The sequence below is a fragment of the Pseudomonas sp. CFBP13509 genome (genome assembly GCF_005233485.1).
Classification (GTDB): domain Bacteria; phylum Pseudomonadota; class Gammaproteobacteria; order Pseudomonadales; family Pseudomonadaceae; genus Aquipseudomonas; species Aquipseudomonas marginalis.
In genome coordinates, this window is sequence record NZ_QGAA01000011.1 from 172,650 (window position 1) to 227,557 (window position 54,908).

The window sequence follows — 54,908 nt, forward strand, 5'->3', positions numbered from 1 at the left end:
GTTTCATTTTGCGGTGCCGGCGCAGCAGATTGTCATCGGCCACAGCCGCCAAGTGGCCTTGGCGCTGACGCGTCGAGACCGGCTGTGGCGTATCAGCAAGCTGGACCTGGTAAGCCGCACGGCCACGGACCTTGGTGTCTTGGCGCTGGACGTATTTGCCAAGGTGTTTGACGGCACTGCCTGGACCGTCGGCCGTGACCGGGAACTGAGGGTGGTGGACGTCGATCGTGGGTTTGAAACGTTATGGCACGTGGGCGATCTAACGGCACGGGTGCATGCCCTCGAGACGGATCAGCACAACGAATACTTGTGGCTGTTGGAAATGGGCGGGATCCTGGCGCTCTGGCATTATCGTTTGCCGGAGCGTCGCTTGATCAGTCGCGACCCTGGAATCGATGTCATAGAAGCGGATTTCGGGCTACCCAGTGCAACCGGTCAGGCGGCGCAATACTTGATCAAGTACGACAGCGAAGGGCCGCCGGTCCTCGTCCTGAAGCAGGGTGGGGCGCGCAAGGGCTATCGTTTGCCCGGCAACCTGCGGGAGGAGGAGTGGGATCAAACGGTCTGGCCATTCCTGTTCGAGGACTGGCTGCTGATTCGCTATGGCGTGGAGGAAGAGGCGACCCGTTGGCATTTCATTCATCGCGCCAGCGACCGGCTCTGCGTCAGCCTGCACTGGCCACAAGCGCAAGTCCAGGCGCGGCGCCTGGGGACGGACTGGCTGTTATTCGATGATCAAGGCCGCTTGAGCCACATCAACCTCGACCACGCCAGCCAGCACAACCTCACCCTGCATTGACCGTTTCCGGCATCAGCGTGGCAATCAATGCCCGTATGGTGCCGGGCAGTGCCTCAAGCTCCCTGACCAGAATACTGCGCTCACGAATCGCCCACGGCTCATCCAGCGTCACCGCCACCAGTTGCATGGTGCGGCTGTGCCGTACGGCGGCGGACTCGGGGATGATGCCGATGCCCACGCCCGCTTCGACCATCCGGCAAATCGCCTCGAAACTCGACACCTGGATACGCAGCGACAACTGCTTGCCCAACCGCTCGACGTGTTCACGCAGGAAGCTGAGCAAGGTGCTGCCTTCATGCAGGCCGATATGCTGATAGGCCAGGGTCTGTTCCAGGGTGACCGAGGCTTGATCGGCCAAGGCGTGGCCGACGGGCACCATCAGCACCAGTTTGTCGGTGCTGAAGTGCAGCACCTGCAAACCCGCCGCCTCCACGGGGCCGGCGATGATGCCCATGTCGCTGGTGCCATCCAGCACGCCGCGCACGATATCGCGGGACAAGCGCTCCTGCAGGTCGACGGTCACGCCAGGGCGCTGGGACAGGAAGCCGGCCAGCACCTCCGGGAGGAACTCGGTGACCGCCGTGGTGTTGGCGAAGATGCGGATATGCCCGGCGGAATCCACGCCGTATTGGGTGAACTCACTCTTGAGGTAATCCACCTGGCGCATGATCAACCGCGCATGGTGCAGCAGCCGTTCGCCCGCAGGGGTGATCTCTACGCCACGGCTGTCACGGTACAGCAGGCGCGTGTCGAGCTGGCCTTCCAGCGCCTTGATCCGCGCACTCGCGGCGGCCGGCGAGAGGAACGCGCGCCTGGCGCCCTGGGTCAGGCTGGGGGATTCGGCGATATGGATAAACAGGCGCAGGTCGGCCAGGTCGAAGTGCATGCAAAACTCCCGTATGAATGAACCCGGTAGATACCGTCCTATCCAACACCGCCCAAATCCTACGGATCTGGGCCGCGCGGGTGTTATGTCGGGGAAAGAGCGTTCAGCATAGCCGAACGCCGGTTTATTGAAATGCAAATTCTCAGAACGGGCCGGCGCTTGCATGATCCGGGGCAGACACTCACTGCCCGAGGACCTGTACCTGATGAGCGCTACTGACTGGATCGGCCGAAGCGAAACCGCCCACGACCACCTGAGCCATAACCTGCTCAAACGCATTGCCGCCACCTTTGGCGAAGCCGTCCCCGAGCAGGGCGCGGTCCTGCCGCCGCTGTGGCAGTGGTGCTTCTTCCAGGACCCGCTGCCGGAAAGCGCCCTGGGCGGCGACGGCCACCCGGCCCGTGGCGGCTTCCTGCCGCCGGCGGATAACCGTAATCGCATGTGGGCCGGCGGGCGTATCGAATTCCTGCACCCGCTGCGGGCCGGCGAGGCGGCAACCCGCGTGTCGACCATCACCCAGGTCGAAGAAAAGACCGGCCGCAGCGGCTCGCTGTTGTTTGTCACCGTGCGCCATGACTATGCCCAGGACGGTCGCCTGGCGATCCGCGAAGAACAGGACATTGTCTACCGCGAGCCGACGCCGCCCAAGCCGGGCAGCGGCGAGGCCCTGGCCCAGGGCGAGTGGCAGGAAACCATCGACCCCACGCCGACCCTGCTGTTTCGCTACAGCGCCGTGACCTTCAACGGTCACCGCATTCACTACGACTACCCCTATGTCACCGGCACCGAAGGCTACGCCGGGCTGGTGGTGCATGGCCCGCTGATCGCGACCTTGAGCCTGCGCGCGTTTTGCCGCGCCCATCCCGAAGCCACCGTGCGGCGCTTTGCCTATCGCGGCGTGCGCCCGTTGATTGCGCCGCAGCCGTTCGCAGTGGGCGGTCGCATCAGTGAAACCGGGGCGGCGGCGTTGTGGGCCGGGAATACCGATGGCCTGGCGCAGACCGCTGAAGTGCATTTCGAATAAGCCAAGAACAACAGGCGGAGAGCCGTGAGATGAACCCGAATGACAACGAAGCACTCAATGCCATCCGCGACGGCGTGCGCGCCTTGTGCGCCGCATTCGACGCGGCCTACTGGCGCCGGATCGACGAAGAAAAGGGCTTCCCCGAAGCCTTCGTCAAGGCGCTGACCGACGCCGGCTGGCTGTCGGCGATGATTCCCGAGGAGTACGGCGGCTCCGGCCTGGGCCTGGCCGAAGCCTCGGTGATCCTCGAGGAGGTGAACCGCTGCGGCGGTAACTCCGGCACCGTGCACGGGCAGATGTACAACATGTTCACCCTGTTGCGTCACGGCAGCGAGGCGCAAAAACGCTTCTATCTGCCCAAGCTCGCCAGTGGCGAATTGCGCCTGCAATCCATGGCGGTCACCGAGCCCACCACCGGCACCGACACCACCAAGATCAAGACCACCGCGATCAAGCGTGGCGACAAATACGTGATCAACGGCCAGAAGGTCTGGATCTCGCGGGTGCAGCATTCCGACCTGATGATCCTCCTGGCGCGCACCACCCCGTTGGCACAGGTGAAGAAAAAGTCCGAAGGCATGTCGATCTTCCTGGTCGATCTGCGTGAGGCCATCGGCAACGGCCTGACCGTGCAGCCCATCGCGAACATGGTCAACCACGAGACCAATGAGTTGTTCTTCGACAACCTTGAACTGCCCCTCGATAGCTTGATCGGCGAAGAGGGCAAGGGCTTCAAATACATCCTCGATGGCCTCAATGCCGAACGCACCCTGATCGCCGCCGAATGCATCGGCGATGGCCGCTGGTTTATCGACAAGGCCAGCGCCTACGCCCGCGACCGCGTGGTGTTCGGCCGGCCCATCGGGCAGAACCAGGGCGTGCAGTTTCCGATTGCCGAAGCCCATATCGAAGTCGAGGCGGCCGACCTGATGCGCTGGCGCGCCTGTGCGGAATACGACAGCGGCGTGAATGCCGGCGCCAGCGCGAACATGGCCAAGTACCTGGCGGCCAAGGCGTCCTGGGAAGCGGCCAATGCCTGCCTGCAGACCCACGGCGGCTTTGGCTTTGCCTGCGAGTACGACGTCGAGCGCAAATTCCGCGAGACGCGCCTGTACCAGGTGGCGCCGATCTCCACCAACCTGATCCTGTCCTACGTGGCCGAGCACCTGCTCGAGCTGCCACGCAGCTTCTGAGGGCCTGCCCATGAGCCATACCCAAGCCCTGTGTCGGTTCCTGGCCGACCTGGCCTACGAGCAGTTGCCCGAACCCGTGCTGGCGCGCACCGAAGACCTGTTCCTGGATTGGCTGGCGTCCGCGTTGGCCAGCCAGGGCGCGCACCCGATCCCGTTGTTCGAGCGCTATGCCCAGAAGATGGGCCCGAGCAGCGGCCCGGCGCAGGTGATCGTCAATGGCACCGGCAGCAGCGCGTATTTCGCCGCACTGGTCAACGGCGCCTCGTCCCACCTGGTGGAACAGGATGACCTGCACAACAGCTCGGTGCTGCACCCGGCCACCGTGGTGTTTCCCGCTGCCTTGGCCGCCGCCCAGGACCTCGGTAAATCCGGCCGTGACGTGTTGCTGGCCTCGGTGGCCGGCTATGAGGCCGGGATCCGCATCGGCGAATTCATGGGGCGCTCCCACTACCGCATCTTCCACACCACGGCCACGGTGGGCACCCTGGCGGCGGCCGTGGCGGTGGGCAAGTTGCTGGATTTCAATCAGGACCAGTTCATCCATCTGCTCGGCAGCGCCGGCACCCAGGCCGCCGGGCTGTGGGAATTCCTGCGCGATGCCGCCGACTCCAAGCAACTGCACACGGCCAAGGCGGCCGCGGACGGTTTGCTCGCCGCGTACCTGACGGCGGATGGCCTGACCGGTGCGCGCAATATCCTCGAAGGCGACCAGGGCCTGGCGGCGGGTATGTCCACGGATGCCGAACCGAGCAAGTTATCGGCTGGCCTTGGTAGCCGTTGGGCGCTGCTGGAGACCTCGTTCAAGTTCCACGCGTCGTGCCGCCATACCCATCCGGCCGCCGATGCGTTGCTGGCGTTGATGCAACGCGAAGGCCTGGAGGCCGTCGATATCGCCCGTGTGGAAACCCGTGTGCACCAAGGCGCCATCGATGTACTGGGGCGGGTAAGCGTGCCGACCAGCGTGCATCAGGCCAAGTTCTCCATGGGCACCGTGCTGGGGTTGATCGCCGTGCATGGCAAGGCCGGGCTCACCGAGTTCCATGAATCGGCGTTGACCGATCCCGCCGTCGCCGCCTTTCGCGACAGGGTCAGCATGACCCTCGACCCCGAGGTCGATGGCGCCTACCCGCAGCGCTGGCTCGGCCGCGTCACCGTCACCACGGTTGACGGCCGCACCCTGCACGGCGCCATCGACGAGCCCAAGGGCGACCCGGGCAACACCCTGAGCCGTGCAGAACTGGCGGATAAATTCCAGCGCCTCGCCCGGTTCAGTAACGCTCGCACACCGGCCCAGGCCGCCGCATTGATCGCCAAAGTCTGGGATGTGCGCAACGCCGCGTCCATGGCCCACTGGCTCTGAGGAACTGTCATGACTGACCCACGACCGCTGGACGGCATCACCGTTGTCAGCCTGGAACACGCGATCGCCGCGCCCTTTTGCACCCGTCAACTGGCCGACCTCGGCGCCCGCGTGATCAAGATCGAACGCCCCGGTGCCGGTGATTTCGCCCGTGGCTACGATGAGCGCGTGCGTGGCCTGGCCTCGCATTTCGTGTGGACCAACCGCTCCAAGGAAAGCCTCACCCTGGACCTCAAGCAGGACGACGCCGACGCCATCCTCGACAGCCTGCTGGCGGATGCCGATGTGCTGGTGCAGAACCTTGCACCGGGCGCGGCGGCGCGCATGGGCCTGTCGTTCGAGGCGCTGCATGCACGCTTTCCACGGCTGATCGTCTGCGACATTTCCGGCTATGGCGAAGGCGGGCCCTACGAGAAAAAGAAAGCCTATGACCTGCTGATCCAGAGCGAGGGCGGCTTTTTGTCGGTGACCGGTGGCCCGGGTGACGAGCAGATGGCCAAGGCCGGTTGCTCCATCGCCGATATCTCCGCCGGCATGTACGCCTACAGCGGCATCCTTTCCGCGCTGCTGTTGCGCGGCAAGACGGGGCAGGGCAGCCGCATCGACGTGAGCATGCTCGAAAGCCTGGTGGAGTGGATGGGCTACCCGATGTACTACGCCTTCGACGGTGCGCCTCCACCCCCGCGTGCCGGCGCGGCGCACTCGACCATCTACCCCTATGGGCCGTTTCCCACCGGTGACGGCGGCACGGTGATGCTCGGTTTGCAGAACGAGCGTGAATGGGCAGCGTTCTGCGACAAGGTGCTGCTCACACCTGGACTGGCGACGGATGAGCGCTTCAGCGCCAACTTCAAGCGCTCGGCCAACCGCGAGGTGCTGCGCCAGATCATCGTCAACAGCTTTGCCCAACTGGGCGCCGAGGCCGTGATCCAGCGCCTGGAGGACGCGCAGATCGCCAGCGCCCGCGTCAACGATATGCAAGGCGTGTGGGACCACCCGCAGCTCAAGGCCCGCGACAGTTGGCGTGAAGTCGCAAGCCCTGCCGGGCCGCTGCCGTCGCTGCTGCCGCCGGCGCGCAACGGGGCGTTTACCCCGCGCATGGACGCCGTGCCGGCGCTGGGGCAGCACAGCCAGGGCATCCTCGAGCAGCTCGGTTACTCCGGCGATGCCATCGACAGCCTGCGCGCGCGCGGCGTTATCTAATAAGGAAGTCCGTTATGCCAAACCCTCTTGTGCGCTCTGCGCTGTTTGTTCCCGGCAGCCGACCGGAGCGATTTTCCAAGGCGCTGGCCAGTGGCGCCGACGCCGTGATCGTGGATTTCGAAGACGCGGTGGAAGAGCCGCTCAAGCGCCAGGCGCGGGATAACCTCGGGGCGTTCCTGCAAAGTCACCCGCAGGCCCGGGTGTGGGTGCGCATCAACGCGCCGGAACATGCCGAGCATTTTGAAGATGTGGCGTTCTGCAAAGCCCACGTCAACGTGGCAGGTGTGCTGTTGCCGAAAGTGGAAAGCGCGGCCCAGGTGGCGGTGGTCGCCGCTGCGGGCAAAGTGATCTGGCCGATTATAGAAAGCGCACGGGGCTTGCTGGCGGTGGCCGACATCGCGGGGGCGCCGCAGGTCGAACGCCTGTCATTCGGCGGCCTGGACCTGGCGCTGGACCTCAACTTGAGCAGCAACTCCCCGGCCGCGCAGTTCGCCCTCGACCAGGCACGCCTGGCGCTGATCGTGCATTCCCGCGCGGCTGGCCTGGTGGCGCCACTGGATGGCGTGCACCCGGCCATCGACGATCCTGAAGGCCTGCGCCGTTCGATCCGGCATGCCTATGAAATGGGCTTTGCCGGCGCGTTGTGTATCCATCCCAGGCAGGTGGCGGTGATCCATGAAGCGTTGGCGCCCAGCGCCGCCGACCTGGCCTGGGCACGGCGGGTGGTTGACGCCGGGGCGCATGGGGCGGGGGCTTACCAGATTGATGGGCAGATGGTGGATGCGCCGGTGTTGTTGCGGGCGCAGCGGTTGCTCGCACAGTTATAGCTGACGGAACCGAATCAAATGTGGAGGGGGAACTGCATTTTTCTTGAGGTTGGTGTTCGGCGTGGCCGAACGCAGGTATCAAAAATTCGAAATTCACTACACGCGTCATATCAGGCACCTTGCCCTACAACACAACAATAAGAAGGTGATTTTCCATGCTCAAGCTTTCTCGGGCGCTGTTCTGCGCCGCCACCTTGTTTGCCGCGGGCCTGGCCCAGGCGGCGGACCCGATCGTGATCAAGTTCGCCCACGTGGTCGCTGAAAACACCCCCAAGGGCCAGGGCGCGTTGCTGTTCAAGAAGCTCGCCGAAGAACGCTTGCCCGGCAAGGTCAAGGTCGAGGTGTACCCCAACTCGTCACTGTTCGGCGACGGCAAGGAAATGGAAGCCCTGCTGCTGGGCGACGTGCAGATGCTGGCGCCGTCCCTGGCCAAGTTCGAGCAATACACCCGGCAAGTGCAGATCTATGACCTGCCATTCCTGTTCAACGACCTGGCCGCCGTCGACCGCTTCCAGGCCGCCGAGGGCAAGCAACTGCTGACCTCGATGCAGAGCAAGAACATCCTCGGCCTGGCCTATTGGCACAACGGCCTCAAGCAACTCTCCGCCAACAAGGCACTGCATGAACCCAAGGACGCCCGTGGCCTGAAGTTCCGCGTGCAGGCCTCCAGCGTGCTGGAGGAGCAGTTCAAGGCGATCCGTGCCAACCCGCGCAAGATGAGCTTTGCCGAGGTGTACCAGGGCTTGCAGACCGGCACCGTGAATGGCACCGAGAACACCTGGTCGAACTATGAAAGCCAGAAGGTCAACGAAGTGCAGAAGTACTTCACCGAATCCAACCATGGCCTGATCGACTACATGGTCATCACCAATGCCACGTTCTGGAACGGCCTGCCGCCGGACATCCGCGGCACCCTGGAGCAGGTCATGGTCGAGGTCACCGTCGAGGTGAACAAACAGGCCGAAGCGCTGAACCAGTCGGCCAGGCAGAAGATCGTCGAGGCCAAGACCAGCGAAATCATCGAGCTGACCCCCGAGCAACGCCAGTTGTGGCGCGAAGCGATGCGGCCGGTGTGGCAGAAGTTCGAAGGGGAAATCGGGGCTGATCTGATCAAGGCGGCGGATGCCTCCAACCATTGAATCCGGTTTCCGCCCTGACATCTCATTTGCTTTCGCGAGGTTTTGCCATGCAAACGCTAAGGCGCGTCTGGGAGCACCTGGAGGAAGGCTTTATTGCCTTCCTGCTGGCGGCCATGACCCTGGTGACATTTGTTTACGTCATGCTCAACAACATCTACACGCTGTTCTTTGCCCTGTCTGACAAGTGGGCGTGGAGCAGCACGTTCTTCGGCGCGCTGGGCGACCACACCATGACCTGGGCCCAGGACATGACCTGGAGCGTGGCGCTGACCAAGGCCATGTTCGGCTGGCTGATTTTCTTCGGCATTTCCTATGGGGTGCGCACCGCCGGCCACCTGGGGGTGGACGCGCTGGTCAAGCTGACCCGGCGTCCGGTGCAGCGCGTGCTGGGCATGCTCGCCTGCCTGTGCTGCCTGGCCTATGCCGGGCTGTTCATGGTCGCCAGCTACAAGTGGGTCAGCGCGGTGATGACCGCCCATATCGGCGCCGAAGACCTCGACCAGTTCGGTATCGACGTGGGTGACATTGTGATCATCGTGCCCATCGGTTTTGCCCTGGTGTTTATCCGCTACCTGGAGATCTTCTACCGCATCTTTACCCGCCGTCAGGTCGGGTTGGGGCTGGCTGACGAGGCCGGTGAGGCCAGCAAATTGGCAGGCAGCCATGGGGAGCGTCACTGATGGCCGTGCTCTGTCTGTTCCTGCTGTTGTTCGTGTTCATGTTCCTCGGCGTGCCGATTGCCATTGCGCTGGGTTTGTCGGGCGCGGTGTCGATCCTGATGTTCAGCCCGGACTCGGTCAGTTCCCTGGCGATCAAGCTGTTCGAAACCTCCGACGCCTATACCTTCCTGGCGATCCCGTTCTTCCTGCTTTCCGGTGCGTTCATGACCACCGGCGGCGTGGCGCAGCGGCTGATCGACTTTGCCAACGCCTGTGTCGGGCATATCCGTGGCGGCCTGGCGATTGCGGCGGTACTGGCGTGCATGCTGTTTGCGGCGCTGTCCGGCTCATCCCCGGCGACGGTGGCGGCGGTGGGTTCGATTGCGGTGGCGGGCATGGTGCGCTCCGGTTACCCGAAGGAATTCGGCGCGGGGATCATCTGCAACGCCGGCACCCTGGGCATCCTGATTCCGCCGTCGATCGTAATGGTGGTGTACTCGGCGGCGACGGAAACCTCGGTGGGCAAGCTGTTCATGGCCGGGGTGATCCCGGGCTTGCTGCTGGGCCTGATGCTGATGGTGGCGATCTACATTGTCGCGCGCATCAAGAAGCTGCCGGCCCAGCCACGGGCGACGTTGGGTGAATGGCTGGGCTGTGCGCGCCGCGCCTTCTGGGGCCTGTTGCTGCTGGTGATCATCCTCGGCGGCATCTACAGCGGCATGTTCACCCCCACCGAAGCGGCGGCGGTGGCGGCGGTGTACTCGGCCTTTGTGGCGTTGTTCGTCTACAAGGACATGAAGCTGCGCGACTGCCCCAAGGTGCTGCTGGAGTCCGGGCGCCTGGCGATCATGCTGATGTTTATCATCGCCAATGCCATGCTCTTCGCCCATGTGCTGACCACCGAGCAGATCCCCCAGGAAATCACCGCCTGGGTGCTGTCCGAGGGCCTCACGCCGATTGGCTTTTTGATCATGGTCAACGTGGTGCTGCTGATCGCCGGCAGTTTCATGGAGCCTTCGGCCATCGTGCTGATCCTGGCGCCGATCTTCTTCCCGATCGCCATGAAGCTGGGCATCGACCCGATTCACCTGGGCATCGTGATGGTGGTCAATATGGAAATCGGCCTGGTGCACCCACCGGTGGGGCTGAACCTGTTCGTCACCTCGGCGGTGACCGGGTTGACGCTGGGGCAGACCATTCGTGCGGCGTTGCCGTGGCTGATGATCCTGTTGGTGTTCCTGATCATGGTCACGTACTTGCCGTTTATCTCGCTGGCCTTGCCGCACTGGTTGGGGATGTAGCGCGGGTCAGCAAGTGACTCACTGTAGGAGCGAGGGGGACGCCTAGTTCTTGCTCGCGAAGAACTCAGGGCCACCACGTTTATCGAGAATGAACGCGTTGCCTGGGCGTTTTTCGCGAGCAAGAACTAGGCGTCCCCCTCGCTCCTGCAAAGTGTCTTAACTGACTGGTATTGGGGCTTGCCCCTCCCACATTGGTTTTGCGTCAGGCTCTATTGGTCCAGTGCACTCAAGATTGCATGGGCGACCTTTACCCGTTCGGCATTCGGGTAGTTCTTGTTCGCCAATATCACCACGCCCACTCCCTTGCTCGGCACGTACGCCACGTAGGCGCCAAACCCATTGGTGGAGCCGGTCTTGTTCACCAGGGTGTCGGCGTGGGGCGCCTGGGGCGGGGTCAGCCAGTTGACCGCGTGCGGTTCCATTGCCATGGGTGTGGAGTTGCCGGCCATCAACCCATCGAGCGGGATGGGGTAGGGGTACATTTCCCAGCCCAGGCCCTGGGTCATGCCGTCCACGCTGTAGTAACCCGTGTGAGTCATGCTGATCGCCTGCTGCAGGGTTTTATCCAGCGTCGCCGGGTGCATGTTCGCGTCAACGTACTTCAGCAAGTCCGCAGCGCTGGTCTTGATGCCGTAGGCCTCGCTGTCCAGGGCGCCGGGGCCGACGCGTACCGGTTTGCCATCTTTGCCATAGCCTTGGGCGTACAGGCTCATCTGGCTCTGCGGCACCTTGATGAAGGTGTGCTTGAGCCCGAGTGCGGGCAACAGGGTCTTTTCCATCGCCTGATCGAACGGCTGCTTGAGGCTCTGCGCCGCCAGGTAGCCGAACAACCCCAGGCTCGGGTTGGAATACAGGCGCTGGGTGCCAGGGGCGAAGTCGGGTTGCCAGTGCTGGAAGTAGCTGATCATGCGCTGGGTGTTATCCGCATTGGCGGGGAATTGCAGGGGCAAGCCGCCGGCGGTGTAGGTGCCGAGGTTGAGCACGCTGATGTGGTCGAACTTGCCGCCGCCCAGTGCCGGCAGGTAATGGCTGGCCGGGTCGGAGAGCGTGAGTTTGCCGCTGGCTACCGCGTAACCGGCCAGGGTCGCGGTGAAGGTCTTGCTCACTGAACCCACTTCGAACAGGGTGTTTTCGCTGACCGGCTGGCGGGTATCGGTGGCGGCGATTCCGTAGTTAAAGTATTGCGCCTTGCCGTCCCGCACCACGCCGACCACCAGGCCGTTAATCGACTGCTGCTGCATCAGCGGTTTTACATTGGCATCCACCACCGCCTGCAGGTCGGTGGACGCCAGGCAGTTGCCGGCGGCGATAAACACCGCGAGGGCGGTGAAATTACGCACGCCAGACAGTAAATGTTGGGGCATGATAACGCTTCCATGAGAATGATCGATTGAATAAAGAGCCTGCGCGGGCGAGGCAAATGTAGGCCGTTCGCCGGTCCTGGGCAAACGATGATATCTCGCAGCAGTCATTAGAAATATTGGGGTCAATATGCTCCGCTCCCACTTACCGTTGAACGCCTTGCGCGCCTTCGAAGCGGCCGCCCGGCATTTGAGCTTTACCCGCGCCGCCATTGAGTTATGCGTGACCCAGGCGGCGGTCAGCCATCAGGTCAAGAGCCTGGAGGCGCAGCTCACTGTCACCTTGTTCAAGCGCCTGCCCCGCGGGTTGATGCTCACCCGCGAGGGCGAAACCCTGCTGCCGGTGGTGCGCGAGTCGTTCGACCGCATTGCCCACACCTTGGGTCAGTTCGAGGGCGGGCATTACCGCGAGGTACTCACCGTGGGCGCGGTCGGCACCTTTGCCGTCGGCTGGCTGCTGCCACGTCTGCCGGACTTCCAGAGCCGCTACCCGTTCATCGACCTGCGCCTGTCCACCCATAACAATCGAGTCGACGTGGCTGCCGAAGGCCTGGATTACGCGATTCGTTTCGGTGCAGGTGCCTGGCACGGCACGGATGCGCTGGAGTTGCTGGAAGCGCCGCTGACGGTACTGTGTGTGCCGTCACTCGCCGCGCAGTTGCACACGCCGGCCGACCTGTTGAAACACACGCTGCTGCGCTCCTACCGCGCGGATGAGTGGAGCCTGTGGCTTCAGGCCGCCGGTCTGCCCGCCGACACCCTGGTACCGCGCAGCATCGTGTTCGACTCGTCGCTGGCGATGATGGAGGCTGCGCTGCAAGGCAGCGGCGTGGCGCTGGCGCCGGCGATGATGTTCTCGCGGCAACTGGAGAGTGATGTGATTCGCCAGCCATTCGACGTCGGCATCACCACTGGCAGCTACTGGCTGACGCGCTTGCAGTCGCGGGCCGAGACCTCGGCGATGCTGGTGTTCAAGGACTGGTTGCTGGGGGAGGGTGGGAGTGTCTGAGTTTTCTTGGAGCATAAAGAAACATTAAGGTGGTGATGGTCAATGTGGGAGGGGCGGTGCGACGATTCGACTTGCCCCCTCCCACATGTTGACTGCATTCAGGCCAGGTATTTGCGGAACCAACCCAGTGTCCTTTCCCACGCCAGATTCGCCGCGGCCTCGTCATAACGCGGTGTCGAATCGTTATGGAAGCCATGGTTGGCGCCCTTGTAGATGTACGCTTCATAAGTCGTGCCGGCGGCCTTCAGGGCCTTTTCATACGCCGGCCACCCCTCGTTGATCCGCGTATCCAGCTCGCCGTAATGCAGCATGATCGGCGCCCTGATGCGCGGCACGTCCTTGGCTTCCGGCTGGCGCCCGTAGAACGACACCGCCGCGCCCAGTTCCGGGTACGCCACCGCCGCCGCATTGGTCACGCCGCCGCCATAGCAGAAGCCGGTGATGCCAACCTTGCCGGTGCTGCTGTCGTGGTGCGTCAGCCATTCGATGGCGGCGAAGAAGTCGTTCATCAGCTTGGTCGGGTCGACTGTCTGTTGCAGCGCCACGCCTTTTTCATCGTTGCCGGGATAGCCGCCCACCGAGGTCAGGCCGTCCGGCGCGAGGGCGATAAACCCGGCTTTGGCCAGGCGCCGGGCGACGTCTTCGATGTAGGGGTTGAGGCCACGGTTTTCGTGGACCACCACCACGGCCGGCAGCTTGCCGGTGGCCTTGGCCGGGCGCACCAGGTAGCCACGCACGGTGCCGTTGCCCTTGGGCGAGGGGTAGGTGATGTAGTCGGCAACGATGTCCGGGTCGGTGAATTTCACCTGTTCGGCCAGGGCATAGTTGGGGCTCAGGGCCGCCAGCAGGGCCGAGGCGGTGAGGCCGCCAAAGGTGAACAGCGCCGCGCGGTCGAGAAATTCGCGGCGGTTGAGCTTGCCGTGGGCGTAGCCGTCGTAGAGTTCCAGCAGTTCGGGGGCAAAGTCTTTCGCGGTGAGACGAGTCATCGGTTCGGTCCTCGATTAGCGGTGCCAGTCAATGTAGACCAGGATCAGCTGTCACGGCCATGGGCGGACGCAGCCAGTTCGCGGGTGTCGACGCGCACGAACAGCGAATCGCCGATGGCCGTGAGCACCTCGCCGGCGTACACCTCGCAGACCACGCGGCTTTTGCGGCCCACTTCGCCTTCGACCCGCGCACGCAAGGTGAGCGGAACGCCCATGGGAGTCGGCTTGATGAATTTGATCCCCAGGTTGCCGGTGACGCAGTCGATGCGCGGCAGGCTGCCGGGTTCGCGCTGTTCGGCACGGTAGTGGTAGGCCATGGCGGTCCAGTTGGAGTGGCAGTCCACCAGCATGGCGATCAGGCCGCCGTAGACCAGGTCGGGCCAGCCACTGTATTTTGCCTCGGGGTGATGTTCGGCGATGAGATGGACACCATCGGCATCCCAGCGGCTCTTGATATGCAAGCCATGGGGGTTACTGCCGCCGCAACCGTAGCAGATGCCTTCCGGCGCGGTGATGTCCTGTAGAGAAGGGGTGGGCATGCAGCGTCCTTATTGTTGTGAGCGACTAGTCTGTTTAGCAGGACAGGCACCTGATGGGAATACATCCATTTTTTGCGGAGCGTGGCATGAAGCGTCGAATTCTACCGTTGGTCCTGGTCCTGGGTGCTATCGGCTGTGCCCAGGCGGCGGAGTACACCGACGTCAATCGCACCGCCAGCCAGATCAGTTTTACCTATAAGCAGTTGGGGCAGCGGGTGTATGGCACCTTCGGCGACTTCGAAGGCACGCTGAGCTTTGACACGCAAAAGCCCGAAAGCGGACATGCCTTGCTCAAGATCCAGCTGGCGAGTATCGATGCCGGCAGCCCCGATGCGAACGACGAGCTGCAACGGGCCTCGTGGTTCGATACCGCGACCTATCCGGTGGGCGTCTATGAGTCCACCGCTGTAAAGGCCCTGGGGGATAACCGCTTCAACATCAGCGGCAACCTGACGATCAAGGGCACCACGCGCCCGGTGGCGGTCAACGTGGTGCTCAAGGAGCTGGATGGCATCGGCGTGTTCGACGGTGAGTTCATCCTCAAGCGCGGCGACTTCAGGATCGGCGAAGGCGAATGGGCCGGCAACAGCGTGGTGTCCGACGACATCAACATCAAGTTCAAGATGGTCGCGCCCCAGCGTTAGCGCGCGAACCGCTTGGCCCCGGCCACGCAGCCGATCACCGCGACCGTCACCAGCAGCATGCCCAGGCTGACCTGTTCATGCAGCAAGCCCGCTGCCAGCGCCAGGCCGAAGAACGGTTGCAGCAGTTGCAACTGTCCGACGGCGGCGATGCCACCCTGGGCCAGGCCGCGATACCAGAACACAAAGCCGATCAGCATGCTGAACAGCGACACATAGCCCAGGCTCAGCCAGGCCGGCAGGCTGATACCGCTGACGCTCGACGGCGCCAGCACCAGGCTCAACGGCACCACCACCGGCAACGACACCACCAGCGCCCAGCAGATCACCTGCCAGCCGCCCAGGCTGCGCGACAGTTTGGCGCCTTCGGCATACCCCAGGCCGCACACCAGCACCGCCAGCAGCATCAGTACGTCACCCGCCGGTGCGGCGCTCAAGCCCTGGGCGAAGGCGTACCCCATCACCAGCGCACTGCCGAGGATCGAAAACAGCCAGAACACCGGGCGTGGACGCTCGCCGCCACGCAGTACAGCAAACACGGCGGTCGCCAGCGGTAGCAGGCCGATGAAGACGATGGAGTGCGCGGAGGTCACGTATTGCAGCGCCAGCGCGGTGAGCAACGGAAAGCCGATCACCACGCCGAGGGCGACGATGGCCAGGGGCATCCATTGCTGGCGCGCGGGGCGTTGCTCCTTGAACAGCCCCAGCAAGGCCAGCCCCAGCAGCGCGGCAATGGCGGCGCGGATCATGGTCAGGAACACCGGGTCGAATTCCATCACCGCCAGGCGCGTGGCCGGCAGCGAGCCGCTGAAGATCACCACGCCGATAAAACCGTTGATCCAGCCTTGGGTGCGGGTGTCCAGGTTGCTGAGGGGGGCTGTACGTTCCATATGGGGTGTCCGAAAAGGATGAGTTGCGTGGCAGGCATCCTAGGGTTGAAGATAAAGACAATCAAAAAATTGTCATGGATACATCGCTATGCCCCGCGCCCGCTACAAGTCGTTGGTCGACAGCTTCGCCGAGGCCATTCGCTCAGGCAGCATGCCCCCCGGTACGCGACTGCCGACCCACCGCCAACTGGCCGCCGAACATGGCCTGGCGCTGGTCACCGCGAGCCGGGTGTACGCCGAGCTGGAGGCCATGGGCCTGGTCAGTGGCGAGACAGGCCGAGGCACCTTTGTGCGCGAAATCTCGCTGCCGCCGGGGCAGGGCAGCGGGCAGATGAGCGTGGCGGCGGGCATGCTCGATCTGAGTTTCAACTACCCGTCCTTGCCGGGCCAGGCCGACTTGCTGCGCACCGCATTGCGCCAGTTGGCGCTGTCCGGCGACCTTGAAGCGCTGCTGCGTTACCAGCCCCACGCCGGTCGCCTGCATGAGCGCGCCGCTGTCGCGCGGCACCTGTTGAGTCGAGGGCTGACGGTCGAGGCCGAACAGGTGCTGGTGGTCAGTGGCGCCCAGCACGGGTTGGCCGTGACCATGATGACCTTGCTCAAGCCCGGTGATGTGATCGCCGTCGACGCCTTGACGTATTCGGGGTTCAAGGTGCTGGCCGAGACCCTGCACTTGGAGATCGTCGCCATCCCGGTCACTGCCGACGGCCCGGACCTGGACTACCTGCACAGCCTGTGTCGCAAGCGCCCGGTGCGTGCCGTGTACAGCATGCCGACTTTGCATAACCCGTTGGGCTGGGTGCTGAGCCTGGCGCAGCGCGAGCAGTTGGTGGCGATTGCCCGTGAGCACAACCTGATGATCATCGAGGACGCGGCCTACGCGTTCCTGGCCGAGGACGCGCCGCTGCCCGTGGCCAGATTGGCGCCGGAGCGCACGGTCTATGTGGGCGGGCTGTCGAAAAGTGTCGCGACCGGCCTGCGCGTGGGGTTTATCGCTGCCCCGTCGGGTTGGGTCAAAGCACTGGAACGCACCATCATGGCCACCACCTGGAACGTGCCGGGGGTGATGAGTGCGATTGCGGTGGCCTGGCTCGAGGATGGCACCGTGGCGCAACTTGAAACCCACAAGCGCCAGGATGCGCGGGCGCGGCAAGCCTTGGCCGCGCAGGTGCTCAAGGGGGTGGCCTACACCAGCCACCCGTCATCGTATTTCTTGTGGCTGCCCCTGGCGGAAGAGGCCCGCGCCGATCAAGTCGCCATGACCTTGCAGCGCGACGGTATTTCCGTCTCCACCGCCGAGCCCTTCGCCGTCTCGGCCCACGTGCCCCATGCGTTGCGCCTGGCATTGGGCTCGGTGGACATGCCGGCGCTGCGCGAGGCGTTGGTGACGGTGCGCAAGGTGGTGCAGTGGTGAGCCCGATGGCCCACCGCTAGCCATCAGAATTTAAACGCCTGGCGACCGATCAGCAGCCAGTGGCCTTTCTGTTTTTGCCAGATCTGGAAGTTCTCGATTTCGGTGGGCACTTCCTTGCCGCTGTTCACCGCCAGGGCGGAGAAGTGGTTGCGTACCAGGGCGGTATCGCCACTCAGGGTGATGGTCTGTTTCTGCATTTCCAGGGTCTTGAAGCCGCTGCGTCCGGTCTCGATGTCGGCGATGAATTCCTGCTTGTTCTGGATCTTGCCGCTGGAGTGGCCGTAGGTGAGGTTCTCGGCGGTCAGGCTCTGGAGCTGCTTGAGGTCTTTATGCAGCATCGCCTGGGTCAGGTGGTCGACCGCTTGGGCGACGTCTTTGTCGGCGGCAGGGGCCGCGGCCACATAGCCGCTGAACAGGCACAGAAAACCGATCAGCACTTTGACGTTTTGCATGGGTGTTTCCTTATTGTTGTTGGGGAGGTGTACGGGCAACACGTTACTGGATGTGTTGTCGTACAACATTGCAATAGTCGAAGGGCTTTTGGAAAGTAAAATTTGGAATATTTGCGCAGTGCCTTGCGTTGTATAGGCTTGGTGAAGTCTTCAATCTTGTACGATGTCTCATCACAGGTTAAAACTAGTCTCCCGTCTAACAATAAAATAACGGAGATACCCATGGATTTTCCCCCTTCGCCTGCCCGTTCCGAACACAGCCGCCGGGTCTTTCTCCAGCGATCCCTGGCGGTTTCCGCGTCGGTGGCGGTGCTGGGCAACCTGCCTCGCCTGGCAGACGCGGCCGAGCCCTTGAGCCAGCGTTATCCAGACCCCCTGATCAAGGTGCTCGACGACAGTTTCCTCGAGCTGCGCCTGTTCAATGCCAGCGTTGAGCGCCTGGCGACCGGCCTGCGCTGGGCCGAAGGACCGGTGTGGATCGGCGATGGCCGCTACCTGCTGCTCAGTGATATTCCCAACAACCGCATCGTGCGTTGGGATGAGGTGACCGACAGCCTGTCGGTGTACCGTGAAAACGCCAACTTCTCCAACGGCATGTGCCGCGATCGCCAGGGCCGCCTGCTGGTGTGCGAAGGTTCGACCACTTCTGGCGAGGGGCGGCGCATCACTCGCACCGAACATAACGGTAGCATCACGGTGCTGGCGGACAGCTTTGACGGCAAACCCTTCAACTCGCCCAACGACATTGTGTGCAAGCGCGATGGTTCGGTGTGGTTCAGCGACCCGCCATTCCAGACCGGCAACAACTACGAAGGCCACAAGATCACCCCCACCCAGCCCCATGGCGTGTATCGCATCGACGCTGACAGCGGCAAGGTTACGCGGGTGATCGACGACCTCAACGGTCCCAACGGCCTGTGCTTTTCGCCGGATGAAAAGACCCTCTACGTGGTGGAAGGGCGCGCCAAGCCCAACCGACTGATCTGGGCGATTGACGTCAAGGACGACGGCACCCTGGGCGAACGGCGCAAGCATATCGAAGGCCTCGAATACGCAGCGCTGGACGGCATCAAGTGCGACGAGAGCGGCAATCTCTGGTGTGGCTGGGGCGGCAATGGCGACCCCAAGGCCGACCTGGAAAAGCTCGACGGCGTGCGCGTGTTCAATTCCCAGGGCAAGGCCATCGGGCATATCTCGCTGCCGGAACGCTGCCCCAACCTGTGCTTTGGCGGCCGCGAAGGCAACCGCCTGTTCATGGCCGGCAGCCATTCGATCTACGCGTTGTTCGTCAATACGCGAGGGGCGGATTTCGCCTGATAGGCGCTGAAAAAAATCCACTGTCAGCGCCGGTTGGCCGGCGTTCACAGTGGCTATTTAGCGCTATGCTGCGTGCTCCTGAAACATCAGAGCGTTACGCAAATGGACTTTGATTGGCACAGCGCCCCTATCACCCGCAGCACGCCTGTCACTTCACACTACAAAAACACCCAGAACGTACGCCGTTTCATGCGTGAGCACTGTGGCGCGGGGTTCACGTTCGACCGGCCTTTCATGGCGTGGATTCGCAACGCAACACCCAAGACGATGGGCGACGTGGTGGATGAGTGGCAGCGTCGCAACGAGGACTCCCGAGCATGACACCGGATGAAAAATACCAAGCCGTGCAAAAACGTCTCGGCTATCAATTGGATGAATTCAAAGTCGGCGGCAACTACACGCCGCTGGTGCGCGACGGTAACCATCTGTACATCAGCGGGCAGATCCCGCGTGTCGGCGACACGGTCATGCTGCCGGGTAAGGTCGGTGACACCTTGACCCTGGCCCAGGCACAGATCGCCGCCGGCATCAGTGCATTGCGCTGCCTGGGCCTGCTCAAGCAGGCGCTCGGTTCGCTGGATCGGGTCAAGGCCATCCCGCGTATCACCGTGTATGTACGCAGCGCCGAGGACTTCGATCAGCAGAGTGAAGTGGCCAACGGCGCCTCGGACCTGTTGCACGAGATCCTCGGCGGTGCCGGGGTGCATTCGCGCACGTCGGTGGGGGTGATGCAACTGCCGAAGTCGGCGGCGGTGGAAATCGACATGGTCGCGGTCGCGCACGACTGATGGTCAGCCAAGGTCTGGTCGTCCTGCTCAACTACGGCCTGCACCTGGCGCCGGGCTTGCTGCTGTTTGGCCTGTGGTTCGGGTTGACGCCCAAGTCGTTGCCGGCCATGCGCATCCTGATTTTGCTCGCGGCGTTCGTGCTGATGCGCGATGTGATGACGCCCCTGGGCATGTGGGCGCTCAGTGACGACGTGCAAATCGCCTTCACCGCGAATGCCTTTGTATTGGCGGCGCTGGGTGGCCTGTCGGTGCTGCTGGCCGTAGTGTTGGTCCGGGTGGCGCCGGAGTTGTGGCGCCTGGTGGTATGGACCCGGGGCCACCGCGCCCTTGGCCTGGCGGTGGGGCTTGCGGTCGGTTGCCTGATCGGTGTGCCGTTGCGGCTCTATCAAGGAATAGAGCCGCACGCGATCCCCGGCTACTGGGTGTGGCTGCCGGGCATGGTGGTGTTGGCCTATGGCGCCAATGCGCTGGAGGAAGTGTTGTTTCGCGGGTTTTTGCAGGGCTACCTTGAACAGCAGGTGACACCGCTGCGAGCGGCGCTGATCAGTGGCGTGGCGTTTGCCGCCTGCCATGCCTTCCTGGCCTTGAGCGTGACTCAACTGGGCTGGCCGGTGTTGCTGTTTACCCTGATCGAAGGGCTGGCCTGCGCACTGGTGCGCATGCGTCATGGCGTGTTGGCGGCGACGGCCTGCCATGGCACGGCAATCCTGCTGATTGCGGTGCCCTATATGGCCTGACTTGAAATGCGCTCAGAACGGTGGGAGGGGGCTTGCTCCCGATTGCAGTGGGTCAGCCACCGATGCATCAACTGACACGCCCTCATCGGGAGCAAGCCCCCTCCCACATTTTTTACCGAGTACACCAGCCCAACTCCAGTTAGCTCCAAGGCCGAAAAAGCCAGAGCAAAAGCAGACCGAGATCTACCTGATATATGCAGTTCCAAATGTGGGAGGGGGCTTGCTCCCGATGGCAGTGGGTCAGCCACAGATGCATCAACTGACACTCCCTCATCGGGAGCAAGCCCCCACACTTAACCGAGTACACCAGTGACAACTCCGGTCGGCTCGAAGACTGCAAAAGCCAGAGTAAAAGCAGACCGAGATCTACCTGATATATGCAGATCCAAATGTGGGAGGGGGCTTGCTCCCGATGGCAGTGGGTCAGCCACAGATGCATCAACTGACACTCCCACATCGGGAGCAAGCCCCCTCCCACAGTGAATCAGTTAGTTTGTCGCCAGCGGCGGCGTGCGCGGCGGGATCAGGCGTTTGCTGCCGGTGGCTTCATACGCCGCCGCAAACCGCAGCAATGCCGAATCATCGTAGGCGCGCCCGGCAAAGGTCAGCCCGACCGGCATGCCGATGTCCGCCATCACGCCCATGGGCACGGTAACGGTAGGCACGCCCAGGTGGCGGATGGCGAGGTTGCCGTTGGCCACCCACACACCGTTGCTCCAGGCAATGTCCGCACTGGCTTCGTTCACATCGGCATCCGCAGGGCCTACATCGGCCACGGTGGGGAACAGCACAGCGTCGAGGCCGAGCTTATCCATCCAGTCTTCCAGGTCGATCCGCCGGGTTTGCTCCAGGCCGCGCAGGCCATCGGGCACGGTGCTGATCTCGTTCCACGGGGTGATGCCACGCTCGGCCATGCGCACGTACTCGTCCATGCCGGCGGCCAGGTCGTCCTCACGGTTGGGCAGGGTGCCGGGGTCGTGGGGGAAGATTTTCGGCCCGTCCACATCGGCCAGGCGGTTCAGGGCCGGGTCGTTGTTGGCGCGCAGGAAATCATCGAAGGCCCAGGCCGACAGTTCCCACAGTTCATCGTGCAGGAATTCCCTGGACACCAGGCCACGGGTAAACACGGTCGGCGCGCCGGGGCGGTCGCCTTCGCAGTTGGACACCAGCGGGAAATCCACCTCGATGACTTCTGCACCGGCCGCTTCAAGGGCCTGGCGTGCGTCCTTCCATAAGTCGATCACGCTGGCACGGGTGTTGATTTTCTGCCCGGTCGGGCCGCCGATGCCGGGCTTCTCGCTGGTGCCGGCCTCGGGGTCGGCGTTGATGTACATGCGCGGCACGCCGAAGCGTTTGCCGGCCAGGGATTCGGCCGTCGCCGCCAATTCAGGGTAAGACGCCGGGCGCACCGAGGCGACGCTGGGGATCGGCACCCACGGCTGCAGGCGCCACAGGTCGCCACGGGTGTGCGGGTCTTCAGCCACTACCACGTCGAGCACTTCCAGCAGGTCGGCCATGGTGCGGGCGTAGGGCACCACCACGTCCATGGTCGGGGTCAACGGCCAGTTGCCGCGCACCGAAATCACCCCACGGGACGGGGTGTAGGCGCACAGGCCATTGTTGGACGCCGGGCCACGGCCGCTGGACCAGGTTTCTTCCGCCAGGCCGAAGGCGGCAAAGCTGGCGGCGGTGGCGGTGCCGGCACCGTTGGACGAACCGGAGGCGAACGGCGCGGTGAGGTAGTCGGCGTTATACGGGCTTTCCGCGCGGCCATACACGCCGCGCTGCATGCCGCCATTGGCCATCGGCGGCATGTTGGTCTTGCCCAGGCAGATGGCGCCACCGGCGCGCAGGCGCTCGATGGTGAACGCATCGCGCTGGGCGACAAGGCTGGCAAAGGCCGGGCTGCCCGAGGCGGCCGTCAGCCCTTTGACCAGGTAGCTGTCCTTGGCGGTGTAGGGAATGCCATCCAGTGGCCCCAAGGTTTCGCCCTTGGCCCGGCGTGCATCGGAGGCTTGGGCTTCCTTGAGGGCTTCGGGGTTACGCACGACGACGGCGTTGAGGGCGGTAGCGGTCTGCGGGCCGTCGTAGGCATCGATCCGTGCGAGGTAAGCCTGCACCAGTTCAACGGCTGTGGTCTGGCCGGATTCGAGCGCCGCGCGCAATTGGGCAATGGAGACTTCGGTAACTTGCATGACGTTTTCTTCGCCGCCTTAAGGTGAGGTATGGCGGCAGTCTACGTACAGATATTTCACAAAACCAGTGCGGCATTTTCCCCATGGGCGGCACGCATCACCTGCCAGGTGGCGTCGTCTGCGGGAATCAGATGTTCGATACGCAGGGAGGCGAGGGTGATGTCCTGGGGCATGCCGAAGGTGGTGAAGGTGGACAGAAAGCTCAGCTCGCCCTGGCTGGTATGCACGCGGGTCAACACCAGCGGCGGCATTTCAGGCGGCGGCGTGGTGTGGGCGGGGGCGGGCAGGCTCGCCAGTAGAGCGGCCAGCACAGGGTTGTCCAGCGCCTCGCGGCTTGCCCGTTGCCAGGCCAGGGTGCGGATTTCTTCGGCGTTGACCAGGTGGTCGCCCAGGCCGCCGGGTTGCAGCAGGGTGGTCAGCAGGTTCAGGCCTTCCAGCGGCGGCGTGACCCCCACCAGTTCCAACAGCGCGCCGGTACTCGCATTCGCCGCCAGCACTTCCCAGTGGCTGCCCAGCAGGATCGCCGGGGCCGGGTTGTTGGCGTGCAGGACATGGCTGACCGCCTCGCGAATTGCGGCCATGGCCGGGGAGGCGAGCGGGGTAGCGGTATAGCGTGGCGCGAAGCCGGCGGCGAGGAATACGCGGTTGCACTGCTCCAGCGGTGTTTCCAGTGCGCTGAGCAGGTGATGCAACGTACCTGGGCTCGGCTTGGCGCGGCCGGTTTCGAGGCAACTGAGGTGGCGCTGGGACACGCCGGTGATCAGGGCCAGGTCAAGTTGGCTCAGACCAGCCTGTCGGCGTAGCTGGCGCAGATGTTCGCCGGCAGTAGCGGGGTTATCCATGGCGTGACTATGACCTCCGAGGTCATTGCGAGGGGGCAACCTTATCACTAGGGTGGGCCTCGATCACGTCAAGGAACAGACCATGCACAAACCTTATCTGGCCCTCGCCGCTCTGCTGGGTTTTTCACTGTACACCCTGTTCACGCTGCTCACGGCCGAGCAATCGTTGCTGGCCTTCGGACGAGAGTTGATATCGCGCCCGGACACCGCGCAGGTCGTCATCGACCTGTACCTGATGGCCGTGCTGGCCTGTGTGTGGATGTACCGGGATGCACGGGCGCGGGGGCGGTCGCTGGCGTCGGTGCTGCCGTACTTCTTGCTGACGGCGGTGTTCGTGTCGGTGGGGCCGTTGCTGTATATCGTCGTCAATGGGGTTGTGCGACGCGCAGAACGTCAGGACTGACGGGTCTACTTGTGGCGAGGGAGCAAGCCCCCTCGCCACGATGAAGTTTATGGGTTGAGGAATGCCTGGTAGTTGTCCTTGGTGATCTGCTGATAAGGAATGGTCAGCTCGGCGTCATACGGCTGTTTCTTGACCATCTTCACCGCCAGGTCAATGGAGCCCACGGCCTGCCCCTTGTTGTCCTGATACGCCGTCACCAGCAACTGGCCTTTCTTCACTGCGTCCAAACCGGCCGCGCCGCCATCGCTGCCGGCCACCAGAATATCCTTGCCGGGCTGCATGCCGGCCTGGCTGATCGCCATGGCCGCGCCAATCGCCATTTCATCGGCATTCGCCGCCACGGCGTCGATTTTGCGCCCGGACACGATCCAGTTGTTCATCAGGTCAATTGCCTTGCTGCGCTGCCATTCGGCACTCTGCTCCTCGACGATCTTTATACCTGGATAGTCCTTGAGCACGTTCTTGACCCCCAGCGTACGGTTGTGGGTGGCGTTGTTGGACAGCAGCCCGAGCATGATCGCCAGGTTGCCTTTGCCGCCCATTTTCTCGGCCAGGTAGCGCATCTGGATTTCACCGGCCTTGATCTCATCCGAGCCGACATAGCCAACCCCTGGCGGTACTTCCTTGAACTCGGGGCGGCGGTTGACGTACACCAGCGGGATCCTGGCCTGTTGGGCATTGACCGTCATTTTCTGGGTGGCGGCGGTGTCTACGGCGTTGACGATAATTGCGTCCATGCCCTGGGCGGTGAAGTTCTGCACCTGGTTAAGCTGGCGCACCACGTCCCCCTGGGCGTCTTCGAATTGCAGGGTCACGCCGGGCAGTTCCCGGGCGTGGGCGGCCATGTAGTCACGCATTTGCGCGAGAAATACGTCGTCGACCTGGGCGATGCTCACGCCGATCCGTATATCGGCCAGCGCCCAGGGGGTGATGGCGAGGGTCAAGAGTGCCGCAAGGAGTTGCTTCTTCATGGTTGTGCTCCGTTGTTTTTGTTGTTGTTAAAACATCACGCCTGGCGCTTGGCCCGCAGTTGCGCCACGGCCGCGGCGAAGTCCTCATACGCCCAGCGTTCGTCGAGGGCCTGCAGCATGAGTTGCTGCCCGGTTTGCGGGGCCAGGCCCTGCAAGGGTGGGTCGGTGTCGAGGTTGGTGGGGAAGGCATAGCCGTCGGCGGTGCAGGCCACCACCGCTGCAATCGCCTGGGCATCCAGGGCCGTGTTGGCCAGCAGGACCGGGTACACCGCCAGCATCATGCGGTCGCGGTCGAGGGCTTCCATGGGCTTGCCGAAGGCCGAGGAGATTTGCAGCAGGTTGGCCATGCGCTGGTGGCCGGCCGTGCGGTTGGTGCCGGCGGCGTGGAAGAGCGCCGGGTTGAAAAACAGCAGGTCGCCCTTGTCCAGCGCCAGTTGCACGGCGTGCTGCTGGAAGTGCTCGATAAATTCGGGGCGCCGCCAGGCCAGGTAACCCAGGGCGTATTGCTGGGAAAACGGCAGCAACTGGGTGGGGCCGCTTTCCAGCGGCATCGCCGAGTGGGCCACTGCGCCCTGCAACGTCAGGTACTGGGACAGCACATGCAAGGGCAGGGGAAAGCGCTCCACCACCTCGGTGGTCTGGAAGCCCAGGTGATAGTCGCGGTGCGGCTGTTGCGCCTGGCCGCCGGGGTGCACCACGTTCACTTGCGCCGTTACCTGATAGCTCGGGCCCAGCCATGCCTCGGCGATCAGCCCCAGCAGCGGGTTGGCGTAATACTCCACAAAGGATTGCGGCGACTGTAGCGCGGCCTTCTGCAATGAATTCCAGATACGCCCGTTACTGCCGGCCTTGGCAAAATGGTCGGCGGCCACGCCTTGGGCGGCCTCCTGGGCAAAGATCGCCTCGAACACCTGGCTGTGGCGATCCACCACTTCCAGGTCCTCATAGGCGCGGCGCACCACCATCACGCCCGGTCCATCGCGAAACAAACGGTGCAGTTCATTCATCACCGTGTGGCGGTCGCTGTTGCGCAAGGTGCAGGCCTGATAGACCGGCACGTTGCCGAGCACTTCCGCAGCCAGGGGATAGTCCTCGGCACGCGCCTGTTGTGCGCAAATCCGCTTGAAATCCTCAATGCGTACATCCTGCAGTGTCACAAATGCCGACATTACTCACCTCCCAGGCTCAGGGCATTGAAGGGCTGCGGGCTGCCGCTGTCGGTGCAGCCGACCACGCCTTGCTCCAGGTCGATCACCGCGCCGGTCATCATCCCCGACTCGCGCGACAGCAGGAACGCCACGCTTTGCGCCACCTCTTCGGGCTTGAGCAGGCGGCCGAACGGCTGCGCGCGTTCCGCCTCAGCCAACCAACCGTCCTGGGCGCCGTGGTACTGGCGCTGGATCTGATCCTCATGGGGCGTGTCCATCCAGCCGATGTTCAGGCCGTTGACGCGGATCCGGTTGCGCAGCGCACTGAACGCCACGTTCCTGGTCAGGATCGCCAGCGCACCTTTGGACGCCGCATACGCGCAAAGGAACGATTGACCACCATGCCCGGTGATGCTCTGGATGTTTACCACGGCGCCTTCCACGCCCTGGCTGATCATCAATTTCAACGCGTCCTGCATCAGGAAAAACGGCGCCCGCACATTCACCGCCATCAGCCGATCGAACAGCTCCGGCGAGGTGTCGACAATGGTGCCGCGGTCCGACATCCCAGCGCAGTTCACCAGGCCATGGAGGGTGCCGAAGTGGGTGCGCGCGGCCTCGATGATCGCGCGGCAATCCTCGACCTGTTCAAGGTCGGCCTCGACAAAAAACGCCTGGCAATCCAGCTGCGCCAACTGCCGCACCTGTTCTTCGCCCTGGGCGCGGCGCCGCCCGCAAATGATCAGCCCGGCGGCGCCGCGTCGCGCCAGGGTGTGGGCCACGGCGGCGCCCAGGCCCTGGGTGCTGCCGGTGACGACAAAATATTGGCCGTTGAACGTACTGGGGAGGTCGGCTTGAGGCATGGGGTTCTCCTGGATTGTTGTTGTTTTGATTGCCCGGCTCGACGCCGGACAAAACTGAGACTAGCATTGCAAAACCTCAGTAATACCTAAAAAAGACCTCATAAACACCTCAGGCGAAACCCATGCTCGAACGCGCCAAACACTTCTCCATCAAGCAACTCGCGACCCAGGCGGGCGTGAGCAAGGCCACGGTCGACCGCGTGCTGCATCAGCGCGGCAGCGTGCACGGCCAGACTCGCCGACGTATCGAGCAGGCGCTGGATGAACTGGAATCCCAGGAGAAAAACGGCCTGGCGGTAGGGCGCACCTTCCATGTCGACGTGATCATGCACACCCCTCAGCGTTTCAGCGCCGCGGTGCAGGCGGCGATCACCGCGCAACTGGCCAGCCTGGCGCCGTTTCGCATCGCCCCGCGTTTTCACTTGTTCGAAGAAATCGAGCCCCAGGCCATGCACGATCAGTTGCTGCGCTGCCTCGACACCGGCAGCCAGGGCGTGGTGCTCAAGGCCGCCGACGAGCCGGCGGTGAACCAGGCCGTCAAGCACCTGATCGCGGCGGGCATCCCGGTGGTGACCCTGGTGACGGACCTGCCGCAAAGCGAACGCATCGGCTACGTCGGCATGGACAACCGCACCGCCGGTCAGACCGCCGCCTACCTGATGTCGCGCTGGCTGCCGGCGTTGCCCCAGGACGTGGCGGTGGTGATCGGCAGCGAGTTGTTCCGTGGCGAGGAGGAGCGCGAGATGGGCTTTCGCGCCTGGCTGCGCGGGCGAGCCCCCCACCTGCGGGTGCTGGACGTCAGCGGCGGCTATGGCGTGTACCCGCGCACCTTCGAGCGGGTCACCCAGGCGCTGCAACAGCATCCCGGCCTCAAGGCGGTGTACAGCGTCGGCGGCGGCAACCGTGCGATTGTCGACGCCTTCGCCGCCCTGGGTCGCCCGCTGGAGGTGTTTATCGGCCACGACCTCGACGAAGAAAACCGCCAACTGCTGCTGGACGAAAAAATCGCCGCGATCATCGACCACAACCTGCAGATCGATGCCCGCCACGTGTTCCTGCACATCCTGCACTACCACCGGTTGTGGAAGGCCGGCCCGATTGCGCCGTCACAGGTGCAGATCGTCACCCCGTTCAACCTGCCGGACTGAGCACTCCCCCAAACAACAAGATCAGGAGTTCAACCATGCTACGTATCGCTGTTCTAGGTGCCGGGCGCATCGCCAGGATCCACGCCGCCAATGTCGCCGCCCACCCGAATGCCACGCTGGTGCTGGTGGCCGATCCCTGGCGCGAAGGCGTCGATGCCCTCAGCCGCCAACTGGGCTGCGAGGCGGCCTACGATTGCGCCGCCGTCCTCACGCGCAAAGACATCGACGCCGTGGTCATCGGCACCCCCACCGACACCCATATCGACCTGCTGTTGGCGGCGGTCGCCGAGGGCAAGGCGGTACTCTGCGAGAAGCCCATCGACCTCGACATCGCCAAGGCCCGCAGCGCCGCCCAGGCCGTGGAGCGCCAGGGCGGCAAGGTGATGCTCGGCTTCAATCGCCGTTTCGACCCCGACATGCTGCGCCTGCGCCAGGCCCTGGATGCCGGCCAGATCGGCGCAGTGCGCCAAGTGATCATCACCAGCCGCGACCCAGGCCTGGCCCCGCGGGACTACCTGGAACACTCCGGTGGCATCCTGCGCGACATGACCATCCACGACTTCGACACCGCCCGCCACCTGCTCGGCGAAGAACCGGTGGAAGTCAGCGCCATCGCCAGCCGCCTGGTGGACCCGAGCCTGGAACAGATCGACGACTACGACAGCGTGATGGTCCTGCTGCGTACCGCCTCCGGCAAGCAATGCCATATCAACTGCTGCCGCCAGGCGGTATACGGTTACGACCAGCGCGTGGAAGTCTCCGGCGCCCTTGGCGTGCTGCTCACCGACAACCATCGCCCCAGCACCCTGCGCCACTGGAGCGCCGACCACACCGAAGCGCTGGAACCGTTGCAGCATTTCTTCCTGGAGCGTTACGCCGATGCCTATCGCAATGAGCTGACCAGGTTTATCGATGCGCTGAACAGCGGCCAGGCACTGCCCACCAGTGTGCGCGACGGGTTGTATGCGCTGCATCTGGCCGATTGTGCGTTGGAGTCGGTGAGGACGGGGAGGTGCGTGGCGGTCAGTTACGACCTGTAGGCCCCGGTCCGATCCACCAACCGAATGCTGTCCCGTCCGCCACGCTTGGATTCATACAGCGTGGTATCTCCCTGTTCGATCAGCGCCGCCAGGCTGGCCGGCGGCTGGTCGAACAGGGTGGCGCCGATGCTCAGGGTCACCGGCGCGGGCGTGGCAAAGGTTTGTGCGGCCAGTTGCTGGAACTGCTCGCGCAGGCTGCTGCCCAGTTCGACGATCTGCTCGTTCGAGGCCGGGTTAAGCAGGATCACAAACTCATCACCGCCCAAACGTGCGGCCAGCGCGCCTCGGGGCACGACTGCGCGAATCATCTCGCTCAAGGCGATCAGCACACGGTCGCCGGCGGTATGGCCGTGGAGGTCGTTGACCGACTTGAAGTTGTCGATATCGATCAGCAGCAGGGCGCCCGGTTGTTGCGCCGACACCTGGGCCAGCAGGCGCGGCGCGCGCAGGTCGAGGGCGCGGCGGTTGTAGAGGGCGGTGAGCGGGTCGCGGGCGGCGAGGCGGGCGATCTGCTGTTCGCGGCGGTAGCGTTCCGAGCCGGTCATCGACAGCGCAATCAGCATGATCGCCATGGCGCCTTCCACCAGGGACACCTGGATGATCTCGCCCTTGAACGCCGCAAGGTCGATCAAGGTGCCAGGGATCACCACCGACAGCGCCTTGGCCACGTAGAACATGCCGTGGACCAGCAGCACATAACGCAGTTGCACCGCGCCGATGCTCAATGATCGGCCGTGGGGCCGCAGCAGGAAACTGGCGCGCAGGGTCGGCAGCGCGACCAGCAGCGACTGCACGCCCAACATGGCTTTGGACCACGGCAGGTCGGTCGGGAGCATCAGCATGCCCAGCCACACGGCCAGCAGCAGCCACCACCGCGGCGACAGGCGTACCTGGGTAAAGCGCGCGACCCCGAGCAAGAACAGGCAGTGCGCGGCCACCAGCAAGCCGTTGGCAAACCAGATGCCGATGAGCAGGTAGCCATTGATGCGCAGCAGGGCCAAGGTGGAGCCGACGGTGATGGTGGCGAAACCGGCGCTCCAGAACAGCAGCGAAGGTTCGCGTACGCTGCGCCATTCTATGGCCAGGTACAGGGCAGCAGCGGCGGCCAGGGCAACGGTGAGTGCCAAAATCGTAGGAGGGTCGAGCGTCATTTCGTGCCGGGTCTGCCTGGGTGTGCGTTGAGGCTGGGGATTGTAAGCGCACACGCAGGTTTTTCAGAGCCCAAAGGATAATGGCATACAGCCATCCGATGATCGGCGGTCTAGACGCCTTTGGTCGACGGCAGCAGTATCGTCAGGATGCCCACCAGTGGCAGGAACGAGCACAGTGTGTAGACGTACTCGATGCCGTGGCTGTCGGCGAGCAGGCCGAGCAGCGCCGCGCCGATCCCGCTGAAGCCGAACATCAGGCCGAAAAAGATCCCGGCGATCATGCCGACATTGCCGGGCACCAGTTCCTGGGCAAACACCACGATGGCCGAGAACGCCGAGGCGAGGATGAAGCCGATCACCACGCTGAGCACGGCGGTCCAGAACAGGTCGACGTAGGGCAGGGCCAGGGTGAACGGCGCGGCACCGAGGATCGAGAACCAGATGACTTTCTTGCGCCCGATCCGGTCGCCGATCGGCCCGCCCGCGAAGGTGCCCACGGCCACTGCACCGAGGAACAGGAACAGGTACATCTGAGAACTCGATACCGACAGGTGGAATTTTTCAATCAGGTAGAACGTGAAGTAGCTGGTCAGGCTGGTCATGTAGAAGTATTTGGAGAACACCAGCACCGCCAGCACCACCAGGGCAAACGTCACGCGGCCTTTGGACAAGCCGTGGGTGGCTTTGCCGCCTTGCTTGAGCTTGAACAGGTTGAGGTGGTTGCGGTACCAGCGGCTCAAGCCGTACAGCACCAGGATCGCGAACACGGCAAACAGCCCGAACCAGGCGATGTTGCCCTGGCCGTAAGGAATGATGATCGCCGCCGCGAGCAACGGCCCCAACGCGCTGCCGGTGTTGCCGCCGACCTGGAAGGTCGATTGCGCCAGGCCATAGCGCCCGCCGGAGGCCAGGCGTGCGACGCGCGAGGTTTCCGGGTGGAAGGTCGATGAGCCGACGCCCACCAGGGCTGCCGCCAGCAGGATCGCCGGGAAGCTGCCGACAAACGCCAGCATCAGGATGCCGACCAGGGTGCAGACCATGCCCGCCGGCAGCAGCCACGGCTTGGGATGCCGGTCGGTGTGGTAGCCGATCCAGGGTTGCAGCAGCGAGGCGGTCAGCTGGAACGTCAGGGTGATCAGGCCGACCTGGGTAAACGTCAGGCCGTAGTTGGCCTTGAGCATCGGGTAGATCGACGGTAATACGGCCTGGATCAGGTCATTGATCAGGTGCGCCAGGGCACAGGCGCCGAGGATACGCATGACTAACGGGCTTACTTGGGGCGGACTCGAGGTGGCGGCAGGTGATGCGGTCAGGGTCGACATGCAGGCATTCCATACAAGGCAGCGAAGAGGGGCAGCGAGTACTTGAGCAGGCTGCCCATTTCAATTTGTTTCAGAGCTTATGCTAGATTCGTCAGGAATGCCTGTCTCGCGTAATTCGGGAGGCAACCATCGTAAAAAGGGCGAAATGATCAAATCACTGGATAAATTTTTGCAGGAAATCGATGAGGGCGACTGGGCTGTCATCAGTTCGGCCACCGATTATCCGGAAAACTGGGTGATCCCCGACCACAGTCACGAAAAGCATCAATTACTCTACGCCACCGAAGGCGTGATGGTGGTGCATTCGGCGCACAACCAGTGGACGGTGCCGCCCAACCGCGGCTTCTGGATGCCCTGCGGGCACGTGCACTCCCTGCGCTGCGTGGGCGCCCTGAAAATGCGTAGCGTGTTCGTGCGCCCCGACAGTTTCCCCAACCTGCCGACCGAGACCAAGGCGGTGAGTATTTCGCCGCTGCTGAGCGAGCTGATCAAGGCCTCCGTGAGCTTGAAACCGCCCTATGCCGAAGACTCCCGCGATGCGCGGATCATGCACCTGATCCTCGACGAGCTGGCGCTGTTGCCGGCCTTGCCGCTGTCGCTGCCGCAACCCGCCGACCCGCGTATCCGGCAGATCTGCCTGGCGTGGCAGGAGGACCCGGGCGATGCCTCCACCGTGGCGGATTGGAGCGAGCGCCTGGCCCTCGACCAGAAAACCATCCAGCGCCTGTTCCGCAAGTACACCGGCATGACCTTCGGCCAATGGCGCCAGCAGGCGCGGCTGCTGCTGGCATTAGAGCGTATCGCGGTGGGGCAGAAGATTATCGACGTGGCCCTGGAGCTGGGCTACGAAAGCCCGAGTGCGTTTACCAGCATGTTCAAGAAACAGTTTGGCAAGACCCCGAGTCATTTTTTCCGCTGACGTCGGCGCAGTAGTCGTCCAGCAAGCCGTTGAATGCGTCGATATCCAGCGGTCGGCTGAGGAAGTAGCCCTGGCCTTCTTCACACGCCACGCTTTTGAGCATGGCCAGGTGCTCAGCGGTTTCGATGCCTTCGGCCGTGACCGTCAGGGCAAGGGCACGGCCCAAGCCGACAATGGCTTGGATAATCGCCTTGTCATCCTCGCTTTCCTCCAGTCGGGTGAGGAAGCTGCGGTCGATTTTCAGACCATCGAACGGGAACGCCCGCAGGTAGCTGAGGGACGAATAGCCGGTGCCGAAGTCATCCATGGCAATGCGGATGCCCAGTTGCTTGAGTGTGCGCATCACCTCAAGTGCGCCGACGGCGTCCTCGAGCATGACGCTTTCGGTCATTTCCACCTCAAGGCGCGCAGGGTCGATACCCGAGGCGTCCAGGGCGTGGCGCACGCGCTCCACCAGGTTGCCGCGCTTGAACTCGGTGGGTGACAGGTTCACCGAGACGAACAGCGTGTCGGGCCACTGCGCCGCGCACGCACACGCGGTGGCCAGTACCCAGTCACTCAGCGCCAGGATCAGCCCCGATTCTTCGGCAATCGGAATAAAGGTGTCCGGGGCGATCAGCCCGCGTACCGGGTGCTGCCAGCGCACCAGGGCTTCGGCCCCGACCATCTGCCCATCGGCGATGCGATAGCGCGGCTGGAAGTGCAGGCGCAGTTCGGCGTGCTTGATCGCAAAGCGCAGATCGCTCTCCAGGCGCCGCCGCTCGATGATCCGCGTATTCATGTCCCCGGAGTAAAAGCGCCAGGTATTGCGCCCGGCGGCCTTGGCCTCATACAGCGCGATATCGGCGTAGCGCAGCAGTTCGGTGGCATCGCGGGCATCGGTGGGCGCCAGGGCAATGCCGATACTGGCACTGATAAACACCTCTTGTTCGTCGATTTTGATCGCCTGCTCGATGGACTCGATCAAGCGCAGGCACAGGCTTTCGACTTCATCCTGGCTGCCGGCGTCGCTGAGGATCAGCACAAACTCATCGCCGCCGACGCGAGCCACCAGGTCACCATGGCGCACGCAAGCAGCCAGGCGGGCGGACACTTGATTGAGCACCCGGTCACCGGCGGCGTGGCCGAGCAGGTCATTGACCGGCTTGAAGCGGTCCAGGTCGAGGCTGAGCATCACCAGCGGCTGCTCGGCGCTGGGCAGGGCCTTGAGTTTGCCGTCCAGGAATGCCTGCAGGCGCGTGCGGTTGGGCAGCCCGGTCAGGGCGTCGTGTTGAGACAGGTACTCGATGCGCCGACGTGCTTCGACTTCTTCGGTGACGTCGGTGGCCGTCCCGCGAAACCCGCCACAGGGCATTTCCCGGGCCGACAGCCGGGTTGTGCGCTCCTGTCCCTGGGCATCGATATAGCGGCATTGCACACTGATGTCCACGCGCCGGCCCGGAGTGCTCAGCCACTGCGACAGCAGGTCGGCCTCGGTGTCCAGCAGGTCGCTCATGGCCGCCCCGAGCCAGGCTTGCCGGGTCAGGCCGGTGACGCTTTCGAAACGCTCCGACAGGTAGGTAAAACGCCAGCCCACATCGATTTCCCAGACCCAGTCCGAGCTGGCCTCCACCACGTCACGAAAGCGCGCCTCGCTGGTGGCCAGGGCGGCCTGGCTGTCCAGCAGGGAGGTGTGACTGGCATCCAGGGCGAGGGCGGTGGCGGTGGCGCGACGCAGAATGACCCAGGTCATCAGGCACACCAGCAGCGCGGCCAACCCCAGCAGCGGCAAGCCTACGCTCATCAAGCGCAGGCCGGGTCGCGCAGGTTCCCAATGCAGGCTGCCAGCGGCGCCGTTATCGCCAAGGGGGAAAACCAGGGTCTGGCCGATGTCATCGGGCGTGGCCACATGCAGCTTGCCCACGCCGAAGTCATCGCCGATCGCACTCAGCTTGGCGCTGTTGAGAACGTCGACGAAGATCAATACCGAGGCCGGCCGGCCATCGGGCTCTACCGTGGGATCGGTGCCGGGCGTGATCGCGGCGGCGGCCACCAGTGCCGGGCTGCCGCGTACATTGATGAACGCCGTGACCGGTGTTTCGTTTTCAGCCCCGGCACGCGCCTGCTCGATAATTTCGGTCAGGGGCTGGTCGAGCCACTGCGAGAGCTCGACGCTTTGCAGCGCGCCCTTGATCACCGAGTAGACCGTGCGATTGTCGTTATCGACCACGAACAGGCCTTGGAAACCGAAGTCCTGATACAGCGTGGCGCCGACGTTGCCGCGCGCGTAGGCCCAGTCGCTGTCCACGGTCATGTGCAGGTGCTTGTAGGCATCGCTCCAGAAGGCGTAGTCCTTGACGGTCACCCGCAGGGACTTCTCCAGGGATTGCACGGCTTTACGCGTATAAAACGCGCTTTCCTGCTGTTCGGAGTGATCCAGTTCGTGCGCGAGGTAAACCAGGGAGTAGGCGGCGGCGGCAAAGACCAGGGCCAGCAACGCCACGAAATTGAACAGCGACGTGCGCGCCAGCGACAGGCTGCTGCGGTCGGACAAGGTGCGGACGATAGGGGCGAGAGAGTTCGGCATGGTTTCCCGCAGGACGTCGCTGCAAGTCATTGGTATGACGGGTTATCGGCGGTGCGGGTAAAAAACTTAGCGCTTCGGTGTTGGCGGGCGTTGAAGCGCGGTGCGCCCTCGGGATGGCGGCTTCACCGGCAGGCTGTCGCCGTATTCAGCCCACCACGCCATCAGCGCCTGCAGGGTCGGCGCGAGCGCGCGGGCTTTGGCGGTTATTTCATATTCGACCCGGGGCGGTACTTCGGCGAACACCGTGCGGGTCACCAGGCCATCGTCTTCCAGCTCGCGAAGTTGGGCCGTGAGCATATGTTGGGTAATGCCGCCGATGGTCTTGCGCAGCTCGCCGAACCGATAGACCCGCTGGTTCAACAGCCACATGATTTCCAGTTTCCACTTGCCGCTGAGCAGTGAAAATGCACGCCGCATTTCTTCATGCATATTCAGCTTTTCAACGCTTTTAGTCTGGTTTTCCATACTGACTGCCACTTTTTCATCCTACTTGTGCGAATTCATCTCCGCGGGGATCTTAGCTGAAATTCATCCCTCACAGACTGGAGAAAACACATGTCCCGACTCAACGCAAAAGTCGCCATTGTCACCGGTGCCGGACGTGGTATCGGCCGCGCCACGGCCAAGCTGTTCGCGGCCCAGGGCGCCAAGGTCGCCGTGGTGTCGCGCACCCCGGAAAACGTCGCGCGCGTGGTGGCCGATATCCAGGCCGCAGGCGGCACGGCGCTCGGCGTGGTGTGCGACCTGGCTGATGCGGCGCAGGTCAGCGCAGCGGTGGCGAACGTCGTCGCCACCTATGGCGGCATCGACATTCTGGTCAATAACGCATTCGACCCGTCCGTGGTGTTTTCCTCGGTGCTCGAGTTGCCGGTCGAACAACTGCAACGCAACCTGGACATGGGCCCGATCGCCTACCTGCGCACCATGCAAGCCTGCTACCCGTACCTCAAGGCCAGCGGCGCAGGGCGGGTGATCAACTTCGGTTCGCTGGCCGGCATCATCGGCATGCAAGGCTACGCGCCCTACAACATGGCCAAGGAAGCGGTGCGCGCGCTGACCCGCTCGGCCGCGCGGGAATGGGGCGTGGATAACATCACCGTCAATAACCTGCTGCCGGTGGCCGATACCTGGGGTGATAGTTATGACGCGCCGGCACCCTCCAATGTGCTCGGGCGTTATGGCTCGCCGGAAGACGACATCGCGCCGGTGGCGCTGTTCCTGGCCAGCCAGGATGCGCAGTTCATCACCGGCTACAGCCTGACACCGGATGGCGGGCAGATCATCGACAGTGCGCGTTGACTGACCCGCGCAGCGGCCCAGGCGAGTAGCGCTGCGATGCACAGGAGCGCGGCGCTCAATGCAAACGTCACCTGGTAGCCGCACAGGTCAAACACCACACCGCCCAGCGTTGCCCCGGCAGCGATTGCCAGTTGGATGATGGCAACCATTAAGCCGCCCCCTGCCTCGGCATCGTCAGGCAGGGTTTTTGCCAGCCAGGTCCACCAGCCCACCGGCGCGGCGGTGGCTACCAGGCCCCACACACCGAGGAGCGCGGCGGTAATAACGGGCGAACTGCCGAATGCGACCAATGCCAGGGCGATCACCGCCATCAATACGGGAATGGCGATCAGCGTGGGGTACAGGCCGTTCTTCAGGACACGCTCGATCAGCAGCGTGCCGGCCAAACCGGCCAGGCCGAGCACCAGCAGCATCAACGACAGCAGCGATACTCCCACCTGGGTAACACCTTCCAGAAACGGCCGCAGGTAGGTGAACAGCATGAACTGGCCCATGAAAAACACGCTGACGGCCAGCATGCCCAGGGCCACCGGGGCGCGCTTGATCAAGCGCAACAGGTGGCCGTTGCCGGCCTGGCGACGGGGTTTGATCGATGGCAGGCTCAGCAGCAGCCACAGCACCGCAACCACGGCCACCGGCACCACGCAGAAAAACGCGCCACGCCAGCCGATCAAACCACCGAGGAAACTGCCCAACGGTGCTGCGATCACGGTTGCCAGTGCGTTACCGCCATTGACGATGGCCAAGGCGCGCGGCACCTGGCCCTCGGGCACCAGGCCCATGGCAGTGGCTGCCGACAGTGACCAGAAACCGCCGATGGCCACGCCGATCAGGGCGCGGCCCAGCATGAAGATCAGGTAGTTCGGCGCGAACGCTACCACGCTGCCGGACACGATCATCAGCAAGGTCAGCGCGACCAGCAGGCGCTTGCGATCCATGCGCGCCGCCACTCGGGCGATCACCAGGCTGGTGAGCAAGGCAAACAGGCCTGACACCGAAATACCCTGGCCGGCCTGGCCTTGGCTGATGCCCAGGTCGGCGGCCAGCGGGGTCAACAGGCTCACCGGCATGAACTCCGAGGCCACCAGGGCAAAGGCCGCCAGGGACAGGGCGAAGACTGCGCCCCAGCGGGGCGTGTGAGGGTTTATCGAGATCACTTCAAGTGACTTTTGAAGAAGCTGGTGAGCTTGGCGAAGGGGATCAGGTTGACCCGGTCGTAGAGGTCCACATGGCCGGCGTTGGGGATGATCACCAGCTCCTTGGGCTCGGCGGCACGGTGGTAGGCGTCTTCGCTGAACTCGCGGGAGTGGGCATCGGCACCGGCAATCAACAGCAACGGGCGAGGGGAAATGGTCTCGATATCGTTGAACGGATAGAAGTTCATGAACTTCACGTTGCTGGTCAGCGTCGGCATGGTGGTGGTCTGCGGCGACGCGCCGGCCGGTGTGACTTCACCGCGCGGTGTGCGGTAGAAATCGAAAAACTCATCGCCAATCGGGTTGCCGCTCCGCTTGAGCGGCGTGCCGCTGGTGTAGAGGGTCTCGCCGCCCTGGAATTCCACGTAACGCTGGTTGGCCGCCTGCACCAGCACCTGCCGGCGCTGTTCCGCTGTCATGCCGTGCTTGAGGCCGTTGCGGTTGGCGGCGCCCATGTCGTACATGCTGACCGTGGCAATGGCCTTGAGGCGTGGGTCGATCTTTGCCGCCGCGATGGCAAAGCTGCCGCTGCCGCAGATGCCGATCACGCCGATGCGCTCACGATCGACCAGCGGCCGGGTACCGAGGAAGTCTACGGCGGCGCTGAAGTCTTCGGCGTAGAGGTCGGGCAGCACCGCATTGCGTGGTGTGCCTGCGCTTTCGCCCCAGAACGACAGGTCCAGCGACAAGGTGACAAAGCCCTGTTCGGCCATTTTGGTGGCGTAGAGGTTGGCGCTCTGTTCCTTGACGGCGCCCATCGGGTGGCCGACGATCAGCGCGGCATTTTTCGAGGCCGGGGCGAGCTGTTTGGGCACGAACAGGTTGCCCGCCACCGGCATGCCGTATTGATTGTTGAAGGTGACTTTTTCGACGGTCACCTTGTCGCTTGTGTAGAAGTTGTTTGCACCGTTGGACATGTCGGCTCCCAGAGAAGAGAACGAAATCACCAGCAGACTCAGGGTGAGCAAGAGGCTTTTCATGGATGGATCCTTGAGAAGGGGGTCGGCACATTTTCCCGGCGTGGCTGAGGGTTCTGTAGTGCGTTCCACTGGATTACTTGCCTGATCCTCTGAGTCTGGCGGGTTGCCGGGGACGCCAGCGGGCCGGTCGGGGTAAAGTCCAACGATCAGAGCAAAGGGCCCTTTATGAAGATCAATCAAACGCCCCTGGACGTGCTGGTCCGCGTGATCGGCTCAAGGGTCTGCGTACCCGGCGACTACCCCACGGCCATCCCCGGCCTGGGCTTTTATCGGCGTGAGCAGCCCGCGACACCCGTGGTGTGCATGGTCGAGCCGAGCATCGTGCTGGTTGCCCAGGGTGAGAAGCGGCTGTGGGTCGGCGGCGAGGGGTACCCGTATGACACGGCACGATTTCTGCTCACGTCGCTGGATATACCGGCCAACTCCGAAGTGCTGGTCGCCAGCCCGACCCGCCCGTGCCTGGGCCTGACTTTCAAGCTCGACCTGCGCATCCTGGCCGAGCTGATCGCCCAGGGGGAGTTGCCGCCAACGCGTGAGCGGGCGGTGATGAAAGGCGTGGGGATTGGTGTGGTGACCGGCGCCATGCTTGCCTCCTTTGCGCGCCTGGTTGAATTGCTTGATGAGCCCGAAGCGATACCGGTGCTCGCGCCCTTGATCCAGCGCGAGATTCACTTCCGGCTATTGCAGAGCGACCAGGCCGGCCGACTGCGCCAGATCTGCTCCGTGGACGGGCAGGGTTATCGGATTGCGCGGGCGATCGATTGGCTCAAGCTCAATTACGACGTGCCGCTGCGCGTGGACGAACTGGCCGCGCGCGTGCAGATGAGCGCGGCGACGTTTCACCATCACTTTCGCCAACTGACGGCCATGAGCCCGCTGCAGTATCAGAAATGGCTGCGCCTCAACGAAGCGCGGCGTTTGATGTTGAACGAGCATCGGGACGTATCCAGCGCGGCGTTCAAGGTCGGCTATGAAAGCCCGTCGCAGTTCAGCCGCGAGTACAGCCGGCTGTTTGGTGTGCCGCCCAAGCGCGATATGGCCGTGCTGCGCGGCAAAGCGGCGGTCAGCGATCCGCTGGCGTCAAGTTAGCGTAGAAGATGCAGCCGATCAGCCGCGCAAACAGGCTGAGGGTTTCCGGCAGGTTGGGGTCGTCAAACAGCATCGCCCGGGAATCCAGCGCACACAGTGCACCGAACAGCCGGCCATCCGGGAGGAAGATCGGCGCGCCGGCATAGCTCTCGATGGCGTATTGCTTGACCACCGGGCGTGCGGCAAAGCGGCCATTGGCGCTGACCTGCGGGATGAACAGGGTCTGTGGGTTGATGCAGAACTCGCTGCACAGGGTGGTTTCCAGGTCGAGCACGTCATCGGCATGAATGCCCATGTCGAAGGGGTCGTGCGCTGAACAGACAATCCATTCCAGGTCAGTGAACTTGGCGATGCCGGCAAAGCGCATGCCCGTCAGGCGGGTGACCAATTGCAGGATGCTGGTGGTGGCTTCGATTTCGGCGATGGCAGCGCGTTCGTCGGCGCTGAGTAACGCGTGTGCGGCGGTGCAGCTTGGAAGCATGGTTGAACACTCCACTGGCGTGGCGGCCCTTGCCACCACGCTTGGTCAGGTCTTAGTTGATACGCGGATGCTGCTGCACCAGGTTCTGGCGCTTGGCTTCCAGTTCGGCAATCTCGGCGTCAATGTCTTCGATTTTCTGCTCGATATTGTCGTGATGCTCCTGCAGCAACTCCTTGGCTTCTTCCATGTCCGACGCAGCCGGTGCTGCGCCGCGCAGGGGTTTGTTGGCGGTTTCCTTCATGGTCAGGCCGGTGATCAGGCCGACCACCGCAAACACCATCAGGTAGTAGGCGGGCATGTACAGGTCGTTGGTGCTTTCAACCAGCCAGGCCACCGCGGTAGGCGTGACGCCGGCGATCAATACCGAGACGTTGAACGCACTGGCCAACGCGCTGTAGCGCAGGTGCGTGGGGAACATCGCCGGCAGCGTGGACGCCATGACGCCGATGAAGAAGTTAAGCACGATGGCCAGGATCAGCAAGCCGGCGAAGATCAGGCCGGTCTTGCCGCTGGTGATCAGCATGAAGGCCGGAATGGCCAGGAACAGCAGGCCGATGCTGCCGGCGATGATGAAGGGCTTGCGGCCGATCTTGTCGCTGACAAAACCGATGAACGGCTGCACGAACAGCATGCCGACCATGATTGCGATGATGATCAGCACACCGCTGTTTTCGGAGTAGTGCAGGTTATGGGACAGGTAGCTCGGCATGTACGTGAGCAGCATGTAGTACGTCACGTTGGTGGCCGCGACAATGCCGATGCAGGTCAGCAGGCTGCGCCAGTGCTTGGTGGCGATCTCCTTGAACGACACTTTCGGGCCATGGGTCAGGCCTTCGCGGTCACCCTGTTCGAGCTTGTCGACATGCTGTTGGAACGCCGGGGTTTCTTCCAACGCATGGCGCAGGTACAGGCCGATCATGCCCAGGGGCAGGGCCAGGAAGAACGGCAGGCGCCAGCCCCAGGCCTCGAAGTCGGCTTCGCCCAGCACGCTGGAGATCAGCACCACGACGCCGGCACCGAGGACGAAACCGGCGATGGAGCCGAAGTCCAGCCAACTGCCGAGGAAGCCGCGCTTGCGGTCCGGCGCATATTCGGCGACGAAGATCGAGGCGCCGGTGTATTCACCGCCCACCGAGAAGCCCTGGGCCATTTTGCACAGCAGCAGCAGGATCGGCGCCCAGATGCCGATGGAGGCGTACCCGGGGATCAGGCCGATGGCGAAGGTGCTCAGCGACATGATCACAATGGTCGCGGCGAGGACTTTCTGGCGTCCGTATTTATCGCCCAGCGCGCCGAAGAACAGGCCGCCCAGGGGACGAATCAGGAACGGCACGGAGAACGTCGCCAGTGCCGCGATCATTTGTACGCTAGGGGAGGCGTCGGGGAAGAACACCTTGCCCAATACATAGGCGACAAACCCGTAGACACCAAAGTCGAACCACTCCATGGCGTTACCCAGTGCGGCGGCAGTGATCGCCTTGCGCATCTTGGCGTCGTCAACAATGGTGATGTCTTTCAAACCGATGGGCTTGACGCTTTTCTTACGTAATTTCATGCGGACCACTCTAAAACAGAACAGGGGAGGTGCCATCGTTGCGATGGCACCGCTCTGTCAGTTCAGATACAAGCGGACATGAAATAATTCACCGCTATTTGCGTTTTTTTGCCTGGGGCGCAATTTGCGTGCAATTGCCTGGGTTTTCGGGGTGAGCACCTACCCTGGGGCGATCCGGCATTCTGTGGTGAGCGGGCTTGCCACAAGAAGCCCGCTCGCCGTGGTCATGTGCGCTTGTCGTCCTACAACCTAGCTGCGCCTGGCACTTTTTACACCCGCGAGATAGCCCGCAAAAGCCGTAATCTTTCAGATTGACAGCGGGTAGGTAGCCCGATATAAAAGCCACAGTTGTACGACGACATATGACGTTACATATGTCCTACCTAACAAAAATAAAAAGTGATGCCATGAACTTGATCGAGCCCATCAACGCCCAGCGCGTTGGCCAAGCTGTAGGCAACTATCGCTGGACCATCTGCGCGATGTTGTTTTTCGCGACCACCGTCAACTACCTCGACCGCCAGGTGCTCAGCCTGCTCGCGCCGCAGTTGTCGACGCAATTTGGCTGGAGCAACACCGATTACGCCAATATCGCGGCGGTGTTCCAGTTTGTGTATGCGATCTCCATGCTGTTTGCCGGGCGGTTCGTCGACAAGATCGGCACCAAGGCCGCCTACGTGATCGCGATTGCGATCTGGTCCACCGGCGCCATCATGCATGCGTTCTCGGTGCCGATGGGCGAGGGCATCGCCGCGGTCAGCGGTGCGCTCGGCCTGGCAGTGATCCCCGTGTCCATCGCCGGCTTCATGCTGTCCCGGGCGGTGCTGGCTATCGGCGAGGCGGGTAACTTCCCGATTGCGATCAAGGCCACCGCCGAATATTTCCCCAAGAAAGAACGCTCGCTGGCCACCGGGATCTTCAACTCCGGCGCCAACGTCGGCGCGATCCTGGCGCCGATCTGTGTGCCGCTGATCGCCGGGATGTGGGGCTGGGAAGCGGCCTTTATGGTCATCGGCATGCTGGGCTTTGTGTGGGTGGCGGTATGGGCGGCGGTGTATGAGAAGCCGGAGCAGCAAAAACGCCTGTCGGCCGAAGAGCTGGCCTATATCCGCAGCGACCAGGCGCAGCAGCCCTCTATCCCGCCGGTTGCAGGCGCGGTACAGAAAAAAGTCTCGTGGTTCAAGTTGCTCACCTACCGCCAGACGTGGGCGTTTGCCTTCGGCAAATTCATGACCGATGGCGTGTGGTGGTTCTTCCTGTTCTGGCTGCCCACCTACCTGTCGGCGCAATACGGCATGAAAGGCGCCGATATCGTCATGCCGCTGGCCGTGCTGTACAGCATGACCATGGTCGGCAGCATCGGCGGCGGCTGGTTCCCCAGCTACTTCATGGCCCGTGGCGATGCCCCCTACGACGGCCGCATGAAAGCCATGCTGGTGATCGCGCTGTTCCCGTTGGTGGTGTTGCTGGCGCAACCGTTGGGCTACATCAGCTTCTGGGTCCCGGTATTGCTGATCGGCGTCGGCGCCTCGGCGCACCAGGCGTGGTCGTGCAACATCTTCACCACCGTGTCCGACATGTTCCCGCAGAAAACCGTGGCCTCGGTGGTCGGCATCGGCGGCATGGCCGGCGGCATCGGCGGTGTGGTGATGACCAAGATCGGCGGCTGGGTGTTCGACTACTACAAGTCCATCAATGACATCCACACCGGCTACATGATCATGTTCGCGATCTGTGCGCTGGCGTACCTGGTGGCCTGGAGCGTGATGAAGACCCTGGTGCCGCGCCATAAGGAAATCACTGACCTGTAATACCTCGTGGCCGCCGCGCTGTCGCGCAGCAAACTGGTACCTCTGTGGCGAGCGGGCTTGTCCCGCGTTGGGCTGCGCAGCAGCCCCACGCGGGACAAGCCCGCTCGCCACAGGTCCGTCGAATCACCCATAACGTTGTGTCGAGACCCATTCCTTCAAGCGCCTTTTCTACAACGCGCGCGCCCAGGTCTGGCTGACCAGTTGCTTGCCGAAACTCAAGGTGGGCTCCTCTTCCACCAACTCGAAACCGGCTTTCTGGTAGAGCTTGCGCGCATCGGTCAAGGCGCTCATGGTCCACAACATCATGCGGGTGTAGCCGACATCGCGGGCAAAGCGCAGGCATTCGTCCACCAGGCGCTGGCCGATGCCCAGGCCCCGCGCACTCGCATCCACGTAGAGCATGCGCAGCTTGGCGGTTGTATCGTCATGGCGCACGACGAACACCGAGCCGACCACCTCGCCCTCCTTCTCCGCGATCCAGCAGCGCTCCCGCGCCGGGTCGAACTCGCGCAGGTACTTGGCGACGATCTCCGCCACCAGCGCTTCAAACTCCCAGTTCCAGTGGTATTCGCGGGCATACAGCGCCGCTTGCTGCTGCACCACCAGGCCCATATCCCCTGGCCGTGGATCACGCAGCAGGTAGCTCGACGGGCGGTCTTGCAGCAGGGCCTGGATACGTTGCATGGCGTCGGTCAATTGCTGCTGCCGGGGTTCGGGCAGACTCTCGAGCAGGGCGATGACTTCATCCTGGGTCTGCTGTTCCAGGGGCGCCAGGACCGCGCGGCCGAGATCGGTGAGGTGCAATTGCACCGCGCGCGCATCGGTGGCGCAGCGGACTTTCTGGATCAGGCCGTTTTTCTCGAAACCACTGGTCAGGCGGCTCAGGTAACCCGCGTCGAGGCTGAGCATCTGGCAGAGGTCGGCGCTGGTGAGGTCGCCACGGGAGGACAGCTCGTACATCACCCGAATTTCAGTCAGGGAATAGTCGCTGTGCAACAGGTGTTCCTGCAGCACGCCGATCTGGTGGGTGTAGAAGCGATTGAAGCCGCGCACGATGCCGGCGCGTTCCACAAGCAGGGGAGTGGACATGGCGGATACTTGAATGGTTGCCTTAGTCAATTATATTGTTGCTTCAGGCAAGCATGTCAACGGCTATGATCGCCGGTCATGGTCATCCCAGGCTTGGCCGTCGCCTGTGGGCTCGTCAATATGATTCGAATCGCCATGGCCACGCCGATCAGCACCGCAACCAGTCCCACGGCTTCCATGAGTGTGGGCCAGCGCCCGTGAAACCCCAGGCCGAGCAGGGTGGCGAAGAGGGATTCGAGGGCGATCAATTGGCCGCTCAGTACCATCGGCAGGCGTCGGGTCGCGGCGTTCCAGGCCCAGGCGCCGACCATGGTGGACATCACCGCGATCACCAGGCTCCAGGCATAGAGCGGGCCAGCCTGGGAAAGGCCGAAGCCGAGCATCGGCAGCTTGAACATGCCAAGCCCATGGATGAACGGTAGCAGGCACAGGGTGGCGACACCGCTGCCCACCATCATGAGTGCGGTCCAGAGACCGGTTGCCTGCGCCGCAAGGTGTGTCAGTTGCCTTTGGTTGATCACGCTGAACCACAACCAGAGAGCAACTGCACTCAGGGAAAAAAACAGCCCTGCCCACCAGGCGCTTGTGTCCAATGAAGGTTGATGAAAGCTGCTGATGTTCGACAGCAAGAGGCCCACCGTCAGGCATGACAAAGGGGTTGCCAGGCGGCGCCACGGGACTGTCCTCGTGCTGGCGTTACCCACCAGGGCCAACAACACCGGCACCGTGCCGATAAACGCCGGGGTCATGACCGGCCCGCCGAACATCACGCCGGCGGCGATGCACGCGCCGTAGCCCAGGCACCCCAACGCCCCGAGTGCTGCGGCGAGGCATCCCTGGCCGGGCCCGAGCAAGTGCAACTGTGCCCGGCATAGGATCACCCCCATGACACCCAATGTGCCGGCGATCAGAAATCGCACAGCCATCAAGTCACAGAGGCTGTAGTCGCCGGTGACGTAAGGCGCGATGAAGTTCAACGCCCAGCCCAATGTCGCAACAACCGCGAGCAGCACGCCGACGGCTATGGAGGTCTGTGCAGCGTTCATCCGGGGCATCCATTGAGGTAATGGATCCATGGTGCCCAGTCATGCGGGTGTGCTACAAACGAGTTCTCGGCCGTGGATGTATAACCTCAGATTATGAATACACTTGGCAAGACCCTGCCGCCCCTGGCCAGCCTGTTGCCGTTTGAAGCGGCGGCACGCCTGGGCAGTTTCTCCAAGGCGGCCGATGAGCTGCACATCACCCAGGCTGCCATCAGCCGCCAGATTCGCGGGCTGGAAGACAACCTGGGGGTGAAGCTGTTCAGTCGGCGCAACCGGGCGGTGTTCCTCACCCAAGAGGGGCGGGAACTGGGCCGGGTGGTCGGCGAAGCGCTGCGCAGCATCAGTGAGAGTGCCACCAGCCTGCGGGGGTCACCCCACAGTCATCGCGTGGTGTTGCTGTGTCAGTTGTGCGAAGCGTTTTATTGGCTGATGCCGCGCTTGTCGACGTTCCACCAGCAATACCCGCACATCGAAATCCAGGTGGTGACCTCCACCCGCCCCCTGACGGAGTTCACCAGTCACTTCGACGTGGCCTTGCAAAGTACCGGGCGCGCGAGTGGCAGCCATCCGCTGATGTTCACCGCCGCCGACGAAGTGTTCCCGGTGTGCAGCCCCGGCTATCTGGACAGCAAACCACCGCTGTCGCTCGCCGGGTTGCAGTCGCGCACCTTGTTGCACCACAGCTCCCATCCTCCGCACTTGATGGAGTGGGACAGCTGGTTGCAGGTGTTCGGCCAGGCCTTGAGCGGGGAGGTGCGCGGTGCGACCTTCGATAGCTACCCGCTGATGTTGCAGGCGGCGGTGGAAGGGCATGGGATCGCCATGGGCTGGCGGCGTACGGCGAGCCGGTTGATTGACAGCGGGGCGCTGGTAAGGCCCTGTGTCGAGAGTGTGCATTTGCCCCAGGCGCTATCGATTTACCGGCAGCAGGGAGAGGGCAGCCGGGCCGAGGTCGTGGCGTTGCTCGACTGGCTGGAGGCGCAATTGCAGGATGAAGGCTGACAGGGGCGCCGCCGCCCCTGTCATATGCCGCTATGGCTTGCGCGTCACCCGCCACACGGTATTGGCCAGGTCGTCGGCGATGATCAGCGCGCCTTTCGGGTCCACCGTCACCCCCACCGGGCGCCCACGGGTCTTGCCGTCGTCACCGCGAAAGCCGGTGGCGAAATCAATCGGCTCACCCGATGGCTTGCCATTACTGAACGGCACGAAGATCACCTTGTAGCCCACCGGCTTGTCGCGGTTCCAGCTGCCGTGCTCGCCGACGAATACGCCGTCGGCAAATTGCTCGCCCATGGCCGGGATGGAAAAGTCCACGCCGAGTGCGGCCACGTGGGAGCCCAGGCTGTAGTCGGGCTTGATCGCGGCGGCGACTTTGGCCGGGTTCTGCGGTTGCGCGCGCGGGTCGACGTTCTGGCCCCAATAGCTGTAGGGCCAGCCGTAGAACGCGCCTTCTTTCACCGACGTCAGGTAGTCGGGCACCAGGTCGGGGCCGAGTTCGTCGCGTTCGTTGACCACCGTCCACAGTTGCCCGGAGTCGGGTTGGATGGTCAGCGCCGTCGGGTTGCGCAGGCCAGTGGCATAGGGCTTGTGTGCGCCGGTGGCGGCGTCGATCTGCCAGACCATGGCGCGGTCGATTTCCACTTCCATGCCACGTTCGGTCACGTTGCTGTTGGAGCCGATCCCCACATACAACTGGCGTCCATCGGCACTCACCGCCAGGGACTTGGTCCAGTGATGGTTGATCTGCGCCGGCAGGTCGGTGACTTTCACCGGTGCGCCGCTGGCCTTGGTCTGGCCATCGGTGTAGTCGAAGCGCACCAGCGCATCCTGGTTGGCCACGTAGAGCTTGCCATCGGCAAACGCCAGGCCATAGGGCGCGTTGAGGTTGTCGGCGAACACCGTCTTCAACTCATAGGTGCCGTCACCGTCGGCATCGCGCAGCAGCGTCAGGCGGTTGCCGCCTTTTACCTTGGTGTTGCCCTGGGCCTTGATCACGCTGGCGATCACATCCTTGGGCTTGAGCTTGGCCGCACTGCCGCCACGGCCTTCGGCGATCAGGATGTCACCGTTGGGCAGCACCAGGGTCTGGCGCGGGATGGCCAGGTCGGTGGCGATGGCCGTGATGCTGTAGCCCTCGGGTACCTGGGGTTTCTGATCGCCCCAGGGGGTGGGCTCGGCGATCTTCATGCTCGGCAACAGGCTGCTTTGTTGCTCCGGCAACGTGGGGTCGGGGCCACGGGCCTGGGTCTTGTCGCCTTCGCCGCCGCAGGCGCTCAGCAACAGCGCGGCGCTCAATACGCTCAGTGTGTGGGACGTTTTCATTTGGCACCTCCCGAGCGCAGGCCGGTCCAGGTGGCCGCCAGTGTCAGCAGCAAGACGACGGCCGACATGATCAGCCCGGCAGGCATTGAGGCGTAGGCATCCTTGGCATGTTGAAAGGCATTGACCAGCCCTAATACCCAGGTGGCTAACAGCAGCAGGACATACCGCGTGGGTTGCCCCGCCTTGCGCTCGGCGCGAAGCAGGTTGACCAGCGCAAACAGGAACGCGAGCCCACAGAACACCAGAGCACCGGCAATCAACCAGGACGCAAAGTTGGCCCATTGAATCTGGTAGGTCTGGGTGTAGGCAATGTCGCTGAGCAAGGCACCCAGAAACAGCGGCACGGTGCCGGCCAGCAAGGTCGCATGCAGCGGCCCCGGCGTGTATCGGTAGGCGGGAAGGGTTGTCATGGTAAGGCGGCTCCTTGTTGTACAACGCCCCTGGTCGGGGCTGCGCATAGAAAATGAACGCCTTACGTATCAGATAGTTCAGCATAATTCGTGTCGAAATATTAAGAACAGCCTGAAAGCTGGCATGCTCAGGGCTTCACATAAGGAGCCGTCCCCATGCCAACCCTGCACCTGCTGTGCGGCAAGATCGCCTCGGGCAAGTCAACACTGGCCAAGACCCTGGTGGCCGAACACGCCGCCATCCTGCTCAGCGAAGACACCTGGCTCGCCCAGTTGTACCCCGGTGAAATCCTCTCGATCGCCGACTACCTGCGCTGTGCCCAGCGTATTCGCGGGGTGTTGGGCCCGTTGGTGATCAACCTGCTTGAATCCGGCGTCAATGTGGTGCTGGATTTTCCCGCCAATACCCTGGCCAATCGCGAATGGCTGCTGGGGTTGGCGCAGGCCGCCAAGGTGCCGCACCGCCTGCATTACCTCGAGCTGGACGACGCCACCTGCCGCGCAAGGCTGCATGCGCGCAATGCCCGGGGCGATCATGATTTCGCGGCGACGGATGCCGAGTTCGACTTGATCACCCGGCATTTCTGCGTGCCGAGCGAGGCGGAAGGGCTGGTGATCGAGGTGCATCGCCCATGAGTACGCCTTCTGCGGGCATCGACGCGGACGGTTTTATCCTCACCGTCCCCGACACCCCCGTGCAGCGTGAATACCAACCGTTGCTGGCGGACGTCTGCGCGTCGCTCTCGAGGGACGACCTGGGCCTGGACGGCCTCTATCTCTACGGCAGTGTCGCAAGGGGCGACGCCATTCCCGGTGTTTCCGACCTCGACCTCACCCTGGTGCTGCGCGAGCCGGCAACGGCGGAGCTATTGGCCCGACTGGAGGCAGTCCGCTGTGCACTGGAGCAGCGGCATCCCCTTGTCACCAAGGTGGATTTCGATATCGGCCACCGCGCGCAAGTACTGGCGGCGGAAAACCGCAACGGGTGGGGCTTCTGGCTCAAACACCAGTGCCGCTGCCTGTGGGGCAATGATCTGTCAGTGCATTTCGAACGGTTTCGGCCATCCCGTGACATCGCGCTGGCGGTAAATGGTGATTTTCACGCCGTATTGAGCGCGTACCTCACGCGCATCGCGTGCGCCGACACCGAAACGCAGCGCCTTAGCTTGCAGCGCGAGGCTTCACGCAAGCTGATCAGGTCCACCCATGTATTGCTTTCGGAAGATGCGTCGACATGGCCGCGCACCCTCGAAGAGCATGTGGCGATGTTCGTCCGGGGGTATCCGCAGCGGGTCACTCACCTTGCGTTCTTTCTCTTTGAGGCCAGGAACCCTGGCGCCACGATGGAAAACTTCACCACGCGGCTTCGAGCTTTTCTGGATTGGATGGCTTCACCCATCGTAGATACCGTCTTATCCAGCACCGCGTAAAACCCCCTAGCAGCTGTCGAGCCCCGGCGAGGCTGCGTCGGTCGCGGCTCGAGCTTGAATCGGCAGCGCGCCTGACGCAGCCTCGCTTGCGCTCGGCAGCTGCTACGGGGGGGGAGGCCTTGATGGGGTTGGCATTCGTAGCAGCTGTCGAGCCTTGGCGAGGCTGCGTCGGTCGCGGCTCGGGCTTGAATCGGCAGTGCGTCCGACGCAGCCTCGCTTGCGCTCGGCAGCTGCTACGGGGGTGAGGCCTTGAGGGGTTGGTATTCGTAGCAGCTGTCGAGCCTTGGCGAGGCTGCGTCGGTCGCGGCTCGGNGGTATTCGTAGCAGCTGTCGAGCCTTGGCGAGGCTGCGTCGGTCGCGGCTCGGGCTTGAATCGGCAGTGCGTCCGACGCAGCCTCGCTTGCGCTCGGCAGCTGCTACGGGGGGGGCCTTGATGGGGTTGGCATTCGTAGCAGCTGTCGAGCTTTGGCGAGGCTGCGTCGGTCGCGGCTCGGGCTTGAATCGGCAGTGCGTCCGACGCAGCCTCGCTTGCGCTCGGCAGCTGCTACGGGGGGAGGCGGATGATCAGTTGGCGACAATCATCAGGACTTGAAGCGCCCCACCAAACCATTCAACTCATCCGACAGATTTGACAGGCGCCCCGAGTCGTCCTGCGCCGAGTTGGCCAGGCTTTCCACCAGGCGCGCCTCGTCGTAGATCTGCTGGATATGCCGGTTGATCTCTTCGGCCACACTGTGTTGCTCCTCGGCGGCGGCGGAGATTTGCAGGTTCTGGTCGCGGATCTCGTTGACCGACAGCTGGATGCCTTCAAAGCTGTCGCGCGCGCTTTCGATGGACGACACACTGGCCCGTGACAGGTCCAGGCAACTGCCCATTTTTTGCGTGACTTCCTGGGTCTTGTTTTCCAGGGTGCCGAGCAGGTGCTCGATCTCGCCGGTGGAGTCGGAGGTGCGCTTGGCCAACGCGCGCACCTCGTCGGCGACCACCGCAAAACCACGGCCCTGGTCGCCGGCACGGGCGGCCTCGATGGCGGCATTGAGTGCCAGCAGGTTGGTCTGTTCGGCAATCGCGCGAATGGTGCCGATGATCTGGTTGATGCTGCGGCTGCCGGCTTCGAGTTCGACCATGGCGTCGGACGATTCGGTCAGGCGGCGGCCCAGGCGGTTGACGTTATCGGTGGTGACTTCGATCTGCTGCTTGCCCTCGGCCACCCGGCGATGGCCGTTCTCCGCCGACTCTGCCGCACTGCTGCAGGAGCGGGCGACTTCGTTGGCGGTGGCGACCATTTCGTTGAACGCGGTGGACACCAGTTCCACAGCCTCGCGCTGGCGCCCTGCGGCTTCGTTCATGTTGTGCGCCACTTCGCTGTTGACCTTGGAGGCGTTGTGCAAATTGGCCGACGCCGCGCCGATGTGCTGGATCAACTGGCGGATGGCGGCGAGGAACTTGTTGAACCAGCCGGCGAGTTCGGCGGTTTCATCCTTGCCCTGCACCTGCAGTTCGTGGCGCAGGTCGCCTTCACCCTCGGCAATCGACTGCAAACCGGTACTGACCTGGCCGATGGGCTTGACGATCACTTTGGAAAACGCCGCTGCGAGCACACCGAAGATCAGCACCAGCACGCCGACGATGACGGCGGTGAGGTAGGTCATACGCGTGGCTTCGGCCATGACTTCGCGGTGTTCGATCAGGCCGATATAGCGCCAGCCCAGGCCGGGAGAGGTCCACACGTTGGCCATGTAGCGCACGCCGTTGATTTCCACCTCGGTAGAACCCTGGGACGTCTCGGCCAGGTGCGCATAGGCGGCACCCAGGTCCTTGAGCGGCTTGAAACTGTGAGCGGCGTCGCGCGGGTCGACCAGCACCACGCCGTCTTCGATCAGCATCACGTAGCCGCTTTCGCCGAGCTTGATGCTCTTGACCAGTTCGGTGAGGTTCTTCAGCGACACGCTGACCACGAACACGCCCTTGGCTTTGCCGGCGTTATCCAGCAACGCCCGGGCAGTGCCCACCAGCGCCACATCGTCTTTGTCGTAGTAGTAAGCCGGCGTGCGCACGGTCTTGCCGGGGCTGGCCATCGCGGCCTTGTACCAGGGGCGCGTGCGTGGGTCGTACTTGGCCAGCTGCGGGTCATCCGGCCATTTGGCGTAGGTACCGTCTTCCAGGCCGATGGAGAGGATGGCGGCTGCCGGGTGCGTGGCGCCAAAGCGCGCAAAGCGCTCGATGACCGCTTGTGCCGCTGCTGGCATCGGTTGGCTGGCGGCGTCGGCGGGCTGGTAGTTCTTCAGCGTTTCCACGGAGGTGTACACAGGATCCATGGCCATTTGATCGACGTTCTGCTGCGTGCCGTCGAAGAACTGGCGGATATTGCCATCGATCTGGCGGATTTCCCGGGTGCTGCCATCGATAAACTGGTCAACGGCCTGGGTCCGTGTGTTCATCACGGAGATGACCGCCACCAGGCTTACCGGGATAAACGCGACCGAGACAAAAGCCAGCACCAGCTTATTTTTTATTTTCATCGAGACGACCATCAGCGTAGGGGGCGGTCAAACCGTCTCGTTCCGGAAAAAGAGCGCGGCGATTTGCTATCACCGCTGTTTCGGCCTGATACCGGCAAATCTTTAGGGTTTTTTGTACACAATACAAAGTGCTTATTGTTCTGTATCCAATCAGTAGACATCACGCAGATAGCGCTTCTGTTCGCTCAACTGGCGCCAGTACTCCACGGCGCCCTCAACACCAAGCCCGCCGTGGGTTTGCGCGACCTGGCGCAATGCCTGGTCGACGTCCTTGGCCATATGGCTGGCGTCCCCGCAGATATACAGCTTGGCGCCGTCCTGCAACCAGTGCCACAGCTCGGCCCCCTGTTCGTGGAGGCGGTCCTGTACGTAGATCTTTTGCGCCTGGTCACGGGAGAACGCCAGGCTCAGGTGGGTGAGCAGGCCGTCGCGCTGCATGCCTTGCAGTTCATTCTGATAATAGAAGTCGCTGGCCGCGTGCTGCTCGCCGAAGAACAGCCAGTTGCGGCCCTGGTGTCCCTGGGCCCGACGTTCCTGCAAAAACGCGCGGAACGGCGCCACACCGGTGCCGGGGCCGATCATGATCATCGGCACGTCGCCGTCGGCCGGTGTGCGGAAGTGCTTGGACGGCTGCACGAACAACGGCACCTCGCTGTCTGCGGCGCGGTCGGCGAGGAAGGTCGAGGATACGCCCTTGCGCTTGCCATAGCGCACGGCGGCCACGGTGAGGTGCACTTCCTGCGGGTAGGCCTTGGCGCTGGAGGCGATTGAATACAAACGTGGTTGCAGGCGCTTGAGGGTGCCGAGCAGTTCGTCCGCCGAGCAATCGATGGGGTATTCGTGCAACACATCCACCAGTTGCCGGCCCCACAGCCAAGCCTGCAGTTCGGTCTTGTGCTCGGGGCTCAGCAGGCGCTTAAGGCCTGGGTTGGCACTGCGCTCGGCGATAAAGGCCAGGGTGTCGCTGCTGGGCCGGGCAATTTCGAAACGCTGGGTCAGTGCCTGGTGCAGCGGTACATCGCCGAAGGTGTCGATGTTCACGCTGGCAGCGGGATCCAGGCGCGTCAGGTCGAGCAGTTCGCTGACCAATTCCGGGCAGTTGCGCGGCATGACGCCCAGGGCATCACCGGCTTCATAACTCAGCCCGGAGTCGGTCAGGTCCAAGGCGAACTGGCGGGTTTCCTTGTGGGTGCTCTGCGGGTTCAGGTGCCGGTTGAGCAGCAGCCGTGAGCCATGCAGTTTGGTTTTGCCTGCGGGTGTGGCGGGCGTTACCGGGGCTACGGGCTTTGCCGGGTGGAGGGTCTGTTGGAATCGGGCCAGCCACGCATCGGCGCGCTCTTCGAATTCGGTGTCGCAGTCGACACGTTCAAGCAGGCGGGTGGCGCCCAACTCCAGCAAGCGCTGGTCGAGTCGCTGGCCGTGCTTGCAAAACTGGTCGTAATTCGGATCGCCCAGGGCCAGTACCGCAAAACGCAGCGACTCCAGGCGCATCTCGGCGGTGCTGAGGCTGTGCCAGAAGCCTTCGCCGTTGTCCGGCGGGTCGCCGTCGCCGAAGGTGCTGCTGATCAGCGCCAGGTTTTGTGTGCTCGCCAGTTTGCTGGCCGGGAAATCCGCCATCGCGCTGAGCTCGACGCTGATACCGGCGTCGCGCAAGCGCTTGGCGAATCGCTCGGCGAGGGCTTCGGCGTTACCGGTCTGCGAGGCCCATAACAGGGTAACGGCCGGGGAGGGCGGTGCTGCGACGGCGCTGGCTTCTGCACGGCTGAACAGCCCGCCGAGCAAACCGTCGAGCCACAGTCGGGTGTCCCTGGCCAGCGGCGCATGGCTTGGCATCACCGGTACACCGGCTGCCTGGCGCCCGGCGTCGGAGCGCAGGCCGCTGAGGAAACCTGCGAGGTAAGTGCGTTCGCTGTCGCTCAATGAGGGGGCCGGCACGTTGCGGATGCCGGCAATATCGGCGAAGGCGTCGAGGCGCGACATGGCGAGGTCCTCTGCTAAGGGGGAAAGGTCATTGGTGGCCGGCCTATCGAGAAACTGATGATCGATCAACTCGACTCGGGCCAAGGCCACGGCACAGAACTTGAACTCGGGCTGCAGGGAAATCGGATCGACCGCGTCGTTGGTCACCGCGTTGATCGCCAGGTGTTCGCCAAACACATCGTTCCAGTGGAAGGGCGCAAAACAATTGCCCGGGCGCACGCGGTCGGTGACCACCGCAGGCAGCACGGCACGCCCGCGCTGGGAGCGCACTTCCACGCGGTCCTTGTCCTTGATGCCGAGGCTGGCGGCGTCTTCAGGGTGCAGTTCGACGAAGGGGCCGGGGTTGAGTTTGTTCAGCGTGGCGACCTTGCCGGTCTTGGTCAGGGTGTGCCACTGGTGTTGCAAACGGCCGGTGTTGAGTACGAACGGGAAGGCAGCGTCGGGCATCTCCGCCGGCGGCCTATGCGGGCGCGCGAGGAACTGGCCTTTGCCATTTTCGGTGGCGAATCTGAGCGTGCCTGTATTCAGGTAGCGGATCGGGTTGCGCTCCGCACCAGCCTCTGAAGAGCAGGGCCATTGCAGCGGTTGTTCGCGCAGCCGTG

51 protein-coding genes and 1 pseudogene (2 of these 52 cut by a window edge) are annotated in these 54,908 nt (G+C 63.4%); 26 read left to right on the forward strand and 26 right to left on the reverse strand.

All coding sequences use genetic code 11. The annotated features are described in order from the left end of the window. Positions 1-799 carry the end of a bpX6 domain-containing protein gene (locus PspCFBP13509_RS19520; protein ID WP_137212547.1) on the forward strand. The gene continues 2,093 nt to the left of window position 1, outside the view, so 799 of the gene's 2,892 nt are visible here — the last part of the coding sequence; its start codon lies off the left edge, out of view; the stop codon is at positions 797-799. Here the strand turns inward: PspCFBP13509_RS19520 and PspCFBP13509_RS19525 are convergent. After that, positions 786-1,685, reverse strand: a complete 900-nt coding sequence (locus tag PspCFBP13509_RS19525) for a LysR family transcriptional regulator (protein ID WP_065928017.1) — start codon at positions 1,683-1,685, stop codon at positions 786-788. The genes PspCFBP13509_RS19520 and PspCFBP13509_RS19525 overlap by 14 nt on opposite strands. 205 nt (positions 1,686-1,890) lie before the next feature. Here PspCFBP13509_RS19525 and PspCFBP13509_RS19530 point away from each other — a divergent pair, with 205 nt between their 5' ends. From PspCFBP13509_RS19530 to dctM, 8 genes are all read left to right on the forward strand, one after another. Beyond that, the gene (locus PspCFBP13509_RS19530) at positions 1,891-2,709 is read left to right on the forward strand and encodes an FAS1-like dehydratase domain-containing protein (RefSeq protein WP_065948315.1); all 819 of its coding nucleotides are present in this window, start codon (positions 1,891-1,893) and stop codon (positions 2,707-2,709) included. A gap of 29 nt (positions 2,710-2,738) precedes the next feature. Further along, positions 2,739-3,902 (forward strand): acyl-CoA dehydrogenase family protein, encoded by a 1,164-nt coding sequence (locus PspCFBP13509_RS19535; RefSeq protein WP_065928018.1) that lies wholly within the window; start codon positions 2,739-2,741, stop codon positions 3,900-3,902. A 10-nt stretch (positions 3,903-3,912) separates the two neighbouring features. Next, positions 3,913-5,262 (forward strand): MmgE/PrpD family protein, encoded by a 1,350-nt coding sequence (locus PspCFBP13509_RS19540; RefSeq protein ID WP_065928019.1) that lies wholly within the window; start codon positions 3,913-3,915, stop codon positions 5,260-5,262. Positions 5,263-5,271: 9 nt separating this feature from the next. After that, the gene (locus PspCFBP13509_RS19545) at positions 5,272-6,465 is read left to right on the forward strand and encodes a CaiB/BaiF CoA transferase family protein (RefSeq protein ID WP_137212548.1); all 1,194 of its coding nucleotides are present in this window, start codon (positions 5,272-5,274) and stop codon (positions 6,463-6,465) included. Between the two features lie 14 nt (positions 6,466-6,479). After that, entirely contained in the window at positions 6,480-7,292 is an 813-nt protein-coding gene (locus PspCFBP13509_RS19550; RefSeq protein WP_074846965.1) for an HpcH/HpaI aldolase/citrate lyase family protein, read from the forward strand. 155 nt (positions 7,293-7,447) lie between these two features. Beyond that, the gene (locus PspCFBP13509_RS19555) at positions 7,448-8,431 is read left to right on the forward strand and encodes a TRAP transporter substrate-binding protein (RefSeq protein ID WP_065928022.1); all 984 of its coding nucleotides are present in this window, start codon (positions 7,448-7,450) and stop codon (positions 8,429-8,431) included. A gap of 47 nt (positions 8,432-8,478) precedes the next feature. Continuing rightward, positions 8,479-9,111 carry a TRAP transporter small permease gene (locus PspCFBP13509_RS19560; RefSeq protein ID WP_065928023.1) on the forward strand — a complete coding sequence of 211 codons (633 nt, stop codon included), beginning with the start codon at positions 8,479-8,481 and terminating at the stop codon, positions 9,109-9,111. Beyond that, positions 9,111-10,391 (forward strand): C4-dicarboxylate TRAP transporter large permease protein DctM, encoded by a 1,281-nt coding sequence (gene dctM, locus PspCFBP13509_RS19565; protein ID WP_065928024.1) that lies wholly within the window; start codon positions 9,111-9,113, stop codon positions 10,389-10,391. The genes PspCFBP13509_RS19560 and dctM overlap by 1 nt, the downstream gene beginning before the upstream one ends. A gap of 209 nt (positions 10,392-10,600) precedes the next feature. Here dctM and ampC read toward each other — a convergent pair whose 3' ends face one another. Continuing rightward, on the reverse strand, positions 10,601-11,755 hold the full coding sequence (ampC, locus tag PspCFBP13509_RS19570; RefSeq protein WP_137212549.1) for a class C beta-lactamase: 1,155 nt from the start codon (positions 11,753-11,755) through the stop codon (positions 10,601-10,603). Positions 11,756-11,882: 127 nt separating this feature from the next. On the opposite strand from ampC, the gene PspCFBP13509_RS19575 reads away from it, so the two are divergent. Then, positions 11,883-12,761 carry a LysR family transcriptional regulator gene (locus PspCFBP13509_RS19575; RefSeq protein ID WP_137212550.1) on the forward strand — a complete coding sequence of 293 codons (879 nt, stop codon included), beginning with the start codon at positions 11,883-11,885 and terminating at the stop codon, positions 12,759-12,761. A 98-nt stretch (positions 12,762-12,859) separates the two neighbouring features. Here PspCFBP13509_RS19575 and yghX read toward each other — a convergent pair whose 3' ends face one another. Both yghX and PspCFBP13509_RS19585 read right to left on the reverse strand, forming a co-directional pair. Further along, on the reverse strand, positions 12,860-13,747 hold the full coding sequence (gene yghX / locus PspCFBP13509_RS19580; RefSeq protein ID WP_137212551.1) for a YghX family hydrolase: 888 nt from the start codon (positions 13,745-13,747) through the stop codon (positions 12,860-12,862). Positions 13,748-13,791: 44 nt separating this feature from the next. After that, positions 13,792-14,286, reverse strand: a complete 495-nt coding sequence (locus PspCFBP13509_RS19585; RefSeq protein ID WP_137212552.1) for a PaaI family thioesterase — start codon at positions 14,284-14,286, stop codon at positions 13,792-13,794. An 86-nt stretch (positions 14,287-14,372) separates the two neighbouring features. Here PspCFBP13509_RS19585 and PspCFBP13509_RS19590 point away from each other — a divergent pair, with 86 nt between their 5' ends. After that, positions 14,373-14,930, forward strand: coding sequence for a YceI family protein (locus tag PspCFBP13509_RS19590; RefSeq protein ID WP_027608522.1), 558 nt, complete (start codon positions 14,373-14,375; stop codon positions 14,928-14,930). Here the strand turns inward: PspCFBP13509_RS19590 and PspCFBP13509_RS19595 are convergent. Then, positions 14,927-15,817, reverse strand: a complete 891-nt coding sequence (locus PspCFBP13509_RS19595) for a DMT family transporter (protein ID WP_065928030.1) — start codon at positions 15,815-15,817, stop codon at positions 14,927-14,929. The two genes, PspCFBP13509_RS19590 and PspCFBP13509_RS19595, sit on opposite strands and share 4 nt — an antisense overlap. Before the next feature lie 88 nt (positions 15,818-15,905). Here PspCFBP13509_RS19595 and PspCFBP13509_RS19600 point away from each other — a divergent pair, with 88 nt between their 5' ends. Beyond that, positions 15,906-17,231 carry an aminotransferase-like domain-containing protein gene (locus PspCFBP13509_RS19600; protein ID WP_065948250.1) on the forward strand — a complete coding sequence of 442 codons (1,326 nt, stop codon included), beginning with the start codon at positions 15,906-15,908 and terminating at the stop codon, positions 17,229-17,231. Positions 17,232-17,254: 23 nt separating this feature from the next. Here the strand turns inward: PspCFBP13509_RS19600 and PspCFBP13509_RS19605 are convergent, their stop codons facing one another. Further along, positions 17,255-17,683 carry a nuclear transport factor 2 family protein gene (locus PspCFBP13509_RS19605; protein WP_024075865.1) on the reverse strand — a complete coding sequence of 143 codons (429 nt, stop codon included), beginning with the start codon at positions 17,681-17,683 and terminating at the stop codon, positions 17,255-17,257. A 222-nt stretch (positions 17,684-17,905) separates the two neighbouring features. Here PspCFBP13509_RS19605 and PspCFBP13509_RS19610 point away from each other — a divergent pair, with 222 nt between their 5' ends. From PspCFBP13509_RS19610 to PspCFBP13509_RS19625, 4 genes are all read left to right on the forward strand, one after another. After that, the gene (locus PspCFBP13509_RS19610) at positions 17,906-19,000 is read left to right on the forward strand and encodes an SMP-30/gluconolactonase/LRE family protein (RefSeq protein WP_074846959.1); all 1,095 of its coding nucleotides are present in this window, start codon (positions 17,906-17,908) and stop codon (positions 18,998-19,000) included. A 102-nt stretch (positions 19,001-19,102) separates the two neighbouring features. Further along, the gene (locus tag PspCFBP13509_RS31790; protein ID WP_065928033.1) at positions 19,103-19,321 is read left to right on the forward strand and encodes a DUF6434 domain-containing protein; all 219 of its coding nucleotides are present in this window, start codon (positions 19,103-19,105) and stop codon (positions 19,319-19,321) included. Continuing rightward, the gene (locus tag PspCFBP13509_RS19620) at positions 19,318-19,788 is read left to right on the forward strand and encodes a RidA family protein (protein ID WP_065928034.1); all 471 of its coding nucleotides are present in this window, start codon (positions 19,318-19,320) and stop codon (positions 19,786-19,788) included. The genes PspCFBP13509_RS31790 and PspCFBP13509_RS19620 overlap by 4 nt, the downstream gene beginning before the upstream one ends. Then, entirely contained in the window at positions 19,788-20,525 is a 738-nt protein-coding gene (locus PspCFBP13509_RS19625) for a CPBP family intramembrane glutamic endopeptidase (protein WP_065928035.1), read from the forward strand. Before PspCFBP13509_RS19620 ends, PspCFBP13509_RS19625 begins: the two co-directional genes overlap by 1 nt. Before the next feature lie 488 nt (positions 20,526-21,013). Here the strand turns inward: PspCFBP13509_RS19625 and PspCFBP13509_RS19635 are convergent, their stop codons facing one another. Together PspCFBP13509_RS19635 and PspCFBP13509_RS19640 are read right to left on the reverse strand one after the other, a co-directional pair. Then, a complete protein-coding gene (locus tag PspCFBP13509_RS19635) occupies positions 21,014-22,720 on the reverse strand; it encodes an amidase (protein WP_137212554.1) in 1,707 nt (568 codons plus the stop codon). Positions 22,721-22,776: 56 nt separating this feature from the next. Then, positions 22,777-23,562 (reverse strand): helix-turn-helix domain-containing protein, encoded by a 786-nt coding sequence (locus tag PspCFBP13509_RS19640; protein WP_137212555.1) that lies wholly within the window; start codon positions 23,560-23,562, stop codon positions 22,777-22,779. Between the two features lie 82 nt (positions 23,563-23,644). Between PspCFBP13509_RS19640 and PspCFBP13509_RS19645 the strand changes: the two genes are divergently transcribed. After that, a complete protein-coding gene (locus tag PspCFBP13509_RS19645) occupies positions 23,645-23,965 on the forward strand; it encodes a DUF2834 domain-containing protein (protein WP_065948254.1) in 321 nt (106 codons plus the stop codon). A 47-nt stretch (positions 23,966-24,012) separates the two neighbouring features. On the opposite strand, the gene PspCFBP13509_RS19650 is transcribed toward PspCFBP13509_RS19645, so the two are convergent. The 3 genes from PspCFBP13509_RS19650 to PspCFBP13509_RS19660 are packed head-to-tail and all read right to left on the reverse strand — an operon-like array spanning position 24,013 to position 26,947. Beyond that, positions 24,013-24,936: a sugar ABC transporter substrate-binding protein gene (locus tag PspCFBP13509_RS19650; protein WP_065928039.1), complete on the reverse strand. Its 924-nt coding sequence runs from the start codon at positions 24,934-24,936 to the stop codon at positions 24,013-24,015. Positions 24,937-24,971: 35 nt separating this feature from the next. Next, entirely contained in the window at positions 24,972-26,105 is a 1,134-nt protein-coding gene (locus tag PspCFBP13509_RS19655) for a phytanoyl-CoA dioxygenase family protein (RefSeq protein ID WP_065928040.1), read from the reverse strand. Further along, positions 26,105-26,947 (reverse strand): SDR family oxidoreductase, encoded by an 843-nt coding sequence (locus PspCFBP13509_RS19660; protein WP_137212556.1) that lies wholly within the window; start codon positions 26,945-26,947, stop codon positions 26,105-26,107. Before PspCFBP13509_RS19660 ends, PspCFBP13509_RS19655 begins: the two co-directional genes overlap by 1 nt. 122 nt (positions 26,948-27,069) lie before the next feature. Between PspCFBP13509_RS19660 and PspCFBP13509_RS19665 the strand changes: the two genes are divergently transcribed. Together PspCFBP13509_RS19665 and iolG are read left to right on the forward strand one after the other, a co-directional pair. Beyond that, positions 27,070-28,095 carry a LacI family DNA-binding transcriptional regulator gene (locus PspCFBP13509_RS19665; RefSeq protein ID WP_065928042.1) on the forward strand — a complete coding sequence of 342 codons (1,026 nt, stop codon included), beginning with the start codon at positions 27,070-27,072 and terminating at the stop codon, positions 28,093-28,095. Positions 28,096-28,130: 35 nt separating this feature from the next. After that, complete coding sequence (gene iolG, locus PspCFBP13509_RS19670) at positions 28,131-29,135, forward strand: inositol 2-dehydrogenase (RefSeq protein WP_065942072.1); 1,005 nt, start codon at positions 28,131-28,133, stop codon at positions 29,133-29,135. Here the strand turns inward: iolG and PspCFBP13509_RS19675 are convergent. Both PspCFBP13509_RS19675 and PspCFBP13509_RS19680 read right to left on the reverse strand, forming a co-directional pair. Continuing rightward, positions 29,123-30,286, reverse strand: a complete 1,164-nt coding sequence (locus tag PspCFBP13509_RS19675) for a GGDEF domain-containing protein (RefSeq protein ID WP_137212557.1) — start codon at positions 30,284-30,286, stop codon at positions 29,123-29,125. The two genes, iolG and PspCFBP13509_RS19675, sit on opposite strands and share 13 nt — an antisense overlap. 110 nt (positions 30,287-30,396) lie before the next feature. After that, positions 30,397-31,608, reverse strand: coding sequence for an MFS transporter (locus tag PspCFBP13509_RS19680; RefSeq protein ID WP_065928044.1), 1,212 nt, complete (start codon positions 31,606-31,608; stop codon positions 30,397-30,399). A gap of 97 nt (positions 31,609-31,705) precedes the next feature. Between PspCFBP13509_RS19680 and PspCFBP13509_RS19685 the strand changes: the two genes are divergently transcribed. Continuing rightward, entirely contained in the window at positions 31,706-32,527 is an 822-nt protein-coding gene (locus tag PspCFBP13509_RS19685) for an AraC family transcriptional regulator (RefSeq protein WP_065928045.1), read from the forward strand. On the opposite strand, the gene PspCFBP13509_RS19690 is transcribed toward PspCFBP13509_RS19685, so the two are convergent. Next, a complete protein-coding gene (locus PspCFBP13509_RS19690; protein WP_065928046.1) occupies positions 32,484-35,093 on the reverse strand; it encodes a bifunctional diguanylate cyclase/phosphodiesterase in 2,610 nt (869 codons plus the stop codon). The two genes, PspCFBP13509_RS19685 and PspCFBP13509_RS19690, sit on opposite strands and share 44 nt — an antisense overlap. A 66-nt stretch (positions 35,094-35,159) precedes the next feature. Further along, entirely contained in the window at positions 35,160-35,510 is a 351-nt protein-coding gene (locus tag PspCFBP13509_RS19695) for a winged helix-turn-helix transcriptional regulator (RefSeq protein WP_199275504.1), read from the reverse strand. A 138-nt stretch (positions 35,511-35,648) separates the two neighbouring features. On the opposite strand from PspCFBP13509_RS19695, the gene PspCFBP13509_RS19700 reads away from it, so the two are divergent. Further along, the gene (locus PspCFBP13509_RS19700; protein ID WP_027608503.1) at positions 35,649-36,392 is read left to right on the forward strand and encodes an SDR family NAD(P)-dependent oxidoreductase; all 744 of its coding nucleotides are present in this window, start codon (positions 35,649-35,651) and stop codon (positions 36,390-36,392) included. Here PspCFBP13509_RS19700 and PspCFBP13509_RS19705 read toward each other — a convergent pair. Together PspCFBP13509_RS19705 and PspCFBP13509_RS19710 are read right to left on the reverse strand one after the other, a co-directional pair. After that, positions 36,344-37,549, reverse strand: coding sequence for an MFS transporter (locus PspCFBP13509_RS19705; protein ID WP_065928048.1), 1,206 nt, complete (start codon positions 37,547-37,549; stop codon positions 36,344-36,346). The two genes, PspCFBP13509_RS19700 and PspCFBP13509_RS19705, sit on opposite strands and share 49 nt — an antisense overlap. After that, complete coding sequence (locus PspCFBP13509_RS19710) at positions 37,546-38,568, reverse strand: alpha/beta hydrolase (RefSeq protein ID WP_065928049.1); 1,023 nt, start codon at positions 38,566-38,568, stop codon at positions 37,546-37,548. The genes PspCFBP13509_RS19705 and PspCFBP13509_RS19710 overlap by 4 nt, the downstream gene beginning before the upstream one ends. A 165-nt stretch (positions 38,569-38,733) precedes the next feature. On the opposite strand from PspCFBP13509_RS19710, the gene PspCFBP13509_RS19715 reads away from it, so the two are divergent. Beyond that, entirely contained in the window at positions 38,734-39,657 is a 924-nt protein-coding gene (locus PspCFBP13509_RS19715) for an AraC family transcriptional regulator (protein WP_065928050.1), read from the forward strand. Here PspCFBP13509_RS19715 and PspCFBP13509_RS19720 read toward each other — a convergent pair. Both PspCFBP13509_RS19720 and proP read right to left on the reverse strand, forming a co-directional pair. Continuing rightward, positions 39,632-40,138 carry a GAF domain-containing protein gene (locus PspCFBP13509_RS19720; protein WP_065928051.1) on the reverse strand — a complete coding sequence of 169 codons (507 nt, stop codon included), beginning with the start codon at positions 40,136-40,138 and terminating at the stop codon, positions 39,632-39,634. The genes PspCFBP13509_RS19715 and PspCFBP13509_RS19720 overlap by 26 nt on opposite strands. A 52-nt stretch (positions 40,139-40,190) precedes the next feature. Then, the gene (proP, locus tag PspCFBP13509_RS19725; RefSeq protein WP_065928052.1) at positions 40,191-41,693 is read right to left on the reverse strand and encodes a glycine betaine/L-proline transporter ProP; all 1,503 of its coding nucleotides are present in this window, start codon (positions 41,691-41,693) and stop codon (positions 40,191-40,193) included. Between the two features lie 407 nt (positions 41,694-42,100). Between proP and PspCFBP13509_RS19730 the strand changes: the two genes are divergently transcribed. Further along, a complete protein-coding gene (locus PspCFBP13509_RS19730; protein ID WP_065928053.1) occupies positions 42,101-43,504 on the forward strand; it encodes an MFS transporter in 1,404 nt (467 codons plus the stop codon). A gap of 168 nt (positions 43,505-43,672) precedes the next feature. Here the strand turns inward: PspCFBP13509_RS19730 and PspCFBP13509_RS19735 are convergent, their stop codons facing one another. After that, entirely contained in the window at positions 43,673-44,593 is a 921-nt protein-coding gene (locus PspCFBP13509_RS19735; protein WP_074846946.1) for a bifunctional helix-turn-helix transcriptional regulator/GNAT family N-acetyltransferase, read from the reverse strand. Between the two features lie 56 nt (positions 44,594-44,649). Beyond that, a complete protein-coding gene (locus PspCFBP13509_RS19740; RefSeq protein WP_137212558.1) occupies positions 44,650-45,639 on the reverse strand; it encodes a DMT family transporter in 990 nt (329 codons plus the stop codon). Between the two features lie 93 nt (positions 45,640-45,732). Between PspCFBP13509_RS19740 and PspCFBP13509_RS19745 the strand changes: the two genes are divergently transcribed. Then, positions 45,733-46,641 (forward strand): LysR substrate-binding domain-containing protein, encoded by a 909-nt coding sequence (locus PspCFBP13509_RS19745; protein ID WP_065928056.1) that lies wholly within the window; start codon positions 45,733-45,735, stop codon positions 46,639-46,641. 30 nt (positions 46,642-46,671) lie between these two features. Here the strand turns inward: PspCFBP13509_RS19745 and PspCFBP13509_RS19750 are convergent, their stop codons facing one another. Both PspCFBP13509_RS19750 and PspCFBP13509_RS19755 read right to left on the reverse strand, forming a co-directional pair. Beyond that, positions 46,672-47,964 (reverse strand): PQQ-dependent sugar dehydrogenase, encoded by a 1,293-nt coding sequence (locus PspCFBP13509_RS19750; RefSeq protein ID WP_065948261.1) that lies wholly within the window; start codon positions 47,962-47,964, stop codon positions 46,672-46,674. Beyond that, entirely contained in the window at positions 47,961-48,374 is a 414-nt protein-coding gene (locus tag PspCFBP13509_RS19755; RefSeq protein ID WP_065928058.1) for a DUF2231 domain-containing protein, read from the reverse strand. Before PspCFBP13509_RS19755 ends, PspCFBP13509_RS19750 begins: the two co-directional genes overlap by 4 nt. 156 nt (positions 48,375-48,530) lie before the next feature. Here PspCFBP13509_RS19755 and PspCFBP13509_RS19760 point away from each other — a divergent pair, with 156 nt between their 5' ends. Then, positions 48,531-49,010: an AAA family ATPase gene (locus tag PspCFBP13509_RS19760; RefSeq protein WP_027608492.1), complete on the forward strand. Its 480-nt coding sequence runs from the start codon at positions 48,531-48,533 to the stop codon at positions 49,008-49,010. Beyond that, the gene (locus PspCFBP13509_RS19765; protein WP_065948262.1) at positions 49,007-49,804 is read left to right on the forward strand and encodes a nucleotidyltransferase domain-containing protein; all 798 of its coding nucleotides are present in this window, start codon (positions 49,007-49,009) and stop codon (positions 49,802-49,804) included. Before PspCFBP13509_RS19760 ends, PspCFBP13509_RS19765 begins: the two co-directional genes overlap by 4 nt. A 581-nt stretch (positions 49,805-50,385) precedes the next feature. Here PspCFBP13509_RS19765 and PspCFBP13509_RS32210 read toward each other — a convergent pair. The 3 genes and pseudogenes from PspCFBP13509_RS32210 to PspCFBP13509_RS19775 all read right to left on the reverse strand — a co-directional run. After that, complete coding sequence (locus PspCFBP13509_RS32210; protein WP_370737674.1) at positions 50,386-51,153, reverse strand: methyl-accepting chemotaxis protein; 768 nt, start codon at positions 51,151-51,153, stop codon at positions 50,386-50,388. A gap of 135 nt (positions 51,154-51,288) precedes the next feature. Then, positions 51,289-52,338: pseudogene (locus PspCFBP13509_RS32215) on the reverse strand (cache domain-containing protein); the annotation flags it as partial. Positions 52,339-52,476: 138 nt separating this feature from the next. After that, a protein-coding gene (locus PspCFBP13509_RS19775; protein ID WP_137212560.1) for a bifunctional nitrate reductase/sulfite reductase flavoprotein subunit alpha crosses the window boundary here: on the reverse strand, positions 52,477-54,908 show its 3' portion. It continues 1,576 nt past the right edge of the window; the window shows 2,432 of its 4,008 coding nt (coding positions 1,577-4,008); the start codon falls outside the window, past its right edge; the stop codon is at positions 52,477-52,479.

What these genes read in the sequence shown, in the direction of transcription:
- PspCFBP13509_RS19540 (WP_065928019.1), top strand. Translation starts at nt 3,913, where the DNA reads ATGAGCCATACCCAAGCCCTGTGTCGGTTCCTGGCCGACCTGGCCTAC.
- PspCFBP13509_RS19730 (WP_065928053.1), top strand. Translation starts at nt 42,101, where the DNA reads ATGAACTTGATCGAGCCCATCAACGCCCAGCGCGTTGGCCAAGCTGTA.
- PspCFBP13509_RS19745 (WP_065928056.1), top strand. Translation starts at nt 45,733, where the DNA reads ATGAATACACTTGGCAAGACCCTGCCGCCCCTGGCCAGCCTGTTGCCG.
- PspCFBP13509_RS19655 (WP_065928040.1), bottom strand. Translation starts at nt 26,105, where the DNA reads ATGTCGGCATTTGTGACACTGCAGGATGTACGCATTGAGGATTTCAAG.
- PspCFBP13509_RS19690 (WP_065928046.1), bottom strand. Translation starts at nt 35,093, where the DNA reads ATGCCGAACTCTCTCGCCCCTATCGTCCGCACCTTGTCCGACCGCAGC.
- PspCFBP13509_RS19680 (WP_065928044.1), bottom strand. Translation starts at nt 31,608, where the DNA reads ATGTCGACCCTGACCGCATCACCTGCCGCCACCTCGAGTCCGCCCCAA.
- PspCFBP13509_RS19525 (WP_065928017.1), bottom strand. Translation starts at nt 1,685, where the DNA reads ATGCACTTCGACCTGGCCGACCTGCGCCTGTTTATCCATATCGCCGAA.
- PspCFBP13509_RS19545 (WP_137212548.1), top strand. Translation starts at nt 5,272, where the DNA reads ATGACTGACCCACGACCGCTGGACGGCATCACCGTTGTCAGCCTGGAA.
- PspCFBP13509_RS19645 (WP_065948254.1), top strand. Translation starts at nt 23,645, where the DNA reads ATGCACAAACCTTATCTGGCCCTCGCCGCTCTGCTGGGTTTTTCACTG.
- PspCFBP13509_RS19660 (WP_137212556.1), bottom strand. Translation starts at nt 26,947, where the DNA reads ATGCCTCAAGCCGACCTCCCCAGTACGTTCAACGGCCAATATTTTGTC.
- PspCFBP13509_RS19555 (WP_065928022.1), top strand. Translation starts at nt 7,448, where the DNA reads ATGCTCAAGCTTTCTCGGGCGCTGTTCTGCGCCGCCACCTTGTTTGCC.
- PspCFBP13509_RS19750 (WP_065948261.1), bottom strand. Translation starts at nt 47,964, where the DNA reads ATGAAAACGTCCCACACACTGAGCGTATTGAGCGCCGCGCTGTTGCTG.
- PspCFBP13509_RS19740 (WP_137212558.1), bottom strand. Translation starts at nt 45,639, where the DNA reads ATGAACGCTGCACAGACCTCCATAGCCGTCGGCGTGCTGCTCGCGGTT.
- PspCFBP13509_RS19590 (WP_027608522.1), top strand. Translation starts at nt 14,373, where the DNA reads ATGAAGCGTCGAATTCTACCGTTGGTCCTGGTCCTGGGTGCTATCGGC.
- PspCFBP13509_RS19625 (WP_065928035.1), top strand. Translation starts at nt 19,788, where the DNA reads ATGGTCAGCCAAGGTCTGGTCGTCCTGCTCAACTACGGCCTGCACCTG.
- PspCFBP13509_RS19695 (WP_199275504.1), bottom strand. Translation starts at nt 35,510, where the DNA reads ATGCGGCGTGCATTTTCACTGCTCAGCGGCAAGTGGAAACTGGAAATC.
- PspCFBP13509_RS19640 (WP_137212555.1), bottom strand. Translation starts at nt 23,562, where the DNA reads ATGGATAACCCCGCTACTGCCGGCGAACATCTGCGCCAGCTACGCCGA.
- PspCFBP13509_RS19755 (WP_065928058.1), bottom strand. Translation starts at nt 48,374, where the DNA reads ATGACAACCCTTCCCGCCTACCGATACACGCCGGGGCCGCTGCATGCG.
- PspCFBP13509_RS19650 (WP_065928039.1), bottom strand. Translation starts at nt 24,936, where the DNA reads ATGAAGAAGCAACTCCTTGCGGCACTCTTGACCCTCGCCATCACCCCC.
- PspCFBP13509_RS19600 (WP_065948250.1), top strand. Translation starts at nt 15,906, where the DNA reads ATGCCCCGCGCCCGCTACAAGTCGTTGGTCGACAGCTTCGCCGAGGCC.
- PspCFBP13509_RS19635 (WP_137212554.1), bottom strand. Translation starts at nt 22,720, where the DNA reads ATGCAAGTTACCGAAGTCTCCATTGCCCAATTGCGCGCGGCGCTCGAA.
- PspCFBP13509_RS19720 (WP_065928051.1), bottom strand. Translation starts at nt 40,138, where the DNA reads ATGCTTCCAAGCTGCACCGCCGCACACGCGTTACTCAGCGCCGACGAA.
- PspCFBP13509_RS32210 (WP_370737674.1), bottom strand. Translation starts at nt 51,153, where the DNA reads ATGAACGAAGCCGCAGGGCGCCAGCGCGAGGCTGTGGAACTGGTGTCC.
- PspCFBP13509_RS19550 (WP_074846965.1), top strand. Translation starts at nt 6,480, where the DNA reads ATGCCAAACCCTCTTGTGCGCTCTGCGCTGTTTGTTCCCGGCAGCCGA.
- PspCFBP13509_RS19560 (WP_065928023.1), top strand. Translation starts at nt 8,479, where the DNA reads ATGCAAACGCTAAGGCGCGTCTGGGAGCACCTGGAGGAAGGCTTTATT.
- yghX (WP_137212551.1), bottom strand. Translation starts at nt 13,747, where the DNA reads ATGACTCGTCTCACCGCGAAAGACTTTGCCCCCGAACTGCTGGAACTC.
- PspCFBP13509_RS19585 (WP_137212552.1), bottom strand. Translation starts at nt 14,286, where the DNA reads ATGCCCACCCCTTCTCTACAGGACATCACCGCGCCGGAAGGCATCTGC.
- PspCFBP13509_RS19735 (WP_074846946.1), bottom strand. Translation starts at nt 44,593, where the DNA reads ATGTCCACTCCCCTGCTTGTGGAACGCGCCGGCATCGTGCGCGGCTTC.
- ampC (WP_137212549.1), bottom strand. Translation starts at nt 11,755, where the DNA reads ATGCCCCAACATTTACTGTCTGGCGTGCGTAATTTCACCGCCCTCGCG.
- iolG (WP_065942072.1), top strand. Translation starts at nt 28,131, where the DNA reads ATGCTACGTATCGCTGTTCTAGGTGCCGGGCGCATCGCCAGGATCCAC.
- PspCFBP13509_RS19665 (WP_065928042.1), top strand. Translation starts at nt 27,070, where the DNA reads ATGCTCGAACGCGCCAAACACTTCTCCATCAAGCAACTCGCGACCCAG.
- PspCFBP13509_RS19715 (WP_065928050.1), top strand. Translation starts at nt 38,734, where the DNA reads ATGAAGATCAATCAAACGCCCCTGGACGTGCTGGTCCGCGTGATCGGC.
- PspCFBP13509_RS19685 (WP_065928045.1), top strand. Translation starts at nt 31,706, where the DNA reads ATGCCTGTCTCGCGTAATTCGGGAGGCAACCATCGTAAAAAGGGCGAA.
- PspCFBP13509_RS19535 (WP_065928018.1), top strand. Translation starts at nt 2,739, where the DNA reads ATGAACCCGAATGACAACGAAGCACTCAATGCCATCCGCGACGGCGTG.
- proP (WP_065928052.1), bottom strand. Translation starts at nt 41,693, where the DNA reads ATGAAATTACGTAAGAAAAGCGTCAAGCCCATCGGTTTGAAAGACATC.
- PspCFBP13509_RS19675 (WP_137212557.1), bottom strand. Translation starts at nt 30,286, where the DNA reads ATGACGCTCGACCCTCCTACGATTTTGGCACTCACCGTTGCCCTGGCC.
- PspCFBP13509_RS19575 (WP_137212550.1), top strand. Translation starts at nt 11,883, where the DNA reads ATGCTCCGCTCCCACTTACCGTTGAACGCCTTGCGCGCCTTCGAAGCG.
- dctM (WP_065928024.1), top strand. Translation starts at nt 9,111, where the DNA reads ATGGCCGTGCTCTGTCTGTTCCTGCTGTTGTTCGTGTTCATGTTCCTC.
- PspCFBP13509_RS19700 (WP_027608503.1), top strand. Translation starts at nt 35,649, where the DNA reads ATGTCCCGACTCAACGCAAAAGTCGCCATTGTCACCGGTGCCGGACGT.
- PspCFBP13509_RS19595 (WP_065928030.1), bottom strand. Translation starts at nt 15,817, where the DNA reads ATGGAACGTACAGCCCCCCTCAGCAACCTGGACACCCGCACCCAAGGC.
- PspCFBP13509_RS19620 (WP_065928034.1), top strand. Translation starts at nt 19,318, where the DNA reads ATGACACCGGATGAAAAATACCAAGCCGTGCAAAAACGTCTCGGCTAT.
- PspCFBP13509_RS19530 (WP_065948315.1), top strand. Translation starts at nt 1,891, where the DNA reads ATGAGCGCTACTGACTGGATCGGCCGAAGCGAAACCGCCCACGACCAC.
- PspCFBP13509_RS19760 (WP_027608492.1), top strand. Translation starts at nt 48,531, where the DNA reads ATGCCAACCCTGCACCTGCTGTGCGGCAAGATCGCCTCGGGCAAGTCA.
- PspCFBP13509_RS31790 (WP_065928033.1), top strand. Translation starts at nt 19,103, where the DNA reads ATGGACTTTGATTGGCACAGCGCCCCTATCACCCGCAGCACGCCTGTC.
- PspCFBP13509_RS19605 (WP_024075865.1), bottom strand. Translation starts at nt 17,683, where the DNA reads ATGCAAAACGTCAAAGTGCTGATCGGTTTTCTGTGCCTGTTCAGCGGC.
- PspCFBP13509_RS19610 (WP_074846959.1), top strand. Translation starts at nt 17,906, where the DNA reads ATGGATTTTCCCCCTTCGCCTGCCCGTTCCGAACACAGCCGCCGGGTC.
- PspCFBP13509_RS19765 (WP_065948262.1), top strand. Translation starts at nt 49,007, where the DNA reads ATGAGTACGCCTTCTGCGGGCATCGACGCGGACGGTTTTATCCTCACC.
- PspCFBP13509_RS19710 (WP_065928049.1), bottom strand. Translation starts at nt 38,568, where the DNA reads ATGAAAAGCCTCTTGCTCACCCTGAGTCTGCTGGTGATTTCGTTCTCT.